55 protein-coding genes (1 of these 55 only partly in view) are annotated in these 56,289 nt (G+C 60.9%); 30 read left to right on the forward strand and 25 right to left on the reverse strand.

From position 1 onward, the window contains the following. The first annotated feature begins 217 nt into the window (after nt 1-217). From HX790_RS16875 to HX790_RS16890, 4 genes are all read left to right on the forward strand, one after another. A complete protein-coding gene (locus HX790_RS16875) occupies nt 218-871 on the forward strand; it encodes a DedA family protein (protein ID WP_017136026.1) in 654 nt (217 codons plus the stop codon). A gap of 6 nt (nt 872-877) precedes the next feature. Next, nucleotides 878-1,708, forward strand: coding sequence for a zinc-dependent peptidase (locus tag HX790_RS16880; RefSeq protein ID WP_170038060.1), 831 nt, complete (start codon nt 878-880; stop codon nt 1,706-1,708). 93 nt (nt 1,709-1,801) lie between these two features. Then, nucleotides 1,802-2,329: an inorganic diphosphatase gene (gene ppa / locus HX790_RS16885; protein ID WP_003176323.1), complete on the forward strand. Its 528-nt coding sequence runs from the start codon at nt 1,802-1,804 to the stop codon at nt 2,327-2,329. Nucleotides 2,330-2,542: 213 nt separating this feature from the next. Continuing rightward, entirely contained in the window at nt 2,543-3,313 is a 771-nt protein-coding gene (locus HX790_RS16890; protein ID WP_017136024.1) for a S24 family peptidase, read from the forward strand. Nucleotides 3,314-3,601: 288 nt separating this feature from the next. On the opposite strand, the gene HX790_RS16895 is transcribed toward HX790_RS16890, so the two are convergent. Beyond that, entirely contained in the window at nt 3,602-3,838 is a 237-nt protein-coding gene (locus tag HX790_RS16895) for a DUF6124 family protein (RefSeq protein ID WP_017136023.1), read from the reverse strand. Between the two features lie 576 nt (nt 3,839-4,414). Between HX790_RS16895 and HX790_RS16900 the strand changes: the two genes are divergently transcribed. The 7 genes from HX790_RS16900 to ycaC all read left to right on the forward strand — a co-directional run bounded on the left by HX790_RS16900 (nt 4,415) and on the right by ycaC (nt 12,324). Continuing rightward, nucleotides 4,415-5,812 carry an amino acid permease gene (locus HX790_RS16900; protein ID WP_017136022.1) on the forward strand — a complete coding sequence of 466 codons (1,398 nt, stop codon included), beginning with the start codon at nt 4,415-4,417 and terminating at the stop codon, nt 5,810-5,812. After that, entirely contained in the window at nt 5,796-7,091 is a 1,296-nt protein-coding gene (locus tag HX790_RS16905; RefSeq protein WP_017136021.1) for an aspartate aminotransferase family protein, read from the forward strand. Before HX790_RS16900 ends, HX790_RS16905 begins: the two co-directional genes overlap by 17 nt. A 74-nt stretch (nt 7,092-7,165) precedes the next feature. After that, nucleotides 7,166-7,894, forward strand: coding sequence for a TetR family transcriptional regulator (locus HX790_RS16910; protein WP_017136020.1), 729 nt, complete (start codon nt 7,166-7,168; stop codon nt 7,892-7,894). Nucleotides 7,895-8,013: 119 nt separating this feature from the next. Continuing rightward, nucleotides 8,014-10,011, forward strand: a complete 1,998-nt coding sequence (locus HX790_RS16915) for an acetoacetate--CoA ligase (protein WP_017136019.1) — start codon at nt 8,014-8,016, stop codon at nt 10,009-10,011. After that, nucleotides 10,008-11,186 (forward strand): thiolase domain-containing protein, encoded by a 1,179-nt coding sequence (locus HX790_RS16920; RefSeq protein ID WP_017136018.1) that lies wholly within the window; start codon nt 10,008-10,010, stop codon nt 11,184-11,186. The genes HX790_RS16915 and HX790_RS16920 overlap by 4 nt, the downstream gene beginning before the upstream one ends. A 1-nt stretch (nt 11,187) precedes the next feature. Beyond that, nucleotides 11,188-11,568, forward strand: coding sequence for a Zn-ribbon domain-containing OB-fold protein (locus HX790_RS16925; RefSeq protein ID WP_176991809.1), 381 nt, complete (start codon nt 11,188-11,190; stop codon nt 11,566-11,568). Nucleotides 11,569-11,691: 123 nt separating this feature from the next. Further along, entirely contained in the window at nt 11,692-12,324 is a 633-nt protein-coding gene (gene ycaC / locus HX790_RS16930; protein ID WP_017136016.1) for an isochorismate family cysteine hydrolase YcaC, read from the forward strand. Nucleotides 12,325-12,464: 140 nt separating this feature from the next. Here the strand turns inward: ycaC and HX790_RS16935 are convergent, their stop codons facing one another. The 7 genes from HX790_RS16935 to HX790_RS16965 form a co-directional block, all read right to left on the reverse strand. After that, nucleotides 12,465-13,622 (reverse strand): glutathionylspermidine synthase family protein, encoded by a 1,158-nt coding sequence (locus HX790_RS16935; protein ID WP_099547567.1) that lies wholly within the window; start codon nt 13,620-13,622, stop codon nt 12,465-12,467. A 12-nt stretch (nt 13,623-13,634) separates the two neighbouring features. Continuing rightward, nucleotides 13,635-14,348, reverse strand: a complete 714-nt coding sequence (locus HX790_RS16940; protein WP_017136014.1) for a DUF1190 domain-containing protein — start codon at nt 14,346-14,348, stop codon at nt 13,635-13,637. A gap of 18 nt (nt 14,349-14,366) precedes the next feature. Then, nucleotides 14,367-14,795, reverse strand: coding sequence for a DUF350 domain-containing protein (locus tag HX790_RS16945; protein WP_017136013.1), 429 nt, complete (start codon nt 14,793-14,795; stop codon nt 14,367-14,369). 15 nt (nt 14,796-14,810) lie between these two features. Next, nucleotides 14,811-15,473, reverse strand: a complete 663-nt coding sequence (locus HX790_RS16950; RefSeq protein ID WP_099547566.1) for a DUF2491 family protein — start codon at nt 15,471-15,473, stop codon at nt 14,811-14,813. Nucleotides 15,474-15,645: 172 nt separating this feature from the next. Further along, nucleotides 15,646-16,206, reverse strand: a complete 561-nt coding sequence (locus HX790_RS16955; RefSeq protein ID WP_099547565.1) for a rhomboid family intramembrane serine protease — start codon at nt 16,204-16,206, stop codon at nt 15,646-15,648. Between the two features lie 171 nt (nt 16,207-16,377). Then, nucleotides 16,378-17,076 (reverse strand): PspA/IM30 family protein, encoded by a 699-nt coding sequence (locus HX790_RS16960; RefSeq protein ID WP_017136010.1) that lies wholly within the window; start codon nt 17,074-17,076, stop codon nt 16,378-16,380. Between the two features lie 17 nt (nt 17,077-17,093). After that, the gene (locus HX790_RS16965) at nt 17,094-17,675 is read right to left on the reverse strand and encodes a YjfI family protein (protein ID WP_032865490.1); all 582 of its coding nucleotides are present in this window, start codon (nt 17,673-17,675) and stop codon (nt 17,094-17,096) included. A 620-nt stretch (nt 17,676-18,295) separates the two neighbouring features. Here HX790_RS16965 and HX790_RS16970 point away from each other — a divergent pair. Then, entirely contained in the window at nt 18,296-21,466 is a 3,171-nt protein-coding gene (locus HX790_RS16970; RefSeq protein WP_017136008.1) for a hypothetical protein, read from the forward strand. A gap of 59 nt (nt 21,467-21,525) precedes the next feature. Here the strand turns inward: HX790_RS16970 and HX790_RS16975 are convergent, their stop codons facing one another. Continuing rightward, on the reverse strand, nt 21,526-22,557 hold the full coding sequence (locus HX790_RS16975; protein ID WP_017136007.1) for a YhcG family protein: 1,032 nt from the start codon (nt 22,555-22,557) through the stop codon (nt 21,526-21,528). A gap of 207 nt (nt 22,558-22,764) precedes the next feature. On the opposite strand from HX790_RS16975, the gene HX790_RS16980 reads away from it, so the two are divergent. The 6 genes from HX790_RS16980 (at nt 22,765) to HX790_RS17005 (ending at nt 29,035) form a co-directional block, all read left to right on the forward strand. Continuing rightward, nucleotides 22,765-23,409, forward strand: coding sequence for an NAD(P)H-dependent oxidoreductase (locus tag HX790_RS16980; RefSeq protein ID WP_026013600.1), 645 nt, complete (start codon nt 22,765-22,767; stop codon nt 23,407-23,409). Beyond that, nucleotides 23,348-23,716, forward strand: coding sequence for a MerR family transcriptional regulator (locus tag HX790_RS16985; protein WP_017136005.1), 369 nt, complete (start codon nt 23,348-23,350; stop codon nt 23,714-23,716). The genes HX790_RS16980 and HX790_RS16985 overlap by 62 nt, the downstream gene beginning before the upstream one ends. Before the next feature lie 150 nt (nt 23,717-23,866). Next, entirely contained in the window at nt 23,867-24,109 is a 243-nt protein-coding gene (locus tag HX790_RS16990; protein WP_003176346.1) for an exodeoxyribonuclease VII small subunit, read from the forward strand. Next, nucleotides 24,106-24,993: a polyprenyl synthetase family protein gene (locus HX790_RS16995; protein WP_176991810.1), complete on the forward strand. Its 888-nt coding sequence runs from the start codon at nt 24,106-24,108 to the stop codon at nt 24,991-24,993. The genes HX790_RS16990 and HX790_RS16995 overlap by 4 nt, the downstream gene beginning before the upstream one ends. Before the next feature lie 110 nt (nt 24,994-25,103). Then, nucleotides 25,104-27,002 carry a 1-deoxy-D-xylulose-5-phosphate synthase gene (gene dxs, locus HX790_RS17000; protein WP_017136004.1) on the forward strand — a complete coding sequence of 633 codons (1,899 nt, stop codon included), beginning with the start codon at nt 25,104-25,106 and terminating at the stop codon, nt 27,000-27,002. A gap of 137 nt (nt 27,003-27,139) precedes the next feature. Next, nucleotides 27,140-29,035, forward strand: a complete 1,896-nt coding sequence (locus HX790_RS17005; RefSeq protein WP_017136003.1) for a TonB-dependent receptor domain-containing protein — start codon at nt 27,140-27,142, stop codon at nt 29,033-29,035. A gap of 22 nt (nt 29,036-29,057) precedes the next feature. On the opposite strand, the gene HX790_RS17010 is transcribed toward HX790_RS17005, so the two are convergent. From HX790_RS17010 to nrdR, 12 genes are all read right to left on the reverse strand, one after another. Then, nucleotides 29,058-29,423: a hypothetical protein gene (locus HX790_RS17010; RefSeq protein WP_017136002.1), complete on the reverse strand. Its 366-nt coding sequence runs from the start codon at nt 29,421-29,423 to the stop codon at nt 29,058-29,060. Nucleotides 29,424-29,551: 128 nt separating this feature from the next. Beyond that, nucleotides 29,552-30,352, reverse strand: coding sequence for a cobalamin-binding protein (locus HX790_RS17015; RefSeq protein WP_017136001.1), 801 nt, complete (start codon nt 30,350-30,352; stop codon nt 29,552-29,554). Then, nucleotides 30,349-30,768, reverse strand: coding sequence for a nuclear FMR1 interacting 1 family protein (locus HX790_RS17020; RefSeq protein WP_017136000.1), 420 nt, complete (start codon nt 30,766-30,768; stop codon nt 30,349-30,351). Before HX790_RS17020 ends, HX790_RS17015 begins: the two co-directional genes overlap by 4 nt. Further along, complete coding sequence (gene ribA / locus HX790_RS17025) at nt 30,765-31,382, reverse strand: GTP cyclohydrolase II (RefSeq protein WP_017135999.1); 618 nt, start codon at nt 31,380-31,382, stop codon at nt 30,765-30,767. The genes HX790_RS17020 and ribA overlap by 4 nt, the downstream gene beginning before the upstream one ends. 129 nt (nt 31,383-31,511) lie before the next feature. After that, nucleotides 31,512-32,237: an ABC transporter substrate-binding protein gene (locus HX790_RS17030; protein WP_017135998.1), complete on the reverse strand. Its 726-nt coding sequence runs from the start codon at nt 32,235-32,237 to the stop codon at nt 31,512-31,514. Nucleotides 32,238-32,292: 55 nt separating this feature from the next. Further along, nucleotides 32,293-33,258, reverse strand: coding sequence for a thiamine-phosphate kinase (gene thiL / locus HX790_RS17035; RefSeq protein ID WP_017135997.1), 966 nt, complete (start codon nt 33,256-33,258; stop codon nt 32,293-32,295). Between the two features lie 16 nt (nt 33,259-33,274). Beyond that, a complete protein-coding gene (gene nusB / locus HX790_RS17040; protein ID WP_017135996.1) occupies nt 33,275-33,775 on the reverse strand; it encodes a transcription antitermination factor NusB in 501 nt (166 codons plus the stop codon). After that, entirely contained in the window at nt 33,772-34,248 is a 477-nt protein-coding gene (gene ribE / locus HX790_RS17045) for a 6,7-dimethyl-8-ribityllumazine synthase (protein WP_003176356.1), read from the reverse strand. The genes nusB and ribE overlap by 4 nt, the downstream gene beginning before the upstream one ends. Nucleotides 34,249-34,336: 88 nt before the next feature. After that, the gene (gene ribBA, locus HX790_RS17050; protein ID WP_017135995.1) at nt 34,337-35,428 is read right to left on the reverse strand and encodes a bifunctional 3,4-dihydroxy-2-butanone-4-phosphate synthase/GTP cyclohydrolase II; all 1,092 of its coding nucleotides are present in this window, start codon (nt 35,426-35,428) and stop codon (nt 34,337-34,339) included. Between the two features lie 15 nt (nt 35,429-35,443). Continuing rightward, on the reverse strand, nt 35,444-36,106 hold the full coding sequence (locus HX790_RS17055; RefSeq protein ID WP_110621745.1) for a riboflavin synthase: 663 nt from the start codon (nt 36,104-36,106) through the stop codon (nt 35,444-35,446). A 47-nt stretch (nt 36,107-36,153) separates the two neighbouring features. Next, a complete protein-coding gene (ribD, locus tag HX790_RS17060; RefSeq protein WP_176991811.1) occupies nt 36,154-37,290 on the reverse strand; it encodes a bifunctional diaminohydroxyphosphoribosylaminopyrimidine deaminase/5-amino-6-(5-phosphoribosylamino)uracil reductase RibD in 1,137 nt (378 codons plus the stop codon). Then, nucleotides 37,287-37,757, reverse strand: a complete 471-nt coding sequence (gene nrdR, locus HX790_RS17065) for a transcriptional regulator NrdR (RefSeq protein ID WP_015886108.1) — start codon at nt 37,755-37,757, stop codon at nt 37,287-37,289. The genes ribD and nrdR overlap by 4 nt, the downstream gene beginning before the upstream one ends. A gap of 140 nt (nt 37,758-37,897) precedes the next feature. Between nrdR and HX790_RS17070 the strand changes: the two genes are divergently transcribed. From HX790_RS17070 to trxA, 3 genes are all read left to right on the forward strand, one after another. Then, nucleotides 37,898-38,353: a YbaY family lipoprotein gene (locus HX790_RS17070; protein ID WP_017135991.1), complete on the forward strand. Its 456-nt coding sequence runs from the start codon at nt 37,898-37,900 to the stop codon at nt 38,351-38,353. Continuing rightward, a complete protein-coding gene (locus tag HX790_RS17075; RefSeq protein WP_017135990.1) occupies nt 38,350-39,006 on the forward strand; it encodes a methyltransferase in 657 nt (218 codons plus the stop codon). Before HX790_RS17070 ends, HX790_RS17075 begins: the two co-directional genes overlap by 4 nt. A gap of 383 nt (nt 39,007-39,389) precedes the next feature. Continuing rightward, nucleotides 39,390-40,262 (forward strand): thioredoxin, encoded by an 873-nt coding sequence (gene trxA / locus HX790_RS17080; RefSeq protein ID WP_056861912.1) that lies wholly within the window; start codon nt 39,390-39,392, stop codon nt 40,260-40,262. On the opposite strand, the gene HX790_RS17085 is transcribed toward trxA, so the two are convergent. Beyond that, nucleotides 40,259-40,600 (reverse strand): hypothetical protein, encoded by a 342-nt coding sequence (locus tag HX790_RS17085; RefSeq protein WP_017135988.1) that lies wholly within the window; start codon nt 40,598-40,600, stop codon nt 40,259-40,261. The two genes, trxA and HX790_RS17085, sit on opposite strands and share 4 nt — an antisense overlap. 131 nt (nt 40,601-40,731) lie before the next feature. On the opposite strand from HX790_RS17085, the gene HX790_RS17090 reads away from it, so the two are divergent. The 5 genes from HX790_RS17090 (at nt 40,732) to HX790_RS17110 (ending at nt 44,799) form a co-directional block, all read left to right on the forward strand. After that, on the forward strand, nt 40,732-41,343 hold the full coding sequence (locus HX790_RS17090) for a DUF2796 domain-containing protein (RefSeq protein WP_176991812.1): 612 nt from the start codon (nt 40,732-40,734) through the stop codon (nt 41,341-41,343). A 151-nt stretch (nt 41,344-41,494) separates the two neighbouring features. Continuing rightward, the gene (locus HX790_RS17095; RefSeq protein ID WP_017135986.1) at nt 41,495-42,205 is read left to right on the forward strand and encodes an ABC transporter ATP-binding protein; all 711 of its coding nucleotides are present in this window, start codon (nt 41,495-41,497) and stop codon (nt 42,203-42,205) included. Between the two features lies 1 nt (nt 42,206). After that, a complete protein-coding gene (locus tag HX790_RS17100; protein WP_017135985.1) occupies nt 42,207-43,472 on the forward strand; it encodes an ABC transporter permease in 1,266 nt (421 codons plus the stop codon). A gap of 11 nt (nt 43,473-43,483) precedes the next feature. Next, entirely contained in the window at nt 43,484-44,005 is a 522-nt protein-coding gene (locus tag HX790_RS17105; RefSeq protein WP_017135984.1) for a DUF3299 domain-containing protein, read from the forward strand. A 95-nt stretch (nt 44,006-44,100) separates the two neighbouring features. Further along, nucleotides 44,101-44,799 (forward strand): OmpW family protein, encoded by a 699-nt coding sequence (locus HX790_RS17110; protein ID WP_017135983.1) that lies wholly within the window; start codon nt 44,101-44,103, stop codon nt 44,797-44,799. Between the two features lie 157 nt (nt 44,800-44,956). On the opposite strand, the gene HX790_RS17115 is transcribed toward HX790_RS17110, so the two are convergent. Further along, nucleotides 44,957-45,841: a sugar nucleotide-binding protein gene (locus HX790_RS17115; protein WP_017135982.1), complete on the reverse strand. Its 885-nt coding sequence runs from the start codon at nt 45,839-45,841 to the stop codon at nt 44,957-44,959. 167 nt (nt 45,842-46,008) lie between these two features. On the opposite strand from HX790_RS17115, the gene HX790_RS17120 reads away from it, so the two are divergent. Then, a complete protein-coding gene (locus HX790_RS17120) occupies nt 46,009-50,256 on the forward strand; it encodes a DEAD/DEAH box helicase (RefSeq protein WP_017135981.1) in 4,248 nt (1,415 codons plus the stop codon). Nucleotides 50,257-50,368: 112 nt separating this feature from the next. Here HX790_RS17120 and HX790_RS17125 read toward each other — a convergent pair whose 3' ends face one another. Further along, nucleotides 50,369-52,477: a mechanosensitive ion channel family protein gene (locus HX790_RS17125; protein WP_017135980.1), complete on the reverse strand. Its 2,109-nt coding sequence runs from the start codon at nt 52,475-52,477 to the stop codon at nt 50,369-50,371. A 241-nt stretch (nt 52,478-52,718) separates the two neighbouring features. Here HX790_RS17125 and HX790_RS17130 point away from each other — a divergent pair, with 241 nt between their 5' ends. From HX790_RS17130 to HX790_RS17140, 3 genes are read left to right on the forward strand one after another with little or no spacing between them, the layout of a single operon-like run. After that, nucleotides 52,719-53,498, forward strand: coding sequence for an endonuclease/exonuclease/phosphatase family protein (locus HX790_RS17130; RefSeq protein WP_017135979.1), 780 nt, complete (start codon nt 52,719-52,721; stop codon nt 53,496-53,498). After that, the gene (gene clsB, locus HX790_RS17135) at nt 53,495-54,757 is read left to right on the forward strand and encodes a cardiolipin synthase ClsB (protein WP_017135978.1); all 1,263 of its coding nucleotides are present in this window, start codon (nt 53,495-53,497) and stop codon (nt 54,755-54,757) included. Before HX790_RS17130 ends, clsB begins: the two co-directional genes overlap by 4 nt. Next, on the forward strand, nt 54,747-55,703 hold the full coding sequence (locus tag HX790_RS17140) for a lysylphosphatidylglycerol synthase domain-containing protein (RefSeq protein ID WP_017135977.1): 957 nt from the start codon (nt 54,747-54,749) through the stop codon (nt 55,701-55,703). The genes clsB and HX790_RS17140 overlap by 11 nt, the downstream gene beginning before the upstream one ends. 112 nt (nt 55,704-55,815) lie before the next feature. Here the strand turns inward: HX790_RS17140 and HX790_RS17145 are convergent, their stop codons facing one another. Next, nucleotides 55,816-56,289, reverse strand: partial view of a S9 family peptidase gene (locus HX790_RS17145; RefSeq protein WP_017135976.1) — the 3' portion only. Its footprint extends 282 nt past the window's final position; only the last 474 of its 756 coding nucleotides appear in the window; its start codon lies beyond the right edge, outside the window; it ends in the stop codon at nt 55,816-55,818.

Below are 56,289 nucleotides of genomic sequence, written 5' to 3' on the forward strand. Positions count from 1 at the left end.
CCAGCTCCCACATTTACATCTGAGCAACATTTAGGTCGGTGTGGGGCCTTGCTACCAGCGACACTCCCCGCTACAAAACCAACACGCTTTTCACCTCTTAATCCGTATAATGCGGACCTCTCAGAGTTGTAAGAATCGCGACATAACCTTGTAGCCTAACTTACCCGTAGCTTCCGCACAGGCCCGCTGAGTCGGGCCATTCACACAGGTGCCATCCATGGATTTCAACCCGCTCGACCTTATTCTGCATCTCGACGTGTACCTCGACATGCTGGTAAGAAACTACGGAGTGTGGATCTACGCCATTCTGTTCCTGGTTATCTTTTGCGAAACCGGTTTGGTGGTCATGCCCTTCCTGCCCGGTGACTCCTTGCTGTTTATCGCCGGCGCCGTCGCCGCAGGCGGCGGCATGGACCCGGTCCTGCTGGGCGGCCTGCTAATGCTGGCAGCCATCCTCGGCGACAGTACCAACTACGTGATCGGACGAACGGCCGGGGAACGCTTGTTCAGCAACCCGAATTCGAAAATCTTCCGCCGCGACTACCTGCAAAAAACCCACGACTTCTACGACAAACACGGCGGCAAAACCGTGACCCTGGCGCGCTTCCTGCCGATCCTGCGTACCTTTGCACCGTTCGTGGCCGGTATCGCCAAAATGCCTTACCCGCGCTTCTTTGGGTTCAGCGTGTTCGGCACCATCCTGTGGGTTGGCGGCCTGGTCACCCTGGGTTACTTCTTCGGCAACGTGCCGTTTATCAAAAAGAACCTCTCGCTGCTGGTGGTGTTCATCATCCTGCTGTCGCTGGTGCCAATGATCATCGGCGTGGTCCGCAGCCGTTTTGGCCGCAGTTCCGAAGCCAAGCCGCAGTAACCCGCGATGTGGTCCCTCAGCGCCTGGCGTCGCCGGCGCCTGCTGGCCAAGCACCCGATTGCCGATGACACCTGGCAGCGGGTGCGCCACCACCTGACCTTCCTCGACGGCATCAGCGCCGAGCAGGACCAGTGGCTGCGCGAAGCCTGCGTGGTGTTCCTGAATGGAAAGCACCTCACCGCCCTGCCCGGCGTCGAGTTGCATCAGGAACAGCGCCTGCTGCTCGCCGCCCAGGCACAATTGCCGTTGATGAACCTGGGCGACCTCGACTGGTATCAGGGTTTTCACGAAATCGTGCTGTACCCCGACGACTTCCTCAGCCCCCAGCGCCATCGCGATGCCAGCGGCGTCGAGCACGAGTGGGACGGTGAGCACAGCGGCGAAGCCTGGCAGCAAGGCCCGGTGATCCTCGCCTGGCCCGGCGTACTGGCCAGCGGCCAGTGGGAAGGCTACAACCTGGTGATCCACGAGCTGGCGCACAAGCTGGACATGCTCAACGGCGACGCCAACGGCCTGCCGCCGCTGCACCACGACATGCGCGTGCAGGAATGGGCCAGCGTGATGCAAAGCGCCTTTGACGACCTCAACCGCCAGCTGGATGCCAACCCGGACGCCGAGACCGACATCGACCCCTACGCCGCCGAAAACCCGGCGGAGTTCTTTGCCGTCACCAGTGAGTATTTCTTCAGTGCCCCGGATTTACTGGTCGGCACTTACCCCCAGGTGTACGCGCAACTGAGCCGCTTCTATCGCCAGGACCCGCTGGCCCGCCTGCACCAACTGCAAACCGGCGATGCCCGCTACCAGACTGAACCGCTGGCGCCACACGACGTCTGACGCATGGCATCGGCGTCAGAATATGCCTATAATCGCCGCCACTTTTAGGCCAATCCGGCCATGTTTCATGGCCAACTACGGGGGCACCGCCCAATGAGCTACAGCAAGATTCCGGCTGGCAAAGACCTGCCGAACGACATCTACGTCGCCATCGAAATTCCGGCCAACCACGCGCCGATCAAATACGAAATCGACAAAGACAGCGACTGCCTGTTCGTTGACCGTTTCATGGCCACCCCGATGTTCTACCCGGCCAACTACGGTTTTATCCCTAACACCCTGGCTGACGACGGTGACCCCCTCGACGTGCTGGTAGTAACCCCTTACCCGGTTACCCCAGGCTCGGTGATTCGCGCGCGCCCAGTCGGCATCCTGAACATGACCGACGACGGCGGTGGCGATGCCAAAGTTATCGCGGTGCCACACGACAAGCTGTCCCAGCTGTACGTGGACGTGAAGGAATACACTGACCTGCCGCCACTGCTGCTGGAACAGATCAAGCACTTCTTCGAGAACTACAAAGACCTCGAAAAAGGCAAATGGGTGAAGATCGACGGTTGGGGCAACGCAGACGCCGCCCGCGCCGAGATCATGAAGTCGGTCGCTGCCTACAAAGGCTGATACCCGCTCCTCATTGCCCCGGCAATCAAAAAAGCCCCGACGATTCGGGGCTTTTTTGTGGGAAAAATTAAACGCCAAGTTCAATGTTTAATTCGGAACGTTTAATAAGATTAGATAACTGACATATCAGACTACAACTAAGCAAATCCCTACACGCGAAACTCAACGCATAGTTTATTTGATGTATTTTTCCGGCCAGTAAACTCTGCGTTTATGAATACATCAGGTGATCGACTAAAAGCGTTACTGCGGGAAGTTCATCTTTCCGCCTCCGACTTCGCCAAGAACCGTGGTGTCACGCCTCAACACGTGAACAACTGGTTCAAGCGCGGCGTGCCCATGGGCCGACTCAACGAGATCGCAGAACTGCTCTGCGTCTCCAGCCGTTGGCTGCGCACCGGCGAAGGCCTCAAACACCCGCCGGCCAACTTCCTGCTGGAAGGCCCGGACCCAAGCAAGGGCATCGCCACCCGCGAAGACAGCGGCAAGTACCTCACGGGCCCCGCCCGTCTCCCAGAAAAAATCGACGTGGAGATCGCCCTCCACCCCACATTCACCTCAAGCGAACGCATCCGCGTCTCCCTGCACACCCTCGAAACCCTCAACGTACACCCCGACCGCGCGGTAGGCGCCTACATGGTCGACAACAGCATGACCGACATCATCCAACAAGGCGCCACCCTCGCCATCGACCGCGGCCGCAGCCAAATCACCGACGGCGAAATCTACGCCGTCGAACACGACGGCATGCTCCGCATCAAATACCTCTACAACCGCCCCGGCGGCGGCCTGCGCATGCGCAGCCACAACGCCAGCGAACACCCGGACGAATACCTCACCCACGAACAACGCTTTGAACAGAACTTCGGGATCGTCGGCTGGGTGTTCTGGTGGTCCACCCTCAACAACCGCAGACCGGTCCCACTGGACGAACACCTGCTGGGCTGGGAAGGCTCTAAATCGGACCCGGAGGTAGGCATATGAGGTGAATGTGGTTAGAATGCCGCCCACATTTGGCAGGGGGTGGCTTTGCGCTACCTATCCTGCCTGGCGATGCGGAGGAGTTCCCGCAGATGCCCCTACTATTCAGCCCGACGTGATGTGGGCTGAGCGATTTGAAGGCTGGTGAGGTTTGTCAAAAACAAGCTGAGGCAGTCCCCGAGAAGCCGGCCACAAGCCGGCTTTTTAATGTCTGTAAGAATCACAATCCAGTAGTCCAACAATTATTGGACTACTGAAGCAGCTTATTGCCTCACCCGCCTCTCTGGCGCGTTATCCAGCCTGCAAACACTCCACAGCCCGATCCGCCACCATCTTCGCCATCTCAACCAAATGCATCACCGCCCGATGCGGCGCCCCCAGTGGTTCACCAAGCGCCTGCGACGTAGCCACCGCGCACTGCAGCAACTCGGCCACGCGCACCCAGGCATCTTCAAAGCTGAGCTCTTCATTAACAGTAAATGGCTTAGTTGCAGCCGATGAGGGTAAATCCGAAATAACGTTATCCATAGAAAACCTCTAGCGGTAAGTGAATACCACCGTCCTTTCGCGACTAAACGAGCAGAGGTGGCGGCTGTACGCAGGTTAGTCGACCGGCCGCTAGGCACCGGCGCACCCGAAGGTGCCCTGCGCACAGCCACCATAAAGTGCAGGTGAGGAAACACCTGGCTTTGGGATGGCGCGTGCGCCTAGCGAAGTCCGGGCGACTAAACCCGATCACTGAAAAAACAGTGACGGAACGCAGCCTAGTCGCGGAATTTAGCTGGCGCAAGCGACTGGAATTCTCTAGGAAACGGCCTTCAAATGAAAGGGATCCGCCCTGCTGGCCCTTGGAAATCACCCCTAATTCTCGACCGTGTCCCCCCCACCCATCTGTTTCCCCAGGTGACACGCTTTCACCCTCCCCCCAGTCAACATCGCCCCAACGAAGCTTCCTACAAACACATCTAAACAGCCCGTTTAAAAACCGCTTGCCGCCGCGTTTAGCATTTGGCCCAAAACCTGCTTATTGCACAGCGTACAATAAAATCCGGTCTGAGCCGGGCCACCTCACTACTGCTGTGCAATACAGCTCGGAGAATGCTGATGTCCACACCACCGCTTCACTCTTCCAACCATGGCTTGGCGCGGTCGCTCAAGGAGCGGCATGTGATGTTGATTGCTATCGGCGGCATTATTGGGGCCGGTTTGTTTCTGGGGTCGGGCAAGGCAATTGCCACGGCGGGGCCGGCGTTGTTGCTGGCGTATGCGTTGTGTGGGGGCATGGTTTATTTGATTGCGCGGGCGCTGGGGGAGTTGTCGTTGTATCGGCCCGGTAGCGGGTCGTTTGCGACGTATGCGGAGGAGTTTTTGGGGCCGCGGGTGGCGTTTATCACGGGGTGGTCGTATTGGTTGATCTGGATTCTGGTGGGGGTGCTGGAGGTTACGGGGATCGGCTTGTTGATGAAATATTGGTTCCCGGAGTTGGCGCAGTGGATTCCGGCGTTGGTCACCACGGTGGTGTTGATGGTGATCAATTTGTTTGCGGTGAAGACGTTTGGCGAGGTGGAGTTCTGGCTGGCGTTGATCAAGGTGGTGACGATTGTCGGGCTGATTGCTGCAGGCTTGGCGATTCTGATATTCGGGCTGGATACATCGTCGCAAACCACCCCTTCAATCACTAACCTGTGGCGGCACGGCGGTTTTTTCCCGAATGGCTGGAGTGGCTTTTGGTACGCGATACCGTTGGCGGCGTTTACCTTTGCCGGGGTCGAGGTGATTGGCTTGGTGGCGGCGGAAACGGCCAACCCGGAGCGCACATTGCCGCGAGCGATCAATAGCATCATCTGGCGGATGGCTATTTTTTATATCGGGTCGATCGCGGTGATCATGGCCCTTTATCCCTGGAACCAGATCGATACCTCGCAAAGCCCGTTTGTGAGGGTGTTCGACAGCATTGGCCTGGGGATTGCGGCCGGGCTGATCAACTTTGTGGTGATCAGTGCGCTGGCGTCGTCGTGCAATACCGGGTTGTTTGCCACCAGCCGGATGTTGTTTGCGCTGTCGCATATTCAGCAGGCACCCCGTCAATTGCAGGTGTTAAGCCCGCGCCAGGTGCCGGCGCGTTGCTTGATGGTGTCGACCGCGATTTTGCTGGTGGGGGTCTTGCTGAACTATTTGATGCCGGAACGTATTTTCAACCTATTGATCACCGGCATTTTGGGCCTGTTGATTTGGGTGTGGGCGGTGATCATCACCACGCATATGGCGTATCGACGCAAGGTGCAGCGCGGTGAGTTGCCGCTGATGGCGTATCGCTTGCCGTGGGCTCGGGGCAGCAGCGTGTTGGTACTGTTGTTTTTGGCTGGGTTGACGGTGCTGGTGATTCGCGACCCGGAGACGCGCACGGCGTTTTATGTGGCGGCGGCCTGGTTTGCGCTGTTGCTGCTGGTGTATCCGAAGCGCAACGCATCCAAGGAGGTGAGCGATGTTCACAGCGCCTGATAGGTCCGTGTTGCAGCGCTGCATCAACCGCTATACCCACGCCAACCCCAACAGCGCCCGGCAACTGGACGTGGCCGCGCGGGTAATGCCGGGTGGCAATACGCGCTCAGTGCTGTTTTATGAACCGTTTCCGTTGGTGATGTCGGGCGGGACGGGCTGTTTTCTGGATGACCTGGACGGGCATCGTTATGTCGACTTTCTCGCCGAATACACCGCAGCGCTGTATGGGCACTCCCACCCGGTGATCACCCAGGCACTGACGACGGCGATGGCAAACGGGCTGAACCTCAGCGCCCCTACGCAACTGGAAGCGCGGTTGGCAGCGTTGATCGTGGAGCGCTTTGGTTGTATCGAACAGGTGCGCTTTACCAATTCCGGTACCGAGGCGAATCTGCTCGCGCTGGCGGCGGCACGGGCCTACACCGGGCGCGATGGCGTCATCGCGTTTAACGGCGGTTATCACGGCGGCGTGCTGAGTTTTGCCGGGCCAGGCACGCCGATGAATGTGCCCCACCGCGTGTACCTGGCGGATTACAACGATCTACGCAGTGTCGAGCGTTTGCTGTTTGAGCACCCAGGCGCGTGTGCGGCGATCCTCGTGGAGCCGATGTTGGGCGCTGGTGGCTGTATCTGCGCCGCGCCGGGCTTTCTCGAGGGTTTGCGCGCGTTGAGCCGTGCGCATGGGGTACTGCTGGTGTTCGATGAGGTGATGACTTCACGCCTTGGCCCAGGCGGTTTACAGGAAAAACTCGGCATAACGCCTGACCTGATGACCCTGGGCAAATACCTCGGCGGTGGGATGCCCTGTGGCATGTTGGGTGGCCGACGAGACATCATGGCGCAGTTCGATCCGCGCCATGGCAGCCTCTCTCACGCAGGCACCTTTAACAACAACGTACTGACCATGGCGGCGGGTATCGCTGGATTGGAGCAGGTGTATACCCGTGAGCAAGCCCTTGCGTTGAATGCAAGGGGCGACCGGTTGCGCGAGCAACTGAACGAGGTGCTCGCCTGCATGCCGATGCAGTTTACCGGGCAGGGTTCAGTGATGAACCTGCATCCCACAGGCTTGCCGATTCTTCGGCCCACGGATATCCCAACGGACCGAAACCACCTACGGGACCTGTTCTTTTTTCACCTGCTTGAATGTGGGATCTACAGTGCGCGGCGTGGGCTGTTTGCGTTGAGCCTGCCGCTGACCGAGCACGAAATGAATCGGCTGGTTAACGCTACACAGGCCTTTGTAGAACGCTATGGAGGCATGTTGACCAGAGACTGACGCCGCGCCTGGAAGAGCGACAGCGAATCGACGACCGGCTATCCTTTCGCCGTCGCTCAACCGGAACAACGTCCATGACCAGCAAAACCGCAAACCCACGAGGCAGGCGTAAAAAAACCGTTGGCGAAGACCCGCAAAACCAACTGAATAAAGACACGATTATCGCCGCCGCATTGGCGTTGATCGACCGCGAAGGCCTGGAAAAATGCAGCCTGCGCAACTTGGCAAATAGCCTGGGCGTGTACCCCACGGCCATTTACTGGTACGTCTCGTCACGTGAATTGCTGTTGAGCGAAGTGTTGGCCAAAGTCCTCGAACAGGTGGCACCGCAGCCTCAGGAGCGCTGGCAGGACTACCTTCGCGCCACTCTGGTTAATTGCCATAACGCTGTGCACCAGCACCCGAATGTGGCGCCGTTACTCGGTGCGCAACTGGTCTCCAACACCCGCACCGACTTCAAGTTGGTGGAAGGCGTATTGGCAGCGTTGCAGCAAGCGGGTTTCAGCGGGCCTTCATTGGCTGGCGCCTACAACACATTTATCGCCGCCCTTGCCGGTTTCACCACCTTGGAGTTCGCCCCGCTGCCGGAGAACACCGAGGCGTGGCAGAAGCAAGTACAGGAAAGCCTGCAGGCCGTTGACGCCGAGCAGCACCCGACCCTTGCGCAGAACATGGACCAGCTCAGCAACCGCGGTTTCAGCCTGCGCTGGCAAAATGGTGTGCACGCGCCGCTGCATGAGAGCTTTGCGTTTTATGTCGACACCTTCCTCTGCGGCTTGGAAACCCTGGCATCGCGTCGCTGAAAAATCGCACAACATAATCAGAAAGCCCATCAATTGTACGTCGTACAATTTATCGCTACAGTCCGTCACGCATGAATACCCCATGACCCTAAAAACAAAAACGTCAGAGGTCTTTAATCGTGGCGACTGCATTCAACGAAGTGGTCCAGGGCCAACGGCTTTGGCAGCCCTCCCCTGAACATATCCAAACTACCCGCCTCACGCATTACCTGGCTTGGCTCAAACGCGAGCGCGGGCTGAGTTTTGTCGACTACCACGGGCTATGGCAGTGGTCGGTCGATGATCTGGACGCTTTCTGGCAATCGATCTGGGACCACTTCAAGGTGCAGACCAGTAGCCCGTACCACGCGGTGCTGGGTGAACGTACGATGCCAGGTGCAGAGTGGTTTCCCGGCGCGCAGCTGAATTTTGCCGAACACATTTTGCGCAACGAACGGCAAGGCGATGCGCTGCTCTACCTGAGCGAATCCGCCGCCTTGCAGGGCTTGCCATGGGTCGAGTTCTGCGACCAGGTACGCACGCTCGCCAGCTATCTGCGAGAGCTCGGCGTAGTGCCCGGTGATCGCGTGGTGGCTTACCTGCCAAACATTCCCGAGGCGATGATTGCGCTATGTGCCTGCGCAGCCATCGGTGCGATCTGGGCCAGTTGCTCGCCGGATTTCGGCAGCGAGGGTGTGCTGGATCGGGTGCGGCAATTAGCGCCGAAAGTGCTGTTGGCGGTGGACGGTTACCGGTATGGCGGCAAGGTGTTTGACCGGCGCGACCAGGTCCGGCAGATCGTCGGCGAGTTGGGCAGTATCCAACAGGTGATTGTGCTGCCGGCGCTGTTTGCTGATGAGCCATTGACGCTGCCTAACGCCATCGACTGGCACAGCTTGCGCCTGCGCCCCAGCGTGCCCGCCGCCGATTTCCAGTGCGAGCAAGTCCCCTTCGATCATCCGTTATGGGTACTGTTCTCGTCCGGCACCACGGGGGTGCCCAAAGCCATCGTTCACAGCCATGGCGGGGTTCTGCTGGAGCAGCTCAAAGCACTGCATCTGCACCTGGATTTTCGTCCGGGTGACACCGCCTTCATTTTCACCACCACCGGCTGGATGATGTGGAACACCTTGTTCAGTGCCTTGCTCTGCGGTGTACGCCCGGTGCTTTACGACGGCCATCCCACCTGGCCAGGCACCGATGCGCTGTGGCAAATCCTGCAAGACAGCCGCGCGAGTTTTTTCGGCACCAGCCCCACCTACATTGAACTGATGCAACGCGAGGGCGTGGTGCCCGGCGAGCGTTTTGACCTGCACGCACTGCGCACGGTAATGCCGGTGGGGTCGCCGGTTTCACCGCAGTGTAATGCATGGTTTTACCGCAACCTGAGCACGGCGGTGTGGGTCAACACGGGCAGCGGCGGTACGGATATCTGCACCGGTTTGGTCAGTGGCGTACCGACCTTGCCGGTGTATGCCGGCGAGATCCAGGCGCGCGCCCTGGGGGTGGATGCCCATGCGTTTGATGCGCACGGCCAACCGGTGATCGATCAAGTCGGCGAGCTGGTGGTGAGGTCGCCCATGCCGTCGATGCCGGTGTATTTCTGGAATGACCCCACGGGAGAGCGCTATCGCGACAGCTACTTTCAGCCGTGGCCGGGCGTGTGGCGCCATGGGGATTTCTTTTTGCTCAATGCTCGCGGCGGCTGCCAGGTGCTGGGGCGTTCCGATGCGACGCTGAACCGCTTTGGCGTGCGGATCGGCACGGCAGAGATTTACCGGGCGCTGGAGCACATCGCAGAAATCGAGGATGCACTGATCGTTAACCTTGATTTGCCCGAGGGCGGTTTCTTTATGCCGCTGTTTGTACAGCTGCGTGCCGACGCGGTGTTGGATGAGCCTTTGCAGCAACGCGTGAACGACTGCCTGCGCCTGGCGTGCACACCTCGGCATGTGCCGGACTGCATCCTGGCTGTACCGCTGATTCCCACCACCCTCACCGGGAAAAAAATGGAAGTGCCGGTACGCCGGATCCTGATGGGACACGACCCGCAGAAAGTCGCCAACCCCAGCGCCCTGCGTGACCCGCAGGCGCTTGAGTTCTTTATCGAATACGCCGCCCGGAGCCGCCAGCCATGAGGGGTAAAGCTTATATCGTGGGTGCCTATGAACACCCTACCCGCCACGCCACGGACCGCTCCCTGGCGCAGTTGCATGCCGATGTGGCACGCGGCGCACTGGAGGATGCGGGGCTGAGCCTCAGTGATGTCGACGGCTATTTCTGCGCCAGCGATGTACCGGGCTGGGGAGCGCCAGGCGTAGGGCCGTTCTCCATGGTCGAGTACCTGGGTATCCAGCCACGGCACCTGGATACGACGGAAAGTTGGGGCTCGTCCTACATGCATCAAGTCGCCCAGGCTACACGCGCCATCGCCGATGGGCGCTGCCGTGTCGCCTTGATCACCCAGGCCGGGCGCCCGCGTGCCGAGCGCCAACGTCCGCAAAGCAGCGCATTAGACCCAGCGTACAGCGCCTGTGAAGCACCGTTTGAAACGCCCTATGGCGCTGCCGTGGTCAACCGCTACGCGATGTGCGCCATGCGCCATCAGTACGAACACGGCACCACGGCCGAGCAATTGGCCTGGATAAAAGTCGCGGCATCGCACCATGCCCAGCACAACCCGCAGGCCATGTTGCGCAATGTGGTGACGGTGGAAGACGTACTGAGTTCACCCTGGGTCGCCGCCCCTTTGCGGCGCTTGGACTGCTGCGTGATCAGCGACGGCGGCGGCGCCCTGGTGCTGGTGCATCCAGCCATTGCGCGCTCGCTCAAACGGCCGCTGATTACGCCTATCGGTTCGGGCTATGCGATTAACCATCTGAACGGCGGTTACTTCGACCTGCTGACCTCAGGTGGCGCGCAATCCGGCGCAGATGCATTCGGTGAGGCGCGCCTCACACCTGGCGATATTGACTACGCCTCGCTGTACGACAGCTTCACCATCACCGTATTGATCCAGCTGGAAAACCTCGGTTTTTGCGCCCCTGGCCAGGGCGGCGCCTTTGTCAGCGACGGCAAGTTGATCAGCGGTGTCGGCCCCTTGGCGGTAAACACTGACGGCGGCGGCCTGTGCAATAACCACCCCGGCCATCGCGGCGGCATGGCCAGGCTGATCGAGGCTGTGCGCCAATTGCGCGGCGAAGCACACCCGGCCGTTCAACGGCCTCATTGCGCACTGGCTCTGGCCCATGGCACCGGCGGCCTGCTGGGTTCACGCCACGGCAGCGCCACACTCATACTGGAGCGCCTTTGATATGCCACTGACCTCACCGCACATCACCGCGGAAAGTGCGCCCTTCTGGGCTGCCGCCAATCAAGACCAACTGTTGCTACGCCGTTGCCTGGACACCGGCAAGGCCTACTACTACCCTCGCGATCACAGCCCGTTCACCGGCAGCACCGCAACCGATTGGATCGTCGCCAGCGGTGGCGCCACCTTGTACAGCTTCAGCTATAGCGGGCGCGCAGACGACGTGCATTGCATTGCCTACGTGACGCTCGACGAAGGGCCAACGATGTTGTCGGTCATCCAGTGTGAGGCTGCACACCGCTTGTGCATCGGGCAACGGCTCAAGGTGGCGTTTGCGCCCACGCCGAGCGGCCAAAAAGTCCCCGTGTTTGTTCCGTCGGTTTGATTGTCCTTTTTAAGTTGACGGTAAGACACATGCCAGCCGATTTATCACGTCCAACCCACCCATTAATCTGTGCCCATGTTGAACGCAACGCCAAACCAACCCAATCAAAAAAGGACTTCAACCATGAGCACGCCAACCCTCAGCCGCTTGAACAAAGACGACGCCATTGTTCTGCTGATCGACCACCAAACCGGCCTGATCTCGCTGGTACAGGACTTCTCCCCCAACGAGTTCAAGAACAACGTGCTGGCCCTGGCGGACGTCGCCAAGTTCTTCAACTTGCCGACCATTCTCACCACCAGTTTCGAGCAAGGCCCTAACGGCCCGTTGGTGCCGGAGTTGAAGGAGATGTTCCCGCAGGCGCCGTACATCGCTCGCCCTGGTCAGATCAATGCGTGGGACAACGAGGATTTCGTCAAGGCGGTCAAGGCGACTGGGCGTAAGCAGATCATTATTGCGGGTGTGGTGACGGATGTGTGTGTGACGTTCCCGACGTTGTCGGCGCTGGCGGAGGGGTTTGAGGTGTTTGTGGTGACGGATGCGTCGGGCACGTTTAATACGACGGTGCAGCAGGCGGCGTGGAGCCGGATGGTGCAAGCGGGGGCGCAGATGATGAATTGGTTTTCGGTGGCGTGTGAGTTGCAGGGTGACTGGCGCAACGATATCGAGGGGCTGGGGAATTTGTTGTCGCAGCGGATTCCTAACTATCGGAACTTGATGAACAGCTATTCGGTGCTGGCAGCGCGTCAGGGGTGAGGTTGAGCGGCTTTAACCTGTGGGAGCGGGCTTGCCCGCGATGGCGGTGAATCAGTCACTACATTCGGTGGCTGACATACCGTCATCGCGGGCAAGCCCGCTCCCACATTTGGGCTTTGCTGCGTTGCAATTGGGGTGGCTCAGTCAAGAATCAGGTGCGGTAGAAACCGGCTTGAGTCCTTGGTGATCAGGCTGTTGTCTTCGCGCACGCCGATGCCTGCGGCTTGGTCAGCGATGACCCAGGAGCCGATCAGTGTGTAGCTGTCGCCAAACCTCGGCAGCGGCGCAAATTCTTGAAGAATAAACGGCGCGTCCGTGTAGGGGCCGTCTTCTTTTACGATCAGGCCGTCGTCGGTTTGCAGTTCGATGTTGGCGCCTTCGCGGGAGAAGAACGGTTTGCGCACCCAGCCCTTTGGCACGGCTTTGCCGGGGTCGGGGTCCAGGTGGGAGGCAAGCAGGTTCGGGTGGCCTTTATTGAACTCCCACAGCAGCGGCAGGATGCCTTTGTTGGAGAGGATGGCTTTCCACGCGGGCTCGAAGAACTGGGTGTCGCTCTGGGCAATCGCGGCGCCGAAGGGTTCGTGGAAGATGAACTCCCAGGCGTGCAGTTTGAACAGGTGGGGAATCCAGCGATCCTCAAGGTCGACGAAGCGGCCTTCGCTGGTGAGGCCGATGTCTTCGATGTCGATGTGGCGGGATTCGATACCAACTTTTTCGGCGACCAGGCGCAGGTAGTCGGTGGTGCCTTTGTCTTCGATCGAGTCTTTCATCGAGGCGAAGTAGAACGGCTGGTTGAGCTGCAATTGGGCGAAGGCTTGATGCAGCTTGGTGTCGATGCTGTTGAACTGGTCGGCGTGCTTGGGTAGCAGGCCGCGTTCGATGCATTGCTCGAGCCAGCCCCATTGAAACGCCGCCGCTTCGTAGAGGCTGGTGGGTGTGTCGTAGTTGAGCTCGAGCAGTTTGGCTGGGCCGCTGCCGTTGTAGGAGAAGTCCATGCGCCCGTACAGGTGCGGGTGGCCTTCGAGCCATGAGGTGCGGATCATGTCGAAGAACGGCGCGGGAATGCTCAGGCGTTCCAACAGTTCCTCGTTCTGCACCACGCGGGCCACAAGGTCCATGCACATGTCATGGATCTCGGTGGTCGGGTCTTCGAGGTCGCGCTCAATTTGCTGGAGCGTGAACTGGTAGTACGCGCTTTCATCCCAGTAGGGTTCGCCGTCGATGGTGTGGAACAGGAAGCCGAGGCTGTCGGCGGTCTGTTTCCAGTCATGACGTTCTGCGCAGTGGATCTTCTTCATGGCCTGGCTTCCTTAACTGCTCGACCCGCCGCCGCCCCAGCCGCTACGGGCGCTGGCTTTGCTGCCAAAACCGCCACGGGAGGTGGACGACGCAACGTTCACCGGTTTGCTGGAGGAGCGCAGCGTGTTGGAGTAATTGCTGCTGCCATATCGGGCCTGGTTGGAACGGCCAAAGGTCGCCCCGTTGGAGACACGCTGGTTGAGCGTCGAGTTGCCGTAATTGCCACGATCATCGCGGTAGCGGTACACCGGCTCGGAGCGGTAGCTGTTGCGATTGTTGCTGAGCATGTTGCCGATCAACAGGCCGGTCAGCAGGCTGCTGGTGGAGAAACCTGAGCCACCGCTGTTGGCTTGCGAACCGGCGACTTGGGCATTGGCCGCATCGACCTGGGATTGGGTCACCTGGCCTTCGGCGGTCAGTTCGAAACCGCCCAGCCTTGGGATGAACTTGCCGGAGGAGTCTTGCTGGCACCAGTCGGCGACAAAGTCGGCATCGCAATCGGTCTGGCTGTCGTACACCGGCGCGATGCGGCGGTGCTCGGCCATGGCGGTCATGTAGGCGTCGGAGCAGACGTCGACCGGCAGCTTTTCATCGGCGCACTGCTGGACCGACTGGAAGTTGTACTTCTTCTGCAAATCGTAGGTTTTTTCGGTCGGCCCGCAGCCGGATATCGCCATGGCGACCGACGCTGCCAGCGACAGCTGGACGTACTTGCTTCGTTTCATCGAGAGCTCCGTGCGCAATCAGTACTGGGTGGGCGTCATGCACGCGGCGTTCAGCATGCCGACGCTGATAGCCACGGCGGCCACGTAGATGCCGGCCGCAACTTCGCCATTCTTGATGCGCTCGGACGTGCCTTTGAGCACCAGGCTGGTCAGCAGAAACGCCAGCAACTGGACGACGGCGGCGATCACCGACCAGACGACAAAATCCAGCAGGCTGATGGAGTAGGCAATCACATTGCTGGCCGGAATAGCGAAGCCAATGATCGCGCCGCCCAGGGCGACCGACGCCGAAACGTTGCCGGCGCGGATCAGTTCGAACTCCTTGTGCGGAGTGATGCGGGTGTAGATGAACTGGAACAGCGCGAACAGCACCGCAGCCCCCAGGATGTAGATGACAAAGCCGAGCACAGCCGCTTTGTTCAGGGAGATGGAGAGAGCTTCTAGCATGGATGGCTTCCTTTTTTAGAGCGCAGTCAGGTCGGTTGTGTACAGCGAAATGCCCAGCGACGTGCTCAGGCTGATGCCACCCTCGGCATCTTCTTCGACGGAAAACAGCAGGAACTCGCGGCGATCGGTCAGGCCGGTGTCACGGGCGTACAGCATCGAACGGTGCTCGACGTTGTAGGCGTCTTCCGGGTTTATCACGCGCTCGCTCATCGCCACCAATTCGGTCTGGCCGGCTTCGCTGCCCCACACACGGGTGTATTCGACGCCGTTGTGGGTGTAAGTCGGTAGCCCGATCAGGCTTTGTGGGCCTGCCAGCCTGCGCAGTTCCGCTTCGCTGCTGAGGGTGACGTAGCTCAAGTAATTGAACAGGATCACCGACTCGACCTGCCCGGCGACTTCGCCGGTGGTGTGTACTTGCAGCCAGTAATCTTCGTCGTTCATGTAGTAGCGCGACAGCCAGGTCGATTGCCCGAGGTCAACGGTGCCGTTGGCCCAGACTTCCTGGGAGCCGGGGATCACCACCGAGGTTTTCCCATCGAGCAACAATTTCAGGGTGGTGTCGAACATCACGCCTTTGCCGGGCGCCAGGCCTAGCGGGCCGGTGGTCGGCAGCGGCGATATTGACTCGGCATTCGTTTGTGGGGCCTCAAGCCCCATCAACTGTTTAAACCATCCCATTGGAGAGTTCCTTGAGGTGGGTGGAAGCGATAGAGAAGGGAATAGATGAGAAACAATAAAAGCGGAAGATGACGCCCGAGCGCCACACAAGAAAATTCGACATGTCGCCCCTGACTCCCTGGGTACTTGATTCCTGACGCCATCGCCTCAGCGTCGGTAGGCGCAAGTGCGTTCACCCGGCATTAAACCTGCTGCGCGGTGTTGAGAGAAGTACCTTGGCAGCAATAAAGCCGGCGAGCGCACCAAACAGATGCCCTTCGAAGGAAATCCCCTGGCGCGGCACAAACCCCATGATCAACCCGCCATAAAACACCGCCACCACACCGGCGACTAACAGGTTGCTCCAGCTCCTGTGGAACCAGGCGCGCGACAAGAGGTAGGCCCATAGCCCAAAGACCCAGCCGCTGGCACCGACGTGTACGCCGGTAAACCCGAACAGCCAGACCAGCGAACCGCCCAGCAGGATAATAATCGCGCTGACGGTTATGAAACGGTTGAGCCCTTCAGCCATGACCAGGGTGCCCAGCACTACAAACGCAATCAGGTTTGCGCCCAGGTGGGCAAAGGAGGCGTGCAGAAACGGTGAGGTGAGGATGCCGAACAGGCCCTGCACGGTCCTCGGGATCAGACCGAATGCCATGAGGCTGTAACCGGTGGCGACATTGAGCAGTTGCAGCGCGACCATGAACACGGCCAGGCCTGCGATTGTCTTGAAACCCTTCAGGGCGTCCATCCTGACCTCGACGTAAAAAGGGCACAGTCAATGCCCGCCCGCTTAGAAAGAACACGGTCACTGTGGCGAGGGAGCTTGCTCCCGCTGGGCTGCGCAGCGGCCCTAAAAATGGGACTGCTACGCAGTCCAGCGGGAGCAAGCTCCCTCGCCACGGGTCGGGCAGTGGCAGCGCTACTCGGCCGACTTTTGCTTCAGACGCTCCAGAATCGCATTAGCGCTGCCGGTGTCCGGGGTGATGCCGGCTTCGCGCAGTTTGCGTTCCAGGTCAGTACCGGTCGATGCCTCGGCCAGTTCATCCTGGGCTTGCAGCTCAGCGGCACGTTGCTGCTGCTTGGCTTGCAGGCGGTTAAGCGTACCCACCGCAGTCTCCAGCTTGCCGTTGGCGCCGCCGCTGGCGACGGACGCGCTGACCTGGGCCTTTTGCACGCTTTCGCGGGCCTTGGCCATGTCCACTTGCTGGCGCAGGCTTTTGATCCGGCTTTCGGCCTTGGTGATGTCCTTGCGCATGCTGTCGGCGTAGCCACCGAACTCGGCGGTCTGCTTTTGCTCGGCGTCGCGCTCGTTGGTCAGGGTCGAAATGGCTTCGGCCACTTCCAGGGCCAGGTCTTCACGGTTGGCCTGGATAGCGGCCATCGCCTTGGATTCCAGGTCTTTGATCTTGGCGTCGTACTCGCCTACGCGGTCCGCTGCCAGCTTGTGCTTGGCCATGATGCTCACCAGCTCACGCTTGGCGTTGGCCAATGCTGTGTCGGCGTCGCGAATTTCTTGATCAAGGATGCGCAGGGCCTGTTGGTCGACGATCGATTCGCCGACTTCGCTGGCACCGCCACGCAGCGCGGTGAACAATTTGCTCCAGATGGACTGAGTCATTGGATACTCCCGAATACTTAATTGAAGAAACGTTCGAAGGCTTCGCTGGCGCGCTGCACGTTATCGACCAGGGTTTTCACCTCGGTCACGATGTTGGTCAGGCTGGAGTCGGAACTCAGCGCACCAAACATGTTGTAAACAACCTGCCCGTTCGGCATGGACTCGATACCGATCGACGACAACGGGAACATCTCCCGGCTGCGCAGCACGGCGTCATTGAAGGCGGTTACGTCGTTGATGGACTCGACGTCGACCAGCACGGTATCGACGATGATCTGCTCGCCCACCACCGCGATGTAAATCGGCAAGCCCCCGAAGTCGTTCATTTCCAGTTTAATGCTGGACTCGGAACCTTGAACCAGAGAAAGCGTAATGTCTTTGGCGACCACTTCGTCCAGGGCTTGCAGCGCGCTGAAGAGGCGGTCGATGTTCCAGTTGGTACCTGCGCTCATGAAATTCTCCGACATGAATGAGCCAGCCAGAATCGGTTGGCGAAGCTGTTTCTCCATTTGCTTGAGCAGGCTTCGGTTTTCGGGAAGCACCCAAGTCTCGTGTTTCACATAACCGGCGGCCGCCAGCCCCGCGCGCATCTGCTTCATGTAAAAGCTCGACGGTTTTTTAACCGGCGGTTTCAAGCGCTCTCCCTTGCGGCTTGCTGAATCGGTATCGGGCTCTGCGGGCGGGCTCGATGGAGAGCTGCTTTTCATGGTACTGGCCTCGTTGTGAAAATCTCACGCGTGAGAAAATCTACAGGCAATTTCCGCCAGGCTCAATAGCTCACGCGTGAGATTTTTTGTCTCACTTTTTCCCGCACCACCCAGCAGCGCCCATCGCTCAAGGCTGAGGCTCGATTGTTCCAACCTGATGAACGGTTAAATGCCGTTGTTGGCGCGCCCACACTTGCCTCGCCACGCTCTAGCGCAAGCGCACCGTGCCCACCGGGCTTTTTTTCGGGCACCGGCCTTACTGCATAAATGTTCCGAAATCACCTTGGCGTTGTGAATTGTTGTGAAGGCGTTGCGAATCAGCCAAAACTCCGTGCTAAGTTCCGTAACGTAGTTCCGTGACGTTGCGATTCACAGCATTCATACACAGCGGCCAACCAACTAAGGCCGCCCTCTTTTTATCAAATAAACAGCCTCGGGTAGTTAACCAGGAAGTTGTACGGCCCTGCGCGCTTTAAAAATAGCCGGGCCACACTTACATCAGGAGAATAACCATGGTAGCGAAGGTAGAAACGACCCCAAAGGACGCCGCGGTCACTAATAAGAGCTCTGTCGCTGCCTGGGAAAAGTCCGTAAAAAAAGCCGCCGCCGCGCCCAAAGACGAGTTGGGCAAAAGCCAGAAACGCCCCGAAGGTGACACCCGCTCGGCCCAGCAAATCATCGATGACACGCCCCTGCTTGCCCAACTGGGCAATCAAAGCGGGGTGAAGGACAACCTTAAAAAGCAGGTCGGTGATTTTGATAAAGATGCGGATGCCGCCTATCGCGCCTCCAAGGTGCTGGAGCACGTGGAATACATCGACGAAGACGGCAAGCTCACCGATGGCAAGGAGGTCGGCAACCACAGCATCGACGGTTTCACCAAGGACGGCGAAGCCCGGCATGGCACCGAGGCGGGCCGTTTGCAGGACTTTGGCAAGTATGGGTATTCGAGCCTGCGCGGCGAAGTGGTCAAGTCGGACCTGGGCGACAAACAGAAACGCCCCGACGGTGACACGCGTTCGGCCAAGGAGATTATCGACGCCACGCCCCTGCTGAAAAACCTCGGAAACCAGAGCGATGTGAAGGACAACCTCAAGAAGCAAGTGGGCGACTTCGAGACCGACGCCGACGCCGCGTACCGCGCCACCCAGGTGTTGGAACATGTAGTGAGCATCGATGAAAACGGCAAGTTGCTGACCGGTTATGACGCGCGTAACAAAGACAACGACAGCATTGATGGCTTCACCAAAGACAAAGAAGCCCGGCACGGCACCGAGGCCGGCCGCTTGCAGGATTTCGGCAAGTACGGCTACTCAAGCCTCAAGGGCGACCTGATGCACGTCAAGGACGCGACGCACACCGACAAGGCCGCGCCACCCGATGAGCCACAGGACGTGCAGGCCCTGCGCGACAAATACAACATCCCCACCTTCGGCGCCGAAGGGCTGATGGACATGGAGCTGCCCAACGACAAAACCGTGGGCGGCCAGACGGCCGAGAACTTTGTGCAGGGCATCCGCGATGACATCAAGAGCGGCAAGCTGACCGAGGACTCGGATGAAGCCAAGATCGTCAAGCTGATGGACGCCCAGGCCGCACTCGACAGTGGCTATGACCTGTACGGCTACGCCGAGAGTATCAACCTGGGCAGCGGCACTTACCGTGAAACGGATAAGAGCCCGACCAAGTTGAACGGCAAGGACGTCAAGGAGATGGTCGACGAGGACAAACTCGCCAAAGAAATCTCCACACTCATGGGCAAAGAAGGCATTAAAGACCGTTACGATTCAGAACTTAAGAAAAGTGTCGGCAGCTTGTCGGAAGATCGTTTGAATGAAGTTCGCGAGCAAGTGTTCCCGGCATTGTTCAAAGACGGCACGCGTGATGCCAACTTGAACTTCGAAGACTATGTAATTGCCATGAATGACTCGGGCGACCCAAAGAAATCCGAAATGGCCGAGTTAGACGTAGACCGTTATTTTGAATCGCTGCGCATCCTCGAACCGGACAGTTACACCGCACGCCGTCAGACATTTGACCAGAACATGATGACGCACCAGCTCAACACCTACATGGAGAACCCCGACAAGGTTTCGCCGGAAAATGCCGAAAGTGGGTTGAAAGCCTCGTTCACGATGATCAAGGGCGGTATCAACGCCGTCCTCGGTGGCCTGGACAAGGGCGACAAAACCTACGACATGTACAAAAAGATGAAGGATGAGATCGACATCCTCGACGGCCATATCAAAGGGCTGACGCCGGCCGAAAACAAACAGATCGCAGCGGCCATTCGTCTCGCAGCCGCCAGCGGCGACCCGAAAGCCATCGACAAGGTGGTCGACACCCAATTGAAGGGCTTGGGCGCCAATCGCGAGGCGGCCGCCGGCTCCCTGAAGACGGTGTTGCACACCGCCAGTTCCACCGGCGGGCTGAGTGCCATGGCGGGCACCATGAACCTGGTCAGCGGCGCCCTGCAGCTCGCCAATGGCGGCGGCAACATGACCGACGACCAGAAAATTGCCGCCGCCAAAGACTTGGTCGCCGGTTTGAGCTTTACCAACGACTTCCTCAAGTTCGGTTCGAACATTGTGGAAACCCTGGGAGGCACTAAACCCTATGAACCTGACGTGGATAAAGACGGCAAAGGCCCGGCAAAAATCAAAGCCACTGAATGGCTGGGGCTGATCGACGAGAACCTGCCGGATATCTGGGGCAAGAAAGCCACCGAAAAATCCGACGCACTGGCTGCCTCCATCAGCACCCAGGTTAAAGAGTCGTCCGAAACCCTCAAGAAACTCGACGTGGGCAACCTGTCGGCCGATGAGGTCAAGGAGTACGACAACGCGGCCAAATCCCTTGGCGAACACATGGGTGTCAAGGACATTCCCGGCAAAGGTAGCCCGGCGTCAAAATCCGAGATTGCGATCGCCTCCGGGCGCTCGTTCCTGCGCTTTATGGGCGGCGCCGGCCTGGATTTGACCGGCGGCGTGATGGACATCGTTTCCGGCGCACGCAAACTCAAAAATGCCAAGACCGCACTGGAAAAAACCGACGCAGCCTTCACCCTGGGCGGGGGTGCATCCGGTACCGGTATGGCCATTGCCAATACCATCGCGATGTTCGCCCCCAAAGGCGCTCACCTGGCTGGCAAACTGGCCGGTGATGTTGCCGCCACCGTGGTACGCGGGCTCGCCATCGGCGCCCGTATTGCTGGCCCGGTTTTCGCCGTGGCCGGTGTGATCTTCGGGGTGGCAGGCACCTTGATCGCAGAGGCGGTCGAGCATGCCAAAATGCAAAAGCTCACCGACTCCCAAGGCAAGTTTTTCAAAGACCTCGCCGCTGCCGGCGTGACCAGGGACGACTGGGGCGACAAGCTCGAATACGCGCGTTATGCCACCTATATGTACGGCGGTCGCGACACGCCGGACGACAAATCGATGTTCGAGTACCAGTCGGACGAATGGAAACACTTCAAGGAAACCGAAGACAAAAAAGGCAGCTCCCTGACGCGGCTGGCACCCTACCTGCACAAGGACAGCGACCCCGACAGCAAGAACTTGTGGGAAAAATTCCTGGCCGGCGGCACCAGCTCCAGCGGCCCCCATGGCAGTGAACGGCATACCGATGACTGGCGGCCCTGGGGTAGCACGGACATGGATGCGGGCAAGCAGGAAAGGGCCTGATTTTATCCACTCAACGGTTGCAGCCTGCCTGAACGGCAGGCTGTAACGGTTAAACGCACCTAACCCGCCAGCTCCCGCTCAATCTGCTCAATGCTTGGCAAACTGGTTTGTAGCTCTGCCGGTAAAGACTCCACCAACTGATACTCCGCCACGCCGATCGGCCGGTTGTTGTCGCGCAATGCGTATTCAGCCACCACTTCATTTTTGCTCTTGCACAACAACAGGCCAATGGTGGGACCGTCCTGTGGGTGTTTAAGCTGAGCATCCACTGCCGACAGGTAAAAACTCAGCTTGCCGAGGTGTTCGGGCTTGAACTTGCCTGTCTTGAGTTCGATCACTACGTAGCAGCGCAGCTTCAGGTGATAGAACAACAGGTCGACGAAAAACTCATCACCGCCTACATCCAGCAACACCTGCTGCCCAACAAAGGCGAAGCCGGCGCCCAGTTCAAGCAGGAAGTCGGTGACGTGCTTGAATAACGCGTTTTCTATATCGCGCTCCTGCGCATCCAAAGCCAGGCTGAGGAAGTCGAAGCGATAAGGATCCTTGAGCGATTCGCGCGCCAGGTCGGATTGGGGCTTGGGCAAATGGTCTTCAAAATTGCTGACGGCCTTGCCACTGCGCTCCAGCAGGCGATGCTCGATTTGCATCACGAGCGTGCTACGTGACCAGTTGTGTTCAATTGCCTGGGCGACGTACCACCGGCGCGTTTCGGGGCCGGGGAGTTTGTCTAGAAGCACCACATTGTGGCCCCACGGCAATTGTGCAGCAGCCTGTTGCACAAATTCGGCATTCGGCCACGCCTCGGCAAAAGCGCGCATATATTTGAGGTTGCGCGGCGAAAAGCCCTTCATCTTGGGGAAGGCCGCGCGCAAGTCTTGGGCAAGGCGATCAACCACCTTGCTGCCCCAACCCTGCGCGGCCTGGCGGGTCAGAATATCGTGGCCGATCTGCCAGTAAAGCAGCACCAGTTCGCGGTTCACCGCCAGCGTTGCTCGCTGCTGGGCCGTATGGATGCGCAGTTTAAGGTCGCTCAACCAGTCGCTGTAGCCCACAGGAGGCGTGATCAAGCCGATGGAGGTTTCGCTCATGCCCGTTTCACTCTTGACTGGAGAGGCACAGGCTAGTCAGTGGTTTTTACCGTCACAAGAGGCCGCGAGCGCTTCAGGAAGGGCCTTGCACAGATCACAGAAACGTCCTGCTGGCCTTTGCAAATCGACGCATTGCTGGGCCGTGCCTTGACTCTCCCCTATACAGCACACCCTACCCTGAAAGGCCCACTTTCAGGCTTCGGCACCATGACTCAGCGCATCCTGCTCATTCTCGGCCACCCCTCCAGCACCAGTTTCTGCTCAGCCGTCGCTGATACCTACATCCACGCGGCTACAATCGCCGGCCACGAGGTACGCGTCCTGCGGCTAGGCGAACTGGCTTTCGACCCGGTCCTGCATAACGGCTATGCCCTGCCCCAAGCCTTGGAACCCGATTTGCTCAGCGCCCAAGCCGATATCCTCTGGGCGACTCATCTGGCGTGGGTTTTCCCGATCTGGTGGGGCGGCATCCCGGCATTGATGAAAGGCTTCATCGACCGTATTTTCCTACCCGGCTTTGCCTTCAAATACCGTAAGGGCAAGGCTTTCCCGGATAAGCTGCTGCAGGGCCGCACCGCCCATTTGTTGGTGACCCTGGACACGCCGACGTGGTATTACCGCTGGGTCTATCGCATGCCGGGCATTCATCAGATGCGCAGCACGACCCTGGCCTTTTGCGGCATCAAGCCGACCAAGACGCTGATGTTCGGACCTGTACTGGGATCAACCGCAACGCAGCGCGACACGTGGCTGAAACAGGTCGGCGCACTATTTGAAAAAAGGAGTTTTCATGTACATCGGCAAAGCCGCGCAGTTGTCGGGCACGACCATCAAGGCGATTCGTCATTATGAAGCGATTGGCCTGCTGCCAGCGCCACAGCGTGCAGGGCGTTATCGGGTTTACTCGGCGCAGAGTGTCGAGTTGCTGACGCTGATCAAATGCGCTCAGCAATTGGGGTTCAAGCTCAAGGAGTTGCAGGGGATTTTGCACGGGCACGAGGGCGATGCGTTGCCTTGGGAAAGGGCAGACCAGGCCATCGCCAGCAAGAAGTGCGAACTGGCCGGGCAGATTGCCGGGCTGCAGAAAATGCAGGCCGGGTTGATGGCATTTGAAGCGCAGCTCAAGGACGCACAGGGGCAATACTGCGGTATGCGCTGAGCCGAATAAAATGCCTAATCGGCTCACGAAATGAGCCGAATAAGCATTTTATTCGGCTCAACGGCAGACCAGTGACAGCCCCGCTCATTTGCCCAGAATCCCCATGTCTGCTAGTGTCGCGCCGGTTTACCGTCTACCGGATTAGCCGCCATGGCCCGCAAAAAAGTTGCACTCGATTTCGAACAATCCCTCGCCGACCTGCAAACCCTGGTTGAGCGTCTGGAGAACGGCGAGTTGTCGCTGGAAGACTCGTTGACGGCGTTTGAGCAAGGCATCGGCCTGACTCGCGACTGCCAGAGCGCGTTGGCGCAGGCAGAGCAGAAGGTGCAGGTGTTGCTGGAGCGCGACGGGGAGTTGGCCGAAGAACCTTTCGATGCGGAACAGCCCGAATGATCGGTGCGTATCAGGCCAGCAGCCAGGCCCGGGTCAATGCGGCGCTCGAACCTTTGTTCGTAGCGCCAGGCCCGGAGATGAAGCGCTTGTATGAAGCCATGCGCTACAGCGTGATGAACGGCGGCAAACGTGTGCGCCCGCTGCTGGCGTATGCGGCCTGTGAAGCCCTGGGTGCGCCGGCCGAGCACGCCAATGGCGCGGCGTGTGCGGTTGAACTGATTCATGCCTATTCCCTGGTGCATGACGATTTGCCGGCCATGGACGATGACGATCTGCGTCGCGGCCAGCCCACCACCCATAAAGCCTTTGACGAAGCCTACGCGATCCTCGCCGGTGACGGCTTGCAGAGCCTGGCGTTCAGCGCCTTGCTGGACCCACGCCTGAACAGCGTGAATGCCGAGATCAGCCTGCGCATGGTCACGGCCCTGGCCTTGGCCGCAGGCCCGGCCGGTATGGTCGGCGGGCAGGCCATCGACATGGGTTCGGTCAGCCTCAAGCTCGACCAAAAAGCCCTCGAACATATGCACCGTCACAAGACCGGCGCGCTGATCGAAGCCGCCGTACACTTGGGCGCCCTGGCCAGTGGCCGCGCCGAAGCTGCGCAATTGGCGGCCCTGCAGACCTATTCCCGGGCCATCGGCCTGGCGTTTCAGGTGCAGGACGACATTCTCGACGTGGAAAGTGACACCGCCACCCTGGGCAAACGCCAAGGCGCGGATATCGCCCGGGACAAACCGACTTATCCGGCGTTGCTGGGCCTTGATGCCGCCAAGGCTTACGCCCTGGAACTGCGCGACCAGGCCCTGGACGCCCTGCGACCTTTCGACGCGGCGGCCGAGCCACTGCGCGACCTGGCGCGGTATATCGTCGAACGCCGCCACTGATAACCGCGGCCTTTCGCGCCGCATATCGGCCAAGTTCGGCGCCCTGCGTGGGCAGTTTGCACCGCTTGAGGTAAACTGCCGCCTCTTCTATACCTATAACGATTCGCCTGATGCCCACGACGTTTCAAGAGATTCCCCGCAAGCGCCCGTCCACGCCCCTGCTCGACCGTGCTGTCACGCCGGTCGGCCTGCGTCGACTGGGTGAAGCCGAGCTGGAAACCCTGGCCGATGAGTTGCGCCTGGAATTGCTCTACACGGTCGGCCAGACCGGTGGGCATTTCGGTGCCGGGCTGGGCGTCATCGAGCTGACCATCGCCTTGCACTACGTGTTCGACACCCCGGACGACCGGCTGGTGTGGGACGTGGGCCATCAGGCGTATCCGCATAAAATCCTAACAGGCCGCCGCGAGCGCATGGGCAGCCTGCGCCAGAAGGACGGCCTGGCCGCCTTCCCGCGCCGCTCCGAGAGTGAGTACGACACCTTTGGCGTCGGCCACTCCAGCACCTCCATCAGCGCCGCGCTGGGCATGGCAATTGCCGCCCGCCTGCAAGGCAGCGATCGCAAGGCGATTGCGGTGATTGGTGATGGCGCGCTGACCGCCGGCATGGCCTTTGAAGCACTGAACCACGCGCCGGAAGTGGACGCCAATATGTTGGTGATCCTCAACGACAACGACATGTCGATTTCGCGCAATGTGGGTGGCCTGTCCAATTACCTGGCAAAAATCCTTTCGAGCCGCACCTACGCCAGCATGCGCGAAGGCAGCAAGAAGGTGCTCTCGCGCCTGCCCGGCGCGTGGGAAATTGCCCGGCGTACCGAAGAATATGCCAAGGGCATGCTGGTGCCCGGCACCCTGTTTGAAGAGCTGGGCTGGAATTACATCGGCCCGATCGACGGCCATGACCTGCCGACCCTGATCGCCACGCTGCGCAACATGCGTGACCTCAAGGGCCCGCAGTTCCTGCATATCGTCACCAAAAAAGGCAAAGGCTTCGCTCCGGCAGAAGTCGACCCGATTGGTTACCACGCCATCACCAAGCTCGAACCCGTGGATGCGCCCGCCGCTGCGCCGAAAAAAGCCAGCGGGCCGAAGTATTCCGGCGTGTTTGGCGAATGGCTGTGCGACATGGCCGCCGCCGACCCGCGCCTGGTGGGCATCACCCCAGCGATGAAGGAAGGCTCCGACCTGGTGGCATTCAGCGAGCGTTTCCCGCTGCGCTACTTCGATGTGGCAATTGCCGAGCAACACGCGGTGACCTTCGCCGCCGGCATGGCCTGTGAAGGCGCCAAGCCGGTGGTCGCGATTTACTCCACCTTCCTGCAACGCGGCTATGACCAGCTTGTTCACGATGTGGCGGTGCAGAACCTCGACGTGCTGTTCGCCATCGACCGCGCAGGTTTGGTCGGCGAAGACGGCCCGACTCACGCCGGCAGCTTCGATTTGTCCTACCTGCGCTGCATCCCCGGCATGCTGGTGATGACCCCGAGCGACGAAAACGAACTGCGCAAGATGCTCAGCACCGGCCACCTGTACAACGGCCCGGCTGCCGTGCGCTACCCGCGCGGCAACGGCCCGAATGCGGTAATCGAGAAAAACCTCGAGCCGATCGAGATTGGCAAAGGCATCGTGCGCCGCCAGGGCAGCAAGGTCGCGTTTCTGGTGTTCGGCGTGCAAGTGGCCGAAGCCCTTAAGGTCGCCGAGAAAATCGACGCCACCGTGGTCGACATGCGCTTCGTCAAACCGCTGGATGAGACCTTAGTGCGTGAAATCGCCGCCAGCCATGAACTGCTGGTGACCGTCGAAGAAAACGCCATCATGGGTGGCGCCGGTGCGGCAGTCAGTGAGTTCCTGGCGCGGGAGAACATCCTCAAGTCGGTGCTGCACCTGGGCTTGCCGGATGTGTATGTGGAACACGCCAAACCGGCGCAGATGCTGGCCGAATGTGGCCTGGATGAGGCCGGGATCGAGGCTTCGGTGCGCGCGCGCATGGCGCTGCTGGGCCTGTAAAACACTCATAACATGTGGGAGCTGGCTTGCCTGCGATAGCATCACCTCGGTCTTACTGAAAAACCGAGGTGACCGCATCGCAGGCAAGCCAGCTCCCACATTGTTTTTGTATTGCTGCTCAATGCTATGGACAGCCCATGAATCGCCTTCGCTTTGCCCTGCCCCTGCTGTTGCTCCCCGCCACTGCCGTGCTGGCCGACAGCTTCGAGCGCGACGACGCCCTCAAACTCCCCAACGTGGTGATCAGCGCCAACCGCCAGGTGCAGGCGCGTAACGACAGCAGCGCCGCCAACAGCGTGTTCACCCGCGATGACATCGACCGCTTGCAACCCACCAGCGTGAGCGACTTGCTCAGCCGTGTGCCCGGTGTGCAGGTGGCGCAAAGTGGTGGCCGTGGCAGCGTGACCAACGTGTATGTGCGCGGCACGTCCACCGCCCAGAGCCTGGTGTTGGTGGATGGTCAGCGCATCAGCAGCTCCACCACCGGCACCAGCAACCTGCAATACCTCAACATCGACCAGATCGAGCGCGTAGAAGTGTTGCGCGGTTCGCGCTCGGCGATCTACGGCAGCGATGCGATTGGCGGGGTGATTCAGATCTTCACCCGGCGCAACACCGAGTCGGGCCTGCAACCGCGCCTGCACGTGGGCTTTGGCAGCAATCAGACGTGGGAGCGCAGCCTGGGACTGTCCGGCGGCGACCAGCAAACCCGCTTCAGCCTTGGCGCCAGTCTGGATGACACGGCGGGGATCAACCGCACACGCACGTCGTACCCGAGCGATGGCGACCACGATGCTTATCGCAACCAAGCCATCAGTTTCAGCCTGAGCCATGCCTTCACCGATGAGATCGACGCTGGCGTGAATGTGCTGGATAACCGTGGCAAAAGCGAATTCGACAACCCTTTTGGTCGCTATGACTCGCTCACCTACCAGAGCTTCCAGCAAAAACCCTATACAGACTTCACCGTCAGCAGCGTCAGCAGCTATGTCGACGCGCGCATCAACGATGCGTGGAAGTCTCGCCTGGAGCTGGGTCACAGCGAAAACCGCGAAAAAACCCTGGATAAACTCAGCGACGACCGCAGTGTGTTCAACACCTACCGCGACTCGCTGACCTGGCAGAACGACTTGACCCTCAATGATCAGAACAGCCTGATCCTGGGCGGCGACTGGTACGAAGACCGGGTCAACAGCAGTACGGTGCTCGCCGAAGACAGCCGCTGGAACCGCGCCGCGTTTATCCAGCACCGCTTTGAAACACAGTATTTTTCCACCGAGCTGGGCCTGCGCCGCGACCAGAACCAGCAATTCGGCGGTCACACCAGCTGGAGCGGCACCCTGACCCTGCCGGTGAACCCGGATAACGACCTGTTGTTCAGTTACAGCGAAGGCTTCCGCGCACCGACCTTCAACGACCTTTATTACCCGGACGAATACGGCTTCAAAAACGCCAACCCAAACCTGAAACCCGAAACCTCCAAAAGCTATGAACTGCAATGGCGCAGCCAGCTCAGCGACACCAGCCGCCTGGAGGCGTCGCTGTACCGCACCGATATTCAGGACGCCATCGTGTTCGGCAGCGACGGCCCACAAAACGTCAGCTCGGCCCGCATCAATGGCTTCGAAGCAGCGCTCAAGCAAGAACTGTTCGGCTGGCAAGGCAGCCTTGGGCTGGCGATGATTGACCCACACGACCGCGACACTGGCCGCACATTGGCCCGCCGCGCCAGACGCACGGTGAGCCTGGACCTGGATCGCCAATTCGATCAGTTTGGCGTCGGCGCCAGCTGGCAAGCGGTAAGCAGCAGCTACGATGATCCGAAAAACCAGCAACGGTTGGGTGGTTACGGGTTGCTGGGGCTTCGCGCCAGTTGGGCGGTGAACCGTGAAGTAACATTGAACATGAAGGTCGATAACCTGCTGAACAAAGACTACAGCCGGGCGCTGTATCAGTATCAAGGCCAACAATACGGCTACCGGGAAGAAGGCCGGGCGCTGTTGTTCGGAGTGACCTGGACGCCGGAACTGTAACGCCAGCGCGCACTATCAATGGTCAGTACTGCCTCTTGATCCGCTCGTTAGACGTCAGGCCGCCTGCTGCCACCTGCTTGCTGCACGTTGAGTAGCCCCAGGCATTTGCCCAACCCTGGGAGGTGAACGAGACGAAATAGTCGGCTCTTTTACCATCGCGCTCCAACGCGTAATCAAAACACTGGGAGGTGCCGCCACGGATCGAAGTGATTTTCGCAGGTTTCTGGATAGTGAGGAGGTCTTGCTGGGTGCTGTCCACCGTTGCGGTCCTGTCCACCACAGGGTGATTACCAAAGGTCCGCAGTTCGGAAATTCTTTGGGAAATATCGCACCCGCTTATAAGCGCCAATGCGAAAGCGGCGCCGGCCATCGCCAATAGATAACGCATGATGTGTCCTTGATCAGCTCGAATGGGAGAGCCGCGAAACTAGCACTCCTAGGCGGGTAGATCGCCAGGCAAAATCCGATGGTTTTGACAGACTAATCGCACCGCAGCAGACGAAAACACAGCGACTCTCAGCGCTGGGCAGCCATTGCCTGACAGAGCTTCGCGATGGCCTCAACCATTTGCCCGCTGGGCCGCTCCAGCCCCTTGTCGGGCACGACCTGCATACGACCTTCAGCCACCGCCGCGATCTGAGGCCAGGCCTTCCACTCGTCGAGTTGCGCCTGATCACCCGCCAGGATCAGCTGAGGGTTGCGCTGCAACACTGACTCGACGCTGACCTGCGGCGCGGGCAGTTTGAGGTCGGCAAACACGTTGCGTGCGCCACATACCTCCAAGGCATCACTGATGATCTGCCCACCGCCCACGGTGTACAGCGGCTGGTTCCATACCTGATAAAACACACGTAACGGTTCGGCGCGCTGATAGCGTTGGCGCAGTTCGGCCAAGCGTTGGCGTAACTGCGCGGCCAGCGTGCGCCCCGCCGCTTCGCGGCCCAATTGTTGAGCGATGGCTTGTACCTGGGCCGTCAGCTGTTCAAGGCTATGGGGTTCAGCCACATAAACCGGGATATTCAGGCGCTGCAATTGCTCGCGCTGGGCCGGGCCAACACTGCCGGGCCAGAGCAGAATGAGGTCGGGCTTGAGGCTGAGCAAGCGCTCCATATTCAGTTGGCCGTATTGCCCAACCGACGGCACTTGGGCCAATGCCGCCGGGCGCTCGCCGCCGTCGAGCACGCCCACCAGCAGGTCGGCGGCGCCCAGTTCGACCACGATTTCGGAGAGAGACGGCGCCAGGCTGACGACGCGTTCAACCGCAATCGCCTGGGCACTGAATGCCAGCACCAGAAGCGACAGCCAAACACGCATCATCCCAGCTGACGCGGGATGCGATAGAGATAGAACAGCACCAGTGTCGACAGCGCCAGCAGGCACAGCGGCACCGCCTCCAGGCCGACAAACACCGCCAACGCACCGATCCAGGCTGGCAGGGCAGCCACCAGCAACGCCGTGCGCCGACGGGCCGCGAGGGTAATCCACGCAGCCGGTTCTTCGGGCGTATCGAGAGCTTTGGAAGTGGCGATCAGTGCGTGTTTATAGCCATGAAAATAACGCAGGCTCAGAAACATCGAGGCCACGCCGGCAATAAAGAGCGGCATGGCCAACACAGGAAGCAGGGATTGGGCTTGCCCGAACACCAGGTTAAGCACGAACAGCGGGAGCAATGCCAGGGCCAGGTACTGCCACCAGTTGAAGGACAGTCGCCGTTTTACCTGGCCACGGGTCACGCGCGGTCGACCTCGCCCTGATGCTCGTTACCCATCATGTGGTCGAGCTTGCTGGCTTTGGTGGCCAGGTAGAGCTTGTTGTGCGGGTTTTGCCCGGTGTGCAGCGGCACGCGCTCGGCCACGGTGATGCCCATCTCGGTCAAGGCTTTGACTTTGCGCGGGTTGTTGGTCATCAGGCGAAGGGATTTGACGCCTAAATGCTCCAGCATCGGCAGGCAGATCGCGTAGTCGCGCTGGTCGGCGGCAAAACCCAGGCGCTCGTTGGCTTCGACGGTATCGGCGCCACCATCTTGCAGCTCGTAGGCGCGAATCTTGTTCATCAGGCCAATGCCACGGCCTTCCTGGCGCAAGTACAGCAGCACACCACGGCCTTCACGGGCAATGGCGCGCATGGCCGCTTCCAGTTGCGAGCCGCAGTCGCAGCGCTGGCTGAACAAGGCGTCGCCGGTCAGGCATTCGGAATGCACGCGGCCGAGCACCGGCGCGCCGTCGGCGATATCACCCAGGCTGAGCACGACGTGCTCGCGGCCAGTGGCCTCTTCGAGAAAGCCGTTCATGGTGAACGTGGCAAAAGGGGTAGGCAGCTTGGAAGCGGCGACGAAAACGACGGGCACCGTGTGCTCCTGATTTCAGATTTCACAGAGGGCGTCATTGTAACAGCAGGTTCCTACAGACGCTTAAGCTGAATTATCGCTGATAAAGATCAATAGGTTCGATTGGCCTTCGTCCTGGTTCTATGCAGGTCAGAACGGGTACGGTTGTTTCCAGTGCTCGAAAATCGCTTTCAACTCGCCGCTCTTCACCAACGTGGCCATGCGTTGCTCATAAACCCCCATCAATTCCCGCCCACGCTCGGTGTCGGCAAAGCCTATGTAGAGCGGCAGTTCGGCTATATGAGTGAGCTTGAATTGCGCCGGGTCATCCGACTGGCTGAGCACGTATTTGGCTTCAGTGAGGGCATCAATATAGAAGTCGGCGCGGCCGTGTTGCAGCATCGGCAGGATGCCACTCCGACGTTCTATCGGGTTGAAGCGGCGCACATTCGGCAGGTATTCCTCGTACTTGTAGCCGCGCACCCAGGCCAAACGATAATTGCCCAGCGTGGCGATGCTCGGTGCAGGTGTGGCTGCCAGCCCTAGGGCGTAGATGTGGTCGGAGTCGAAATTCCAGTGCGGGTACAACACGCCACTGGCTTCGTCGCGATAAGAACCGACCCAGCCATCCACCTCGCCACGCTGGGCCAGGCCGACCGAACGGGTATAGGGCACGCTGCGGGTTTGCACGGTAATGCCCACCGGCTCGAAGATCTTTCGCAACACATCCCAGGCCAGGCCGCTGCCATCTTTGTTGGTGTAGTCGTTCCACTGCTCACTGGCCAGCATGATCTTGCCAGGGACAGGTGCTTCATCGGCGAGAATCTGGGTTGCGAGAGCGCACAACACTATCAGCAGCCAACGGCGCACACCCATGGTGACTACCTCCTGTACAGGGATAACCGTATAGAGGGTAGCGCAGGTCTGTCGCTTACGGCGTGTCGCGAAAATGCTGATAGCCGCGCACGGCTGGCGTGATGTCTTGCCCGGCGGCGTCAATCAGCGTCACGCCCTGCCCCGCCGCGACCCGGCCGATCACGTGAATCGGCCAGCCGTCCGCCAACAGCGGCGCCAGCTCGGCCGGTGGCAGGGTGAACGCCAACACATAGTCGTCGCCCCCGCTCAACGCGGCCACACGGGCATCGTCATCGCCAACAAACGCCAGCAACGCCTGGGATAACGGCAGTTTCTCACGCTCAATGACCAGCCTGACAGCCGATGCCTTGGCGATATGCCCACAATCGGCCAGCAGGCCGTCGGAGATGTCCATCGCAGACGTGGCCTTACCCCGAAGCGCGAGGCCCAGCGCCAACTGCGGTTGCGGCGACCAGTAATGGGCGAGCAGCGGATCAGCGATAGCTGCGTCCGCCGTGCGTTGCCCCAATACCAGCGGCAAAGCGCCGGCAGCGTTACCCAGCTCACCACCCACACACAGCAAATCACCCGGCTGTGCACCGCTGCGAACCAGCGCCTGCCCGGCCGGCACACGGCCAAACACGGTCAGGGTCAGGCTCAGCGGCCCGCGCGTGGTATCGCCGCCCACCAGCCCCACGCCGCAGCTTTGCGCCATGGCGTTCAAACCCTGGGCGTAGCGTTGCAGCCAATCGGCATCGACGGTGGGTGTGGTGAGTGCGAGGGTGAAGGCCAGAGGATGGGCGCCCATGGCGGCCAGGTCGCTGACTGCCACGGCCAGCGAGCGCTGGCCGAGCAGGAACGGGTCACAGGGGTCGGCGAAGTGCACGCCAGCCACCAGCGTATCGGTGGAGATTGCCAACTGCTCCCCGGCAGGGAGCGCCAGCAGGGCGCAGTCGTCGCCGATCCCCAAGGCAATGCCTTCACCGCCCTGCGCACAAGGCGCGGCAGCGAAGTAATTGCGGATCAGCTCGAACTCACCCATTCAGGACTCAAGCGACTTAGCGCTTGTGTTCCTTCACTTCGGCTTCGCGCAGGCGCGGGGCCAGCTTGTCGAGCACGCCGTTGACGAACTTGTGGCCGTCGGTCGAACCGTAGACTTTCGCCAGCTCGATACCTTCGTTGATCACCACGCGGTAAGGCACGTCGACGCGCTTGAGCAACTCCCAGGTGGACAGGCGCATCACGCACAGTTCAACCGGGTCGAGTTCTTCAATGGTCAGGTCCAGGCATGGCGCCAGAGCCGTGTCGATCTCGGTCAGGTTGGCATGCACACCGTGCAGGATATCGTGGAAGTAGCTCTGGTCGGCAAACGTGAAGTCGTTGTCGACGCGAAACTGCGCTTCGATTTCGTTCAGCGAGGCTCCGGCCATCAGGCGCTGGTACAGCGCCTGGGTCGCGAGTTGACGCGCCTTACGGCGCTTCTCGCTTTTGGATGGCTTGCCGGCATCGGCTGGACGCGGATCCTGTGGGTTGAACTGATCGCTCTCGTCGGAAATCACTTGGCCTCCAACTGCGACAGCAGGCTAACCATTTCCAGTGCGGACAAGGCAGCTTCTGCGCCCTTGTTACCGGCCTTGGTGCCGGAGCGCTCGATGGCTTGCTCGATGGAATCTACGGTCAGTACGCCGAAAGCGACTGGCACGCCGAACTCCATGGACACCTGGGCCAGGCCCTTGGTGCATTCGCCAGCCACGTATTCGAAGTGCGGAGTACCGCCCCGAATGACCGCGCCCAGGGCGATGATCGCCGCGTATTCACCCTGCTGTGCAACTTTTTGCGCAACCAGTGGAATTTCGAAGGCGCCAGGGGCGCGGATGATAGTGATGTCGCTCTCGCTCACACCGTGGCGAACCAGGGCATCCACGGCACCGCTTACCAGGCTTTCAACCACGAAGCTGTTGAAGCGGCCAACCACCAGGGCATAGCGGCCTTTGGGGGCGATGAAGGTACCTTCGATGGTCTTCAGGGTCATTCGACAAATCTCTTAAAGAGCCGGGACGCGAAAAGTGCGTCCCTCAGTGATGATTTAACCGCGAACAAGGGGCAGAAAACGCCGGCCTTTATTCGGAGGGCACGTATTCTACAACTTCCAGATCGAATCCGGATATCGCATTAAATTTCATCGGTGCGCTCATCAGGCGCATTTTGCGCACACCGAGGTCACGCAGGATCTGCGAACCGGCACCGACGATGCTGTAGGTGGTCGGTGTTTTGACCTGGGTGTGCTCGGCAGTTTCACGAATATGCGCGAGCAATACGTCGCCATCCACCGGGTTGCCGAGCAACAGCACCACACCGCTGCCAGCCTCGGAAACCGCGGCCATGGCGGCACGCAGGCTCCAGCGGCCCGGCTGCTTGACCATCAGCAGGTCGCGCAGCGGGTCCATGTTATGCACGCGCACCAGGGTCGGTTCTTCAGCGCAAATGCTCCCCAAGGTGAGGGCCATGTGCACATCGCCTTCGACTGAATCACGGTAGGTCACCAGGTTGAACTGGCCCAGTTCGCTGTCCAGCGGCTGCTCGGCAATCCGCTGAACGGTACGTTCGTGGATCATGCGGTAGTGAATCAGGTCGGCAATGGTGCCGATCTTGATGCCGTGTTCGGCAGCAAACGCCTCAAGTTCGGCGCGACGGGCCATGGTGCCGTCGTCGTTCATCACTTCGCAGATCACGCCGCTTGGCTCGAAACCGGCCATGCGCGCCAGGTCACAGGCCGCCTCGGTGTGGCCGGCGCGAGCGAGGGTGCCGCCCGGTTGGGCCATCAGCGGGAAAATGTGGCCGGGGCTGACGATGTCTTCGGCCTTGGCGTCTTTGGCCGCAGCGGCTTGCACCGTGCGGGCGCGGTCGGCGGCGGAAATGCCGGTGGTGACGCCGGTGGTCGCTTCAATCGATACGGTGAACTTGGTACCAAAACCCGAGCCATTGCGCGGCGCCATCAACGGCAGCTTGAGCAGCTCGCAGCGCTCGCGACTCATGGGCATGCAGATCAGCCCACGGGCGTGCTTGGCCATAAAGTTGATGTGCTCGGGCTTGCACGCCTCGGCGGCCATGATGATATCGCCTTCGTTCTCGCGATCTTCGTCATCCATCAGGATGACCATCTTGCCTTGGCGGATGTCTTCAACCAGTTCTTCGATGCTATTGAGCGCCACGCGGCACCCCCTTGGTCAGGATTTCAGGTAGCCGTTAGCGGCCAGAAAGCTTTCGGTGATGTTCCCGGATGCTGGCTCTGCGGCCTTATCGCCCATCAGCAGGCGCTCCAGGTAACGGGCAAGCAAGTCGACTTCCAGGTTCACCCGGCGACCTGGCTGGTACGACGCCATGATGGTTTCGCTCAAGGTGTGCGGGATGATGGTCAGTTCGAATTCGGCGCCATTCACGGCGTTCACAGTCAGGCTGGTGCCGTCGACGGTGATCGAGCCTTTGTGGGCGATGTACTTGGCCAGCTCTTTCGGCGCGCGGATACGGAATTCCACGGCGCGCGCGTTTTCGCTGCGTGCAACCACCTCGCCGACGCCGTCGACGTGGCCGCTGACCAGGTGGCCGCCCAAACGGGTGGTCGGGGTCAGGGCTTTTTCCAGGTTTACCGGGCTGCCGGCCGCAAGATCATTCATCGCGGTGCAGTCCAGGGTTTCCCGGCTGACGTCGGCGGCAAAGCCGTTACCCGGCAACTCGATGACGGTCAGGCACACGCCGCTGACAGCGATGCTGTCGCCCAGCTTGACGTCGCCGAGGTCGAGCTTGCCGGTTTCAACCAGCAGGCGTACGTCGCCGCCCTTTGGGGTCATGGCGCGGATGCTGCCGATGGATTCGATAATGCCGGTGAACATGGCCTTCTCCTGGAAAACGGGACGGGCGCTGGAGCGCCCGGTCGGAATTATACGCTCGCTGGTGGTAGCGGGATGGCAGTGACTCGCCAGTCGTCGCCTACAGCGCGCATTTCAGTGATCTTGAGTTGGGGGGCGTCGGCCAGTTTCTCAAGCGGCCAGTCGAGCAAAGGCCGGGCGGCGGAGCCCAGGAACTTGCCGGCGACGAAAATCACGTATTCGTCGACCAGGCCTTGCTGGGCAAACGCGCCCGCCAGGCTTGGGCCGGCTTCCACCAGCACTTCGTTGACGCCACGGGCTGCCAGCGCCAGCAGCGCCGAACGCAGGTCGACCTGGCCTTCAACGCCCGGCACCACCAGGCATTCCGGGCCACGCGGGAACTGGTTTTCCGCGGTGACGCAGGTGATGACCAGCGCCGGGCCGGCCTTGAAGAACGGCGCGTTGAGCGGCACCCGCAGGCGACCGTCGATCAACACGCGCAATGGCGGGCGCGACATGGCCAGAGCGGTGGCTTCTTCGTCCAGACCAAGCTCAGCGGCGCGCACAGTAAGGCGCGCACCGTCGGCCAGCACCGTATCGGCGCCGGTCAGCACTACACTGGCCTCGGCGCGCAGGCGCTGCACGGCGGCGCGGGCAGCCGGCCCGGTAATCCATTGGCTTTCGCCGCTGGCCATCGCGGTACGGCCGTCCAGGCTCATCGCCAGCTTGACCCGCACAAACGGCAGGCCGTGTTCCATACGCTTGAGGAAGCCGGGGTTCAGCGCGCGCGCTTGTTGTTCGAGTACGCCGCTGTGGGTTTCGATGCCGGCTTGAGCCAAGCGCTGCAGTCCGCGCCCGGCCACTTCCGGATTCGGGTCCTGCATCCCGGCCACTACGCGTGCCACACCGGCGGTCACCAGCGCATCGGCGCAAGGCGGCGTGCGCCCATGGTGGCTGCACGGTTCGAGGGTCACGTACACCGTGGCGCCACGGGCCTTTTCACCAGCGGCGCGCAGGGCGTTCGGCTCGGCATGGGGCTCGCCGGTGCGCTCATGCCAGCCTTCGCCGACAATCTGCCCATCCCGCACAATCACGCAGCCCACTCGTGGGTTGGGGTGGGTGGTGTACAGGCCTTTGCGCGCCAATTCGAGGGCGCGGGCCATGTAATGGGCATCGAGGACGGCTTGTTCGGCAGACGGTGGGTTCATTCTTTGGCAGGCTCACGGGCCAGGCGGTCGATCTCTTCGCGGAACTCATTGAGGTCCTGGAAGCGTCGATACACGGAGGCGAAACGGATATAGGCGACTTCGTCGAGCTTTTGCAGCTCGCCCATCACCAGTTCTCCAACCACCAGGCTCTTGACCTCGCGCTCGCCGGTGGCGCGCAGCTTGTGCTTGATATGCACCAGCGCCGCCTCCAGCCGCTCGACACTCACCGGGCGTTTTTCCAGGGCGCGCTGCATACCGGCGCGCAGTTTTTCTTCGTCGAAAGGCTGGCGGCTGCCGTCGGACTTGATCAGACGTGGCAACACCAGTTCGGCGGTTTCGAAGGTGGTGAAACGTTCACCGCAGCCAGAGGCCAGGCATTCGCGCCGGCGGCGTACTTGATCGCCCTCGGCGACCAGACGCGAGTCAATGACCTTGGTGTCGTTGGCACCGCAGAAGGGACAGTGCATGGTTGGCAGGCAACAAAAAATGGGAGGGCCATGGTAGCGCATCCCCGTGGCAAGACAAGCCATAGCCTTTACGGTATATAGGCTGACTATTATGTTTCATATTTTTTAAGCCACGGATTTTGTCCTTTCTGGAGCCGTACATGCAGTTACGACCACTTGTTTTACTCGCCCTGTTCAGTTTTCTGGTCGCCTGTAGCAGCGAAGCCCCAAAACCGTCGACACCACAACCCGCGCCTGCCCAAGAGAAAAAAGTCCCCGGCATTGAAGACCTCGGCCCCTTGCCGGCTTACCAGCGGGAAATCAACGGCAGCCTGAATGGCGTGCCAGCCAATGCCGAAGTCGAACTGGCCCTGCTGGTAATCGATGAGCGCAACCGCCCGCAACAACTGCTCGCCAGCAGCGTACTCACCGGCAACGGCAAGCCACTGGCCTTCCGCCTGCGTTTTAACCCAGAGGCTTTCCCAGCCGGTGCACGGGTTGAGCTGCGCGGTCGCGCCAGCCAGTCCGGCCAGTTGATCCTGCACCTGCCTGCGGTGCGTATCACCCAGGCGATCACCCAGACCACCGGCCCTCTGCAACTCGTCCGGGCACCATGACGCCACCGCTGGGCCTGCAACGCGCCCTGAGCGAACTGATCGGCGACGCACAACTGGTGCCCTGCCCGCTGCCGGGCACCGAGCTGTCGTTGTGGCTGCTGGACGCAGGCAACATGGACCGTGCCTTCAGCCAGGAAGAGACCCGGCGCATCCTGCATGAACCGCCGTACTGGAGTTTTTGCTGGGCCAGCGGTTTGGCACTGGCGCGCTACCTGGCAGCGAATCCCGAGTGGGTGGCGGGCAAACGCGTGCTGGATTTTGGCGCAGGTTCCGGTGTGGCTGCGATTGCTGCGGTTAAAGCCGGCGCGCTGGAAGTGGTGGCCTGCGACCTCGACCCGCTGGCTTTGGCCGCTTGCCGGGCAAACGCCGAACTCAATGGTGTAGCGCTGAGTTATTCAGCCGACTTTTTTGCCGAGGCCGACCGCTTCGACCTGATCCTGGTGGCCGACGTGCTCTACGACCGCGCCAACCTGCCGCTGCTCGACCACTTCCTGACGCGTGGCCATGAAGCGCTGGTGGCCGACTCCCGGGTGCGCGACTTCCAGCACCCGGCGTATCAGCGCCTGGACATCCTCGATGCGCTGACGCTGCCGGACCTGGCCGAGCCTTGGGAGTTTCGCAAAGTGAGCCTGTACCATTCGCGGCGCGCTTGAGGCCATCGCGGCATAGGTATCTACACAACCGGTTAACACGAAGTCTGTTGTAAGTGGGCTGTTGTGGCGAGCAGGCTTGTCGAATCGTCGCACCGCCTGCGTTGGGCTGCGAAGCGGCCCCAGTAAAGGCACTGCATTTTTCCTGAAAGAACTCAGCGACTGGGTTTGGGGCTGCTTCGCAGCCCAACGCAGGGCAAGCCTGCTCGCCACAGGAGAAATTGGCTGCCTTCAAAAGTTGTGTAGATACCTATGGCCATCGCGGGCAAGCCAGCTCCCACAGTTGAGCGCATTCTCCAGTAGGGGCTGGCTTGAACTCATCATGCTTTCAGCCAACCTCGCCAGCCCTTATAGTTGCCCCATTCCCGCTTTATTCGAGACGCCCCATGAGTGAGCCCACGCCGTACATCTTCGACGCCACCACTGCTACGTTCGACCAGGCAGTGATTCAGAACTCATTCGAAAAACCCGTGCTGGTGGATTTCTGGGCCGAGTGGTGCGCGCCGTGCAAGGCATTGATGCCGATGCTGGCGAAAATCGCCGAGAGTTATCAGGGCGAGTTGCTGCTGGCCAAGGTCGATTGCGAGGCCGAGCAGGACATCGTCGCGCGTTTTGGCATTCAAAGCCTGCCCACGGTGGTGCTGTTCAAGGACGGCCAGCCGGTGGATGGATTTGCCGGGGCGCAGCCGGAGTCGGCCGTGCGAGCGATGCTCGAGCCCCACGTGAAGATGCCGCCACCGAAGGCCGCTGATCCGCTGGAACAGGCCCAGGCGTTGTTTGCCGAAGGCCGTATCAGCGATGCCGAAGCGGTGCTGGTGGCGCTGCTGGGCGAGGACAACACCAATGCTGGCGCGCTGATTCTGTATGCACGTTGCCTGGCCGAACGCGGTGAATTGGGCGAAGCTCAGGCTGTACTCGACGCGGTGAAAAGCGACGATCACAAAGCCGCCCTCGCCGGCGCCAAGGCGCAAATCACCTTCCTGCGCCAGGCCGCCGACCTGCCGGATGCCGCCGACTTGAAAAGCCGCCTGGCGCAAGACCCGCAGGACGATGAAGCAGCCTATCAACTGGCGATTCAGCAACTGGCGCGCCAGCAATACGACGCCGCGCTGGAAGGCCTGCTCAAGCTGTTTATCCGCAACCGCAGCTACAGCGAAGGCCTGCCGCACAAGACGTTGCTGCAGGTGTTCGAACTGCTGGGCAATGACCACCCGCTGGTCACGGTGTACCGTCGCAAGTTGTTCGCCGCGCTGTATTAATCGCCGATCCAGCTGTACAGCGGCGTATCCCCGCCGCTGGCCACTTTCACACTGGCACTGTGGCGCAGCCGTACCAGCAGGCGTTTGCCTGAGGCTGCATCACCGGCCAAGCCTTCAAGCTGATCAAGCAACTCAAGCCCATTAAGTTGCCCGGCCTTGCGCAACAGATCCTGGGCGTTCTGCCACAAATCATCGTTGTGTTTGACCGGCGCAACAGCCGGCGCGCTCGGCGCCGGAGTTGCCTGCAAGTGCTCGCCCAGGCGCGCCCAATCGCCGTCATCGAGTTCCAGGGTCAAATCCACCGGCAAGTCACCGACGGTTCCACGAATTCGCAACATCGCTCTTACTCCCGCAGTTTTCCGACCCGCATGCTCCCACGCGACTTGCGCAACGCCAAGCGGGCGTTCAAACTGGCGCGAATATTGTTATAAGATCACATAACAAAACTTTCATCTTATGGAGCCTTCTCATGCGCCGTCTGCTGCTTGCCTTGCCGTTTGCCCTGCTGCCCCTGGCCATCGCCCACGCCTCCGATGAACACGATCATGAGCATGAACACGGCAGCCTCGGTGCCCATGAGCATGGTGTCGGCCGCCTCAATGCGGTACTCGACGGCCAGGCGCTTGAGCTGGAATTCGACAGCCCGGCCATGAACCTTGTGGGCTTTGAACACAAGGCCACCACGCCTGCCGACAAAGCCAAGGTCGCCGCCGCACGCAAGCAGCTGGAAAACCCACAGGCGCTGTTCACGCTGCCCAAATCTGCCGGTTGTGTGATCAGCACCCAGGAACTCAACAGCCCGTTGTTTGGCGATAAGCCTGAAGCCGACCATGATGAGGACGATGACGACCACGCCACCGACGGCAAAGGCACTGCCGCCCACGAACATCATCACGACCACAGCGAAATCCACGCGCACTACCAGTTCACCTGCGCCACGCCGACCGCGCTGAGCAACCTCGACCTGACCCAAGTGTTCAAGACCTTCCCTGCCACCCAGAAGATTCAGGTACAACTGATCGGCCCAAGCGGCCAGCAAGGTGTTGAAGCGACGGCCGCCGCAGCCACCCTGAAATTCTGATTTGAAACACGGTCAATGTGGGAGCTGGCTTGCCTGCGATAGCGGTATAACAGACACATCGATATTGAATGTGCCGCCGTCATCGCAGGCAAGCCAGCTCCCACATGGGATCGGTGCCATCATCCAAATCAAACCAGACCACTGATGCCCTATGACCCAAGCACTGATCGAACTGTCTGACCTGGGCTTCAACTGGCCCGGCCACCCGCAGTTGCTGGATATCCCCGCGTTCCGCCTGGAAGCGGGGGAAACTTTGTTTCTCAAAGGCCCGAGCGGCAGTGGCAAAACCACCTTGCTCGGGCTGTTGGGCGGCGTACAGAAACCCAGCCGTGGCAGCATTCGCCTGCTCGGCCAGGAGCTGACCGAACTCTCGGCCGGTGCCCGCGACCGCTTCCGCGTCGATCACACCGGCTATATTTTTCAGCAATTCAACCTGTTGCCGTTTCTCTCAGTGCGCGAGAACGTCGAACTGCCGTGTCACTTTTCCAGGCTGCGTGCGCAGCGGGCGACTCAGCGACACGGCAGCGTCGACCAGGCCGCCGCGACCTTGCTGGCGCATTTGGGCTTGAAGGACAAAGACCTGCTGGAACGCCGTGCCGACTCGCTGTCCATCGGCCAGCAACAACGCGTGGCCGCCGCCCGTGCGTTGATCGGCCAACCGGAACTGGTGATCGCCGACGAACCCACCTCAGCCCTCGATTACGACGCCCGCGAAGCGTTCATTCAGCTGCTGTTCGCCGAATGCCGCGAAGCAGGCGCCAGTCTGTTATTCGTCAGCCATGACCAGAGCCTCGCGCCGCTGTTCGACCGCCACCTGTCGCTGGCCGAACTCAATCGCGCCGCCACGCCCGCAGAGGTTTGAGATGTATCTGTTCCGTCTAGCCATGGCCAGCCTGGCTAACCGCCGCTTTACCGCGATTCTCACTGCCTTCGCCATCGCCCTTTCGGTGTGCCTGTTGCTCGCCGTTGAACGCGTGCGTGTTGAGGCGCGCAACAGTTTCGCCAGCACCATCAGCGGCACTGACCTGATCGTTGGCGCCCGCTCCGGCTCGGTCAACTTGCTGCTGTATTCGGTGTTCCGCATCGGCAACGCCACCAATAACATCCGTTGGGACAGCTTCGAGCACTTCGCCGCCAGCCCGCAGGTGAAATGGGCGATCCCGATTTCCCTCGGCGACTCGCACCGTGGCTATCGCGTGATGGGCACCAACGCGTCCTACTTCGAGCATTACCAATATGGCCGCAAGCAGAACCTCGAACTGGCCAGCGGCCGTGCTTTCGCCACTGACCCATTCGAAGTGGTGCTCGGCGCCGAAGTGGCGGATGCGCTGCACTACAAGCTCGGCGACAAGCTGGTGCTGGCCCACGGTGTAGCAGTGGTTAGCCTGGTCAAACACGACGACAAACCGTTTACCGTGGTCGGCATTCTCAAGCGCACCGGCACGCCGGTGGACCGCACGCTGCACATCAGCCTCGGCGGTATGGAGGCGATCCATATCGACTGGCACAACGGCGTGCCGGCCCAGGGCAAAGGCCGTATCAGTGCCGACCAGGCACGCAATATGGACCTCACGCCGCAAGCGATCACTGCGTTTATGCTCGGCCTGAACAACAAGATTTCCACCTTCGCGCTGCAACGCGAGATCAATGAGTTCCGTGGCGAGCCGATGCTGGCGATCCTGCCGGGCGTGGCGCTGCAAGAGCTGTGGAGCATGATGGGCACCGCCGAAAAAGCGCTGTTCGTGATCTCGCTGTTCGTGGTGCTGACGGGCTTGATCGGTATGCTTACGGCAATCCTCACCAGCCTCAATGAACGCCGCCGCGAGATGGCGATTTTGCGCTCGGTGGGCGCACGCCCCTGGCACATTGCGACCCTGCTGATCTTCGAAGCCTTCGCGCTGGCTTTGTCGGGCGTCGTGGCGGGCGTGGGTCTGCTGTACGTGTGCATCGCCGCGTCGCGCGGGTATTTGCAGGCCAACTACGGCCTGGACCTGCCGATGTCGTGGCCGAGCGAATATGAATGGACCTTGCTCATCGGTATCCTGGCCGCCGCGCTGTTGATGGGCAGCGTGCCCGCGTGGCGCGCCTATCGGCAATCGTTGGCCGATGGCCTGTCCATACGTTTATGAGGAAGCTGTCGATGCATCGTGCCCTGTTTGCGCTGTTGCTGCTGGTGGTGGTGCCCGCCTGGGCCGACGAGCAGCCCAAGGACCTGTCGTGGCAGGAAATGATCCCGCCGGACGCGCCGCCGGAAGTCCCCAACATGAAACCGCTGCACGACCTGTCGAACATGGCCGATGCGCTTTCGGTCGAGGCCGCGCCTGCGGCTAAACAGGAACTGCCCAACGCGCCAGTGGTGCAGAGCCTGAACGGCAAGCACATCCGTTTGCCGGGCTATATCGTGCCGCTGGAAGTCAGCGAAGAAGGCCGCACCACCGAGTTTTTGCTGGTGCCGTATTTCGGCGCGTGCATCCACGTACCGCCGCCGCCGTCGAACCAGATCGTGCATGTGAAAAGCGAAGTCGGCGTGAAGCTTGATGAGCTGTATCAGCCGTATTGGATCGAAGGTGCGATGCAGGTAAAGCCGTCTTCCAGTGAGCTGGCCGACGCCGGTTACCAGATGGATGCCGAGAAGATTTACGTCTACGAACTGCAGGAGTAACGCTGATCGAGCTTTCATTGAGCTGAGTCAAAAGATCGGACGGAACGATCTTTACCATTGGACGTACAACTTTTAAACGTCCTTTTGGAGCTCCCATGAACAAGTCTCTGCTCGGCGCGTCCCTCTTCGCGCTCGCCCTCGCCGCCCCTGTCGCACACGCTCACGAAGCCGGCGATATTCTGATTCGCGCCGGTGCAATCACCGTGAACCCGAAAGCAGACAGCGGCCATGTGAAGGTTGACCAGGGGCCATTGGCCGGCACCAACCTGGGCGGCAAGGCGACCATGAGCAGCGACACCCAACTGGGCCTCAACTTCGCCTACATGATCACCAACCACATCGGTATCGAACTGCTGGCCGCCACGCCGTTCGAGCATGACGTGAAGATCAAGAACACCGCCCTGGGCGCCGCCAACGGCAAGCTCGGTACGCTCAAGCACCTGCCGCCGACCTTGAGCGTCGTGTACTACCCGCTGGACAACAAGTCCGCGTTCCAGCCGTATGTAGGCGCCGGTATCAACTACACCTGGATCTACGACGAGCACGTTGGCAGCCGCGCCGAACAAGCTGGCTTCAGCAACTTCAAGGCTGAAAACTCCTGGGGCTGGGCCGCGCAGATCGGCGCCGACTACATGATCAACGACAAGTGGATGATCAACGCCCAGGCGCGCTACATCGACATCAGCACCAAGGCGACTGTGGATAACAATGCGCTGGGCCAAGGCACACGCGCCAAGGTCAATGTGGATGTTGACCCGATGGTTTACATGGTGGGTATTGGTTACAAGTTCTAAACAACACGGCATAACCCAATGTGGGAGCTGGGGTTGTGTGGGAGTCGGGCTTGCCCGCGATACAGGCACCTCGGTGTATCAGTGATACCGCGGTGATGCTATCGCAGGCAAGCCAGCTCCCACACAAGCCCAGCTCCCACATTTTTTTGTGCTGCCTTCAGCTATGTCGGTAGAACCGATCCAGCAACGCCGGCAACCCCGCCCGCCACGCCCGTGGTTTGATGCCGAAGGTGTGGAGGATTTTCTTGCAGGCCAGCACCGCGTGCTGCGGCTCGTCCGCCGCATCCGGCCGGGCCGCGTGGGCCTGGGCGGTGGGCGACTCGATCGCCAGCGGATGAAAATTGCGCGCTTCAGTAAGGATCGCCTGCCCCAGCGCCAACGGCGTGGTCGCTTCGTGGCCGGCGTAATGATAGGTGCCCCACAGCGGCGCCGCGCAATCGAGCTGTTTAAGCACTGAAATGATCACCCGCGCCGCATCGTCCACCGGCGTCGGGTTGCCGCGCCGGTCATCGGCCATCAGCAATTCATCCGGCTTTTCGGCACGTGCCAGGAAGCGCCCGAGGGTGCCATCGACACTGTCATCCAGCAGCCAGCCAAAGCGCAGCAGCACATGTTGCGGGCAGGTGGCGCGCACGCTCTGCTCGATCCGCCATAACGCCTGGCCGCGCAAGCCCAGGGGCACCGGTTCGTCTTTTTCGCTGTAGGCGGTGGCACGAGAGCCATCGAACACGCGGTAGCTGGACGGTTGCAGCAAGGTGATGTTGTGGTGCTGGCACAGTTCGGCCAGGCGTTCGATGGCGAACTCCTGCGCGGCCAAACGCGTTTCGCTGACCGCTTCGGCCTGGAACCAGTCGAAATAGTAGGCGAGGTTGATCAGCGCATCGGGACGGGTGTCGTCGAGCAATTGGGTGAGGCTCGCGGCATCCCAGCCGTCTTGGGGCGGTTTAGGTGCGAGGAAACCGATGTCTTCCTCTGCACCGAGGCGAATCAGCGCCTGCCCGAGGGCATTCCCGCCGCCCAGTAACATAAGGCGCATTCGCATAGATTGAGCAGGCCCGGTCTGTTTGGAACGATGGTTATTATCGGCAGGCGTGTGCGCCTTGCCGTAGGTTGTTGCCAGAATCGTTGCATTTTGCGGGTTTGTAGCGCAACCGTCACGGACAAAGTACCTGATTGCAACTTGTTGGCATGGGCAGTATCAATCAATAGATGAACCTTCCTGAATCAACCGACACGGTATTGGACGGCTTCCACCCCGCCGTCAGTGCCTGGTTTGGCAACACCTTCCCCTCGGTGACCGGCGCCCAGGCCCAGGCGTGGCCGCTGATCCGCCAACGCCGCTCAACCTTGATCGCCGCGCCCACAGGCTCCGGCAAGACCCTGACTGCGTTCCTGGCGGTGCTCGATGACCTGGTACACCAAGGCCTGGCCAACGGCGGTCAACTGCCGGACGAAACGCTGGTGGTGTACGTGTCGCCGCTCAAGGCGCTGTCCAACGATATCCAGATCAACCTGCAAAACCCGCTGGCCGGCATCACCGCGCAATTACAGGCGCTGGGCTTGCCACCGCTGACTATCCGCACCGCCGTGCGTACCGGCGACACCCCGCAAAAAGACCGCGCACTCATGCGCAAACGGCCGCCACATATCCTCGTCACCACGCCGGAATCCCTCTACGTGCTGCTGGGCTCGGACTCCGGTCGGCAGATGCTGGCCAGCACGCGCACGGTGATCGTCGACGAAATCCACGCCATCGCCGCCGGCAAGCGCGGCAGCCACCTGGCTCTGAGCCTGGAGCGCCTGCAAGGGTTATGCAGCGAGCCATTGACCCGCGTCGGCCTGTCGGCCACGCAAAAGCCTATCGAGGCGGTGTCGCGATTTTTGGTCGGCAGCGGGCGTGAGTGCGCCATCGTCGATATCGGCCACGCGCGCCCCCGCGACCTGGATATCGAAGTACCACCAGTGCCGCTCTCGGCGGTGATGGCCAACGATGTGTGGGAATTGGTCTACGACCGCCTCGCCACGCTGGCCCGCGAACACCGCACTACGCTGGTGTTTGTCAACACCCGGCGCCTGGCCGAACGCTTGGCCCGGCACTTGAGCGAGCGTTTGGGCAAGACCGCTGTGGCCGCGCACCACGGCAGCCTGGCCAAAGAGCTGCGCCTGGACGCCGAGCAACGGCTCAAGGCCGGTGAACTGCAAGTGCTGATCGCCACCGCGTCGCTGGAGTTGGGGATTGATATCGGTGAGGTCGACCTGGTGTGCCAGATCGGCTCGCCCGGTTCCATCAACGGTTTTCTGCAAAGGGTCGGGCGTTCCGGTCACCAGGTCGGCGGCACGCCCAAGGGGCGACTGTTCGCCACCACCCGTGATGATTTGATCGAATGCGCCGCCCTGCTCGACTGCGTGCGGCGCGGCGAACTGGACACCTTGCACATCCCCATCGCCCCGCTGGACGTGCTGGCCCAACAAATCATCGCCGAAGTCAGCGCCCGCGAATGGCCGGAACAGGCGTTGCTGGACCTCATCCGTCGCGCCTCACCCTACGCCGCACTCGATGAACGCCACTACCAGGCGCTGCTGCACATGCTCGCCGACGGCTATAACGGCCGCCAGGGCATCCGCAGTGCCTACCTGCACCGTGACGCCGTGACCCACACCCTGCGCGCCCGCCGTGGCGCCAAACTCACCGCCGTGACCAGCGGTGGCACCATCCCCGACAACGCCGACTACAGCGTATTGCTGGAGCCTCAGAGCCTGAACATCGGCAGCGTCAACGAAGACTTCGCGGTGGAGAGCATCGCCGGGGATATCTTTCAGCTCGGTAATACGTCCTATAGAATCCTGCGGGTAGAAAGCGGCAAGGTGCGCGTCGAAGATGCCCACGGCCAGCCGCCGACCATCCCCTTCTGGCTGGGTGAAGCACCGGGGCGCAGCAACGAGTTGTCGTCGGCAGTCGCACGTTTTCAGGGGCAGTTGGACGCTCTGCTCAGCACCACGCCCGGTGACCTGCAACCCGCGCAAGACTGGCTCACCGCCAGCCTTGGCCTGAACCGCGCCAGCGCCGAGCAGATCCTTGATTACCTGGCCCGTGCGCGCCTGGCGCTGAGCGCATTACCGTCCCAGGACACATTGATCATGGAGCGGTTTTTCGATGAGTCCGGCGGCACTCAGTTGATCATCCACACGCCGTTCGGCAGCCGCATCAACCGTGCGTGGGGCCTGGCGCTGCGCAAGCGTTTTTGCCGCACGTTCAACTTTGAATTGCAGGCAGCCGCCAGTGAGAATGCAATCGTGCTGTCGCTGTCCACCAGCCACAGTTTTGAGCTGGATGAAGTGTGGCGCTATGTGAACAGCAACAGCGCCGAACACCTGCTGATTCAGGCCGTATTGGATGCACCGCTGTTTGGCGTGCGCTGGCGCTGGAATGCCGGTGTGGCCCTGGCGTTGCCGCGCTACACCGGCGGGCGCAAGGTGGCGCCGCAGATCCAGCGCATGAAAAGCGAAGACCTGATCGCCAGCGTGTTTCCCGACCAGATTGCCTGCCTGGAAAACCTCGCCGGTGAACGCGAAGTACCCGAACACCCGCTGGTTGAGCAAACCCTCGACGACTGCCTGCACGAAGCCATGGACAGCGAGGGTTGGCTGACACTGTTGCGGCGCATGGAGCGCGGCGAAGTGCGCCTGATCAGCCGCGACCTGCCTGCGCCCTCGCCCATGGCCGCCGAAATTCTCAGCGCGCGGCCCTACACTTTTCTCGACGACGCACCGCTGGAGGAACGCCGCACCCAGGCCGTGCTCAACCGTCGCTGGAGCGACCCTCGCAGTACCGACGACCTCGGCGCGCTGGACGCCGAGGCCATTGCCGGCGTGCGTGAAGAAGCCTGGCCCGCGCCCAATGGCCTGGATGAAATGCATGAAGCGCTGATGAGCCTGGCCTGTATCGCCGACAACGAAGTCACGCCGCAATGGGCCGAGTGGTTGCATGCCTTGGCCAAGGGCGGGCGCGCCCATCAACTGGACAATGGCCTGTGGGTAGCGGTGGAACGCCTGAGTTGCCTGCAAGCGATCTATCCGAATGACTTGCCGTTGTTGCCGGGCTTCGATGAGCCCTGGACCTTTGACGATGCACTGGCCGAAGTGCTGCGCGCGCGCCTCGGCGGTTTCGGCCCATTGAGTCTGGTCGAGATCGCCACGCCGTTGGCGCTGCCGGTCGCGGATATCAGCCAGGCACTTGCGCGCCTGGAGCAGGAAGGCTATGTGCTGCGCGGCCGTTTCAGCCCCGGCGCCACCCAGGAACAATGGTGCGAGCGGCATTTGCTCGCGCGTATCCATCGCTACACAGTCAAGCGCCTGCGCCGGGAAATCGAGCCGGTGGCGCTGCAGGATTTCATGCGCTTTCTGTTCGATTGGCAGCACCTGTCCGACGGTACTCGCGGCCAGGGCAGCGCAATGTTGCCGCAGATTGTCGGGCAGTTCGAAGGTTACGCCGCCGCCACCTCGGCCTGGGACAGCGACTTGCTCAGTGCGCGGCTCAAGGACTATTCCTCCACCTGGCTCGACGACCTGTGCCGCAGCGGCAAACTGGTATGGACGCGCCTGAGCAACAAGGCCGGTGCCCTGGCACTGCGCAGTACGCCGGTGGTGTTGCTGCCGCGCAGCCAAGTGCCGCTGTGGAGCGGGCTGACCGAACCGACCGACAGCACCACGCTGTCGCCCAAGGCGCAGAAAGTCCACCTGGCGCTGCGTGAGCACGGCGCGCTGTTTTTCGACGAACTGGTGCATGAAGCCCATCTGCTGCGCAGCGAACTGGAAACCGCCTTGCAGGAACTGGTGGGCGCGGGGCTGGTGAATGCCGACAGCTTTGCCGGGCTGCGGGCCTTGACCACGCCCGCCAGCAAACGCCAGGCACGCAGCAGCCGGCGTGGGCGCGGGGCGTTTATTGGTGGCATGGACGACGCCGGGCGCTGGGCCTTGTTGCGCCGCTCGCCCAGCGCCGCCGGCCCGCATTCGGCCGAGACCCTGGAGCATGTGGCGATGACCCTGCTGCGCCGTTATGGCGTGGTGTTCTGGCGGTTGCTGGAGCGGGAGCCCGACTGGCTGCCAAGCTGGCGCGAATTGCTGCGCACCTTCCATCGCCTGGAAGCGCGGGGTGAGATTCGCGGCGGGCGGTTTGTGAGTGGTTTGGCGGGGGAACAGTTTGCGTTGCCGGAGGCGATTCCCCTGTTACGCGAGGTACGCCGTCGCCCACATGACGGCAGTTTGATTGCGGTGTGCGGGGCGGACCCGTTGAACCTGGTGGGCACCTTGCTACCGGGCAGCAAAGTGCCTGCGGTGAGTGGTAACCGGATTGTGTATCGCGATGGCTTGCCGGCGGCGGTGATGGTCGCGGGTAAGCAGCAGGTGTTGCTGGAGGAGGATTTGCAGGCGGTGCAGGAGAGGTTGATCAGGCGCTGAACCCTCTGTTGACCTTGCCGGCCTCATCGCGGGCAAGCCCGGCTCCCACAGGGGAATGCATTCCAACGGTGGGAGCTGGCTTGCCTGCGATGAGGCCGGAACATTCATTACATCATTGAGGCCTGTGCTGCTCGGTCACCACCACCGCACCCGGCACCTCCTCACCCGCCTCATCCACATGCGCCGAACGCTTGGGCAGCCAAACCTGCTGTGGATAAGTTTGCGCGAAGTGCACCTCATCACAGTTATCCACAAGTTTTTTCAGGCGTTGGTTAAACGCGCGGCTCACAGCATATTGCCCGCCCGACACGGTACGGAACTGCGCCGTCAGCACCACGCCGTTGAGGTCCATCTTGTCGACCCCAAACACTTCCAGCGGACCTTGCAGGTTGTACTTGAGGAACACATCGTCGCGGATCGACTGCCCCGCCTCACGGATCAGCTCCACAGCCTTGTCCACGTCGGTGTCGTAGGTGAACTGCACCGAGAAGAACGCATAGGCAAACTGCCGCGACTGGTTGGTGACCGCCTTGATCTGCCCGAACGGCACCGAGTGCACAAACCCCTTGCCGTCTCGCAGGCGCAGGGTGCGGATGGTCAGGCCTTCCACGGTGCCGGCATGGCCGGAGTCGAGCACTACCCAATCGCCGATCGACAGCGTGTCTTCAATGATGATGAACAGGCCGGTGATCACGTCCTGCACCAACTGCTGGGAGCCAAAACCGATGGCCAGACCGACCACACCGGCACCGGCCAGCAGAGGTGCGACATTGATGCCCAGGTTAGCCATGGTGGTGATCGCGCAGATCACCACCAGCACGATCTTCACCGCATTGCGCAACAACGGCAGGATGGTCTTGACCCGCGTGCTGGGCTGGCGACTGGAGCGCTTGTTGACCGGCGGCTTCAACGCCTCCTGGATTGCTGTATCGAGCACCACCCAGAACAGCCAGGTCACCAGTAGGATCAGGCCGATGCTACTGAGAGAATCGCTGATCGCTCGGCCTACCGAGTTACGCTGGGCAAATTCGAACAGCGACACCCCCCAGATACGCCCAAGGACTTCGATAAACGCGATGGCCATGGCGATGCGCAGTATTGCGTGCAGCAGGCTGAGGAAGCGCTCTTTGTAGGCGCTGCTGCGCTGGATCGCCACCTGGCTGCGGGACTTGAACAGGTGTTGCAACACCGTGCTGAGAAACACTGTGCCGATCAACAGAATCGTGGTGAACAGCGCGCAACGCAAAGCTTTCTGGTTATCGTCGCCGGCGCCGATCAGGTTGATCGCCGAGACCAGCACCATCAACAGAATCGGCCAATACCACAGCCCGGAAAACACTCGCAGCGATTGCTGCAGCGCCGGGTGTTTGAGGCGCTGGGCCAGCGGCCGATTGCGGATCAGGTGCGCGACCGGACGGCGCAGGCGCACCACCAGCACGCCGAAAATCACCGCTGCAAACAGGCCGGTAAACACTGCGATGCTGCTGGTGATATTGCCGCCCAACTGGCGCGCGATCTGCGGGCTGGTCAGGGCATCGCTGAGAGCGGCGAGAAAGCCGATCAGGAACAGCGGCTTGGGGCAATAGTTGCGAATAATCTGCACGGCCGGGCGTTTATGGCCGACGTTGAACATGACGATGACGCACAACAGCATCGACGTCGAGAAGATGCCGCTGCTGGTGGCATAGGCAAAACACAGCGCCAGCGCACGGCCTACGGAGCTGGGTAAAAAGTGGCTGACGTAAAGCGTCAGCGGCAGGCAGATCACGGCTGGAATCGTGTAGGGCACCACGTAGCCAAGAACGCCCTGCAGACGCCCGCGCTGTGCAACGAAACGCCGCCGACCCAGGCGTTGCACGCTAAAGCGCCCCAGCAGTGTGAGCGCCGCAAAGGCGCCGACCCACACCCCGGACAGCAGCAGGAAGTCACCGGCCACGCTCCACGGCGAGCGTTGGGCGGTTTGATCGACCAGCCGCCCGACTTCATCCGCCGCACGGTCGGCGCGCAGGCGCCAGGCGTCGATGAGGTTCTGGTTGAGGTCGAGTTTGTCTTGCACATCGTCAATGCTGGAGCTGATGGCGCCGAGCAAGCCACCTTCGACCAACAACTCCGGCTTGGCGGGAGCCTCAGCTGCCGCAGGCGCCGCGGCCGCGGCTTGCAGCGCGCCATTGCCACACATCAACAGCGCGACGAGCAGTAATGCAGTCTTTAGATTCAGCAAAACACCGGGCTCCTTCAGCAGGGTCTGTAAGGAACTGACGGGTTTGAGCGCTGATCGTTCCCACGCTCTGCGTCCATGGGACGCGGAGCGTCCCGGGCTGCGTTACCACGCGGGGCGTGGGAACGATCGGTTAACAGCACCGCCTGTAGGTCACTCGAAACTTTCCGTCAACACCCGCAGTCAGCCAATAACATCAGCCAATAACACAGGCTTCACCCTTTACTTATCCACAGGAGCGATCATGGCTGCGATTGCCGACTGGGTGCCCGTTACGCCCAGCACCGCCATCACCCGCTTCACCGTGCTGACGGTGAATATCCATAAGGGTTTCACCGCGTTGAACAGACGCTTCATCCTGCCCGAGTTGCGTGAGGCGGTGCGCAGCGTGGGTGCCGACATGGTGTTCCTGCAGGAAATCCACGGCACCCATGAGCGGCACCCGCAGCGTTACAGCGACTGGCCGAAGATGCCGCAGTATGAGTTCCTCGCCGACAGCATCTGGCCGCAGTTCGCCTACGGCCGCAACGCGGTCTACCCGCATGGCGACCACGGCAACGCGCTGCTGTCCAAATTCCAGATCATCCGCTACGACAACCTCGACATCTCCCAGAGCGGGCATGAAAGCCGTGGCCTGCTGCATTGCGTGCTGCGCTTGCCGGGCAGCGGCCAAGAGGTGCATGCGATCTGCATGCACCTGGGCCTGCGCGAGGTGCATCGCCAGCAGCAATTGCGTTTGCTGGAGCAGCGCATTGCCGAGATTCCGGCTGACGCGGCGCTGATCGTCGCCGGTGATTTCAATGACTGGCGCCAGAAGGCCAACCTGAGCCAAAGCGGGCTCAGGGAAGTGTTTATCGAAGCCCATGGCAAACCGGCGCGCACCTTTCCGGCGCGCCTGCCATTGCTGCCTTTGGATCGCATCTATGTGCGTAACCTGAAGGTGCATAACCCCAGGGCGCTGACGACGCGGCCCTGGTCTCACCTGTCAGACCACGTGCCGCTGTCGGTGGAGATCGAACTATGAATGTCGCCGTGGAACACATTGCCACCGACCAGCCACCGGATGATGCCAAGGCCCGCGACCTGGATTACGGCTGGCAACCGGGCAACCGCATTGAGCTGCTGGAGAACGGCGAGGCGTACTTTCCCGCCGTCTTCGAGGCCATGCGCCAGGCACAGCGGGAGATCCTGCTGGAAACCTTTATTCTGTTCGAAGACAAGGTTGGCCATGAACTGCAAGGCATCCTGATCGAAGCGGCGCAGCGCGGCGTAAAGGTCATCGTCAGCCTCGATGGCTTTGGCTGCGGCGAGCTGAGCCCTGCCTTTCTCGGTGAGCTGGCCGAGGCCGGGGTGACGGTGCAAATGTTTGACCCGGCAGCGAAGATAGTGGGCATTCGCACCAACTGGTTCCGTCGCCTGCACCGCAAGATTGTGGTGGTGGACGCCGCCGTGGCGTTTATCGGCGGGATCAATTTTTCTGCCGACCACTTGGGTGATTTCGGCCCCGAAGCCAAGCAGGATTATGCCGTGCAGGTAAGCGGCCCGGCCGTGGCGGACCTGCATCATTTCGCCCTCGCCCAAAGTGGCCGCCAGGTGCGCACGCGACGCGGCTGGCGACGGCGCCAGCAACGGCCATCGCTGTGGCCGACGCACACCGACGACGGCCTGGTGCGCCTGATTTATCGCGATAACCTGCAACATCGCGATGATATCGAAGAGGCCTATATACACGCCTTGAGCAAGGCGCAAAAACGCGTGGTGATTGCCAACGCCTACTTCTTCCCAGGCTATCGCCTGCTGCGTGAAATCCGCAATGCCGCGCGACGTGGCGTACAGGTGCAACTGATTATGCAGGGCCAACCCGATGTGCTGCTGGCCAAGCTTGCCGCGCGCATGCTGTATGACTATTTGCTCAAGGATGGCGTAGTGATTCACGAGTATTGCCAGCGCCCGTTGCATGGCAAAGTGGCCTTGGTGGATGACGACTGGAGCACTGTGGGTTCGAGCAACCTAGACCCATTGAGCCTGTCGCTGAACCTGGAAGCCAACGTGCTGATTCGTGATCGCGCGTTCAATCAACAGCTGTACCAAAGCCTGGAAACACTGGCGCGCAATCACTGCCAGACCATGCCGGAAAACCGCAAGCCGCGCCTGTGGTTATGGCGATTGACCGTGGGCTTTTTGGTGTTCCATGTCATGCGGCACTTCCCCGCGCTGACGGGCTGGCTGCCAGCACACAAACCGCGCCTCAAGCCATTCGAGAGCCAGGCCCATGAGCACTGAAAGCGGCGGCTCGCGGTTCAAGCGCTGGAAGAAACCGCTGACGTTCGCGTTTTTTCTGCTGCTGATTGTGCTGTTCACCCTGCTCGCACGGCGCATCGACTGGAGCGAAGTGCTGCAAACGCTGGCGGCCTTCAAGCTGCGCACGCTGCTGATCGCCGGTGGGCTGACGCTCTGCAGCTTTCTTGTCTACGCCAGCTTCGACCTGATCGGCCGCACCTACATTCGCCAGGATTTGCGTTGGAAGCAGATCCTGCCGGTCGGGATCATCAGCTATGCCTTTAACCTCAACCTGAGCGCGTGGGTCGGCGGCATTGCCATGCGCTATCGGCTGTACTCGCGGCTCGGGGTGAGCACCAGCAATATCGCCAAGATTCTTGGGCTGAGCCTGGCCACCAACTGGTTTGGCTATATGGCTGTGGCCGGAGGGGTATTCAGCAGTGGGCTGGTGACCATGCCGCCGGGCTGGAAGGTCAGCAGCGGCGCGTTGCAAGGCATTGGCGTGGTGTTGGTGCTGGCCAGCCTGGGTTATCTGGCGGCCTGCCAGTTTGCAAAGAAACGCGCGTGGTCGATCAAAGGCATCGAGATCAACTTGCCGTCGTTGCGCATGGCTTGTTTGCAGCTGGCGCTGGGTGCGTTGAATTGGTCGTTGATGGCGGCGGTGATCTTTACGTTGCTGCCCGCCAAGCTGGACTACCCGCTGGTATTGGGCGTGCTGCTGATCAGCGCGATTGCCGGGGTGATCACCCATATCCCCGCCGGGCTCGGTGTGCTGGAAGCAGTGTTTATCGGGCTGATGCAGCATGAGGCGTCGCGGGGAAGTTTGCTTGCAGGGCTGATTGCCTACCGGGCGATCTACTTTATTTTGCCGCTGTTGGTGGCGTTGGTGATGTATTTGGCGGTGGAGGCAAAGGCCAAGGCGTTGCGGGTCAAGAAAACACCGGCGTGAACGGTGTCGGCAGTTCGATCGCCATCGCGGGCAAGCCCGCTCCCACAGGTTGCAATACATTCCAAGTGTGGGAGCCGGGCTTGCCCGCGATGAGGCCCTAAAGGGCACCCCACTATCGTGACTGAATAATGCTCAACCGCTCCCCCACCACCATCTCGGTAATCCAGTCCACCAGGATCGAGGTGTAGGCCTGCTGCGACACCGGGTCGCTCAACGAATGATCGGCGCCATCGATGATCCGATGGGTCAGCGAATGGGTGTTCTGGCAGGCCGCGCGGTAACTCATGATGGTGGCATGGGGCACGTGGTCGTCGGTTTCCGACTCGACGATCAGCACATCACCGCTGAACTTGGCGCAGGCATGCAGGGCGCGATTGGTCTCGGCGTGTACCAGGGTGCTGCGGTAATCCATCAGGTCGGCCTTATCCAGGTCGCGCTTGGGCTTGAGCCACTCCTGGTCGCGATACAACGCCGGCACGCGCAGCGCCAACCAGCGTACCGGGCGCAATGAGGTGAGAATCGCCGCCAGATAGCCGCCATAACTGGTGCCCACCACGGCCACGGCCGAGGTGTCGATGGCGGGGTG

The sequence above is a fragment of the Pseudomonas sp. IPO3747 genome (genome assembly GCF_013385245.1).
GTDB classification, from domain to species: Bacteria; Pseudomonadota; Gammaproteobacteria; order Pseudomonadales; family Pseudomonadaceae; genus Aquipseudomonas; species Aquipseudomonas edaphica.

What these genes read in the sequence shown, in the direction of transcription:
- HX790_RS16995 (WP_176991810.1), top strand. Translation starts at nt 24,106, where the DNA reads ATGATCGGTGCGTATCAGGCCAGCAGCCAGGCCCGGGTCAATGCGGCG.
- HX790_RS17130 (WP_017135979.1), top strand. Translation starts at nt 52,719, where the DNA reads ATGGCTGCGATTGCCGACTGGGTGCCCGTTACGCCCAGCACCGCCATC.
- HX790_RS16890 (WP_017136024.1), top strand. Translation starts at nt 2,543, where the DNA reads ATGAATACATCAGGTGATCGACTAAAAGCGTTACTGCGGGAAGTTCAT.
- HX790_RS16975 (WP_017136007.1), bottom strand. Translation starts at nt 22,557, where the DNA reads ATGAGCGAAACCTCCATCGGCTTGATCACGCCTCCTGTGGGCTACAGC.
- HX790_RS17090 (WP_176991812.1), top strand. Translation starts at nt 40,732, where the DNA reads ATGCGCCGTCTGCTGCTTGCCTTGCCGTTTGCCCTGCTGCCCCTGGCC.
- HX790_RS16980 (WP_026013600.1), top strand. Translation starts at nt 22,765, where the DNA reads ATGACTCAGCGCATCCTGCTCATTCTCGGCCACCCCTCCAGCACCAGT.
- HX790_RS17105 (WP_017135984.1), top strand. Translation starts at nt 43,484, where the DNA reads ATGCATCGTGCCCTGTTTGCGCTGTTGCTGCTGGTGGTGGTGCCCGCC.
- ycaC (WP_017136016.1), top strand. Translation starts at nt 11,692, where the DNA reads ATGAGCACGCCAACCCTCAGCCGCTTGAACAAAGACGACGCCATTGTT.
- HX790_RS17095 (WP_017135986.1), top strand. Translation starts at nt 41,495, where the DNA reads ATGACCCAAGCACTGATCGAACTGTCTGACCTGGGCTTCAACTGGCCC.
- HX790_RS17110 (WP_017135983.1), top strand. Translation starts at nt 44,101, where the DNA reads ATGAACAAGTCTCTGCTCGGCGCGTCCCTCTTCGCGCTCGCCCTCGCC.
- HX790_RS16970 (WP_017136008.1), top strand. Translation starts at nt 18,296, where the DNA reads ATGGTAGCGAAGGTAGAAACGACCCCAAAGGACGCCGCGGTCACTAAT.
- HX790_RS16900 (WP_017136022.1), top strand. Translation starts at nt 4,415, where the DNA reads ATGTCCACACCACCGCTTCACTCTTCCAACCATGGCTTGGCGCGGTCG.
- HX790_RS16880 (WP_170038060.1), top strand. Translation starts at nt 878, where the DNA reads ATGTGGTCCCTCAGCGCCTGGCGTCGCCGGCGCCTGCTGGCCAAGCAC.
- HX790_RS17015 (WP_017136001.1), bottom strand. Translation starts at nt 30,352, where the DNA reads ATGATGCGTGTTTGGCTGTCGCTTCTGGTGCTGGCATTCAGTGCCCAG.
- HX790_RS16905 (WP_017136021.1), top strand. Translation starts at nt 5,796, where the DNA reads ATGTTCACAGCGCCTGATAGGTCCGTGTTGCAGCGCTGCATCAACCGC.
- HX790_RS17055 (WP_110621745.1), bottom strand. Translation starts at nt 36,106, where the DNA reads ATGTTCACCGGCATTATCGAATCCATCGGCAGCATCCGCGCCATGACC.
- HX790_RS17070 (WP_017135991.1), top strand. Translation starts at nt 37,898, where the DNA reads ATGCAGTTACGACCACTTGTTTTACTCGCCCTGTTCAGTTTTCTGGTC.
- HX790_RS16925 (WP_176991809.1), top strand. Translation starts at nt 11,188, where the DNA reads ATGCCACTGACCTCACCGCACATCACCGCGGAAAGTGCGCCCTTCTGG.
- HX790_RS17100 (WP_017135985.1), top strand. Translation starts at nt 42,207, where the DNA reads ATGTATCTGTTCCGTCTAGCCATGGCCAGCCTGGCTAACCGCCGCTTT.
- HX790_RS17085 (WP_017135988.1), bottom strand. Translation starts at nt 40,600, where the DNA reads ATGTTGCGAATTCGTGGAACCGTCGGTGACTTGCCGGTGGATTTGACC.
- trxA (WP_056861912.1), top strand. Translation starts at nt 39,390, where the DNA reads ATGAGTGAGCCCACGCCGTACATCTTCGACGCCACCACTGCTACGTTC.
- HX790_RS17005 (WP_017136003.1), top strand. Translation starts at nt 27,140, where the DNA reads ATGAATCGCCTTCGCTTTGCCCTGCCCCTGCTGTTGCTCCCCGCCACT.
- HX790_RS16895 (WP_017136023.1), bottom strand. Translation starts at nt 3,838, where the DNA reads ATGGATAACGTTATTTCGGATTTACCCTCATCGGCTGCAACTAAGCCA.
- HX790_RS16955 (WP_099547565.1), bottom strand. Translation starts at nt 16,206, where the DNA reads ATGGACGCCCTGAAGGGTTTCAAGACAATCGCAGGCCTGGCCGTGTTC.
- HX790_RS16950 (WP_099547566.1), bottom strand. Translation starts at nt 15,473, where the DNA reads ATGGGATGGTTTAAACAGTTGATGGGGCTTGAGGCCCCACAAACGAAT.
- ppa (WP_003176323.1), top strand. Translation starts at nt 1,802, where the DNA reads ATGAGCTACAGCAAGATTCCGGCTGGCAAAGACCTGCCGAACGACATC.
- HX790_RS17010 (WP_017136002.1), bottom strand. Translation starts at nt 29,423, where the DNA reads ATGCGTTATCTATTGGCGATGGCCGGCGCCGCTTTCGCATTGGCGCTT.
- dxs (WP_017136004.1), top strand. Translation starts at nt 25,104, where the DNA reads ATGCCCACGACGTTTCAAGAGATTCCCCGCAAGCGCCCGTCCACGCCC.
- HX790_RS16985 (WP_017136005.1), top strand. Translation starts at nt 23,348, where the DNA reads ATGTACATCGGCAAAGCCGCGCAGTTGTCGGGCACGACCATCAAGGCG.
- ribE (WP_003176356.1), bottom strand. Translation starts at nt 34,248, where the DNA reads ATGACCCTGAAGACCATCGAAGGTACCTTCATCGCCCCCAAAGGCCGC.
- HX790_RS17115 (WP_017135982.1), bottom strand. Translation starts at nt 45,841, where the DNA reads ATGCGAATGCGCCTTATGTTACTGGGCGGCGGGAATGCCCTCGGGCAG.
- HX790_RS17030 (WP_017135998.1), bottom strand. Translation starts at nt 32,237, where the DNA reads ATGGGTGTGCGCCGTTGGCTGCTGATAGTGTTGTGCGCTCTCGCAACC.
- HX790_RS16960 (WP_017136010.1), bottom strand. Translation starts at nt 17,076, where the DNA reads ATGACTCAGTCCATCTGGAGCAAATTGTTCACCGCGCTGCGTGGCGGT.
- ribD (WP_176991811.1), bottom strand. Translation starts at nt 37,290, where the DNA reads ATGAACCCACCGTCTGCCGAACAAGCCGTCCTCGATGCCCATTACATG.
- HX790_RS16990 (WP_003176346.1), top strand. Translation starts at nt 23,867, where the DNA reads ATGGCCCGCAAAAAAGTTGCACTCGATTTCGAACAATCCCTCGCCGAC.
- HX790_RS16945 (WP_017136013.1), bottom strand. Translation starts at nt 14,795, where the DNA reads ATGCTAGAAGCTCTCTCCATCTCCCTGAACAAAGCGGCTGTGCTCGGC.
- HX790_RS16965 (WP_032865490.1), bottom strand. Translation starts at nt 17,675, where the DNA reads ATGAAGCAGATGCGCGCGGGGCTGGCGGCCGCCGGTTATGTGAAACAC.
- HX790_RS16875 (WP_017136026.1), top strand. Translation starts at nt 218, where the DNA reads ATGGATTTCAACCCGCTCGACCTTATTCTGCATCTCGACGTGTACCTC.
- HX790_RS16935 (WP_099547567.1), bottom strand. Translation starts at nt 13,622, where the DNA reads ATGAAGAAGATCCACTGCGCAGAACGTCATGACTGGAAACAGACCGCC.
- HX790_RS17120 (WP_017135981.1), top strand. Translation starts at nt 46,009, where the DNA reads ATGAACCTTCCTGAATCAACCGACACGGTATTGGACGGCTTCCACCCC.
- HX790_RS16920 (WP_017136018.1), top strand. Translation starts at nt 10,008, where the DNA reads ATGAGGGGTAAAGCTTATATCGTGGGTGCCTATGAACACCCTACCCGC.
- HX790_RS17140 (WP_017135977.1), top strand. Translation starts at nt 54,747, where the DNA reads ATGAGCACTGAAAGCGGCGGCTCGCGGTTCAAGCGCTGGAAGAAACCG.
- HX790_RS16940 (WP_017136014.1), bottom strand. Translation starts at nt 14,348, where the DNA reads ATGAAACGAAGCAAGTACGTCCAGCTGTCGCTGGCAGCGTCGGTCGCC.
- clsB (WP_017135978.1), top strand. Translation starts at nt 53,495, where the DNA reads ATGAATGTCGCCGTGGAACACATTGCCACCGACCAGCCACCGGATGAT.
- nrdR (WP_015886108.1), bottom strand. Translation starts at nt 37,757, where the DNA reads ATGCACTGTCCCTTCTGCGGTGCCAACGACACCAAGGTCATTGACTCG.
- HX790_RS16910 (WP_017136020.1), top strand. Translation starts at nt 7,166, where the DNA reads ATGACCAGCAAAACCGCAAACCCACGAGGCAGGCGTAAAAAAACCGTT.
- thiL (WP_017135997.1), bottom strand. Translation starts at nt 33,258, where the DNA reads ATGGGTGAGTTCGAGCTGATCCGCAATTACTTCGCTGCCGCGCCTTGT.
- HX790_RS17075 (WP_017135990.1), top strand. Translation starts at nt 38,350, where the DNA reads ATGACGCCACCGCTGGGCCTGCAACGCGCCCTGAGCGAACTGATCGGC.